Origin of the sequence: Sulfitobacter sp. R18_1, from assembly GCF_017743915.1 — a bacterium.
Lineage (GTDB): Bacteria > Pseudomonadota > Alphaproteobacteria > Rhodobacterales > Rhodobacteraceae > Sulfitobacter > Sulfitobacter faviae.
In genome coordinates, this window is sequence record NZ_JAGHRG010000009.1 from 112,195 (window position 1) to 153,313 (window position 41,119).

The 41,119-nt window shown below is 64.2% G+C and carries 38 protein-coding genes, 1 tRNA gene and 1 riboswitch (1 of these 40 cut by a window edge); of the genes, 17 read left to right on the forward strand and 22 right to left on the reverse strand.

Going from position 1 to position 41,119, the window contains the following annotated elements:
- Both J7392_RS17385 and J7392_RS17390 read right to left on the reverse strand, forming a co-directional pair.
- Positions 1–660 carry the 5' portion of a D-alanyl-D-alanine carboxypeptidase family protein gene (locus tag J7392_RS17385; RefSeq protein WP_209218681.1) on the reverse strand. Its footprint begins 531 nt before the window's first position, so only the first 660 of its 1,191 coding nucleotides appear in the window; it begins with the start codon at positions 658–660; its stop codon lies off the left edge, out of view.
- Positions 661–682: 22 nt separating this feature from the next.
- A complete protein-coding gene (locus J7392_RS17390; RefSeq protein ID WP_209218682.1) occupies positions 683–1,576 on the reverse strand; it encodes an SPOR domain-containing protein in 894 nt (297 codons plus the stop codon).
- A gap of 247 nt (positions 1,577–1,823) precedes the next feature.
- On the opposite strand from J7392_RS17390, the gene J7392_RS17395 reads away from it, so the two are divergent.
- Positions 1,824–1,913: transfer RNA gene (locus tag J7392_RS17395), tRNA-Ser, on the forward strand.
- A 425-nt stretch (positions 1,914–2,338) separates the two neighbouring features.
- On the opposite strand, the gene J7392_RS17400 is transcribed toward J7392_RS17395, so the two are convergent.
- From J7392_RS17400 to hemN, 4 genes are all read right to left on the reverse strand, one after another.
- On the reverse strand, positions 2,339–4,123 hold the full coding sequence (locus tag J7392_RS17400; RefSeq protein ID WP_209218683.1) for a TRAP transporter fused permease subunit: 1,785 nt from the start codon (positions 4,121–4,123) through the stop codon (positions 2,339–2,341).
- 61 nt (positions 4,124–4,184) lie between these two features.
- Complete coding sequence (locus tag J7392_RS17405; protein WP_209218684.1) at positions 4,185–5,138, reverse strand: TAXI family TRAP transporter solute-binding subunit; 954 nt, start codon at positions 5,136–5,138, stop codon at positions 4,185–4,187.
- A gap of 355 nt (positions 5,139–5,493) precedes the next feature.
- Entirely contained in the window at positions 5,494–5,838 is a 345-nt protein-coding gene (locus J7392_RS17410) for a DUF3140 domain-containing protein (protein ID WP_209218685.1), read from the reverse strand.
- 159 nt (positions 5,839–5,997) lie between these two features.
- A complete protein-coding gene (hemN, locus tag J7392_RS17415) occupies positions 5,998–7,353 on the reverse strand; it encodes an oxygen-independent coproporphyrinogen III oxidase (RefSeq protein WP_209218686.1) in 1,356 nt (451 codons plus the stop codon).
- A 451-nt stretch (positions 7,354–7,804) separates the two neighbouring features.
- Here hemN and J7392_RS17420 point away from each other — a divergent pair, with 451 nt between their 5' ends.
- A complete protein-coding gene (locus J7392_RS17420) occupies positions 7,805–8,152 on the forward strand; it encodes a GNAT family N-acetyltransferase (protein WP_209218687.1) in 348 nt (115 codons plus the stop codon).
- A gap of 258 nt (positions 8,153–8,410) precedes the next feature.
- Here the strand turns inward: J7392_RS17420 and J7392_RS17425 are convergent, their stop codons facing one another.
- From J7392_RS17425 to J7392_RS17485, 13 genes are all read right to left on the reverse strand, one after another.
- Positions 8,411–9,157: an ABC transporter permease gene (locus J7392_RS17425; RefSeq protein ID WP_209218688.1), complete on the reverse strand. Its 747-nt coding sequence runs from the start codon at positions 9,155–9,157 to the stop codon at positions 8,411–8,413.
- On the reverse strand, positions 9,157–9,924 hold the full coding sequence (locus tag J7392_RS17430) for an ATP-binding cassette domain-containing protein (RefSeq protein ID WP_348540709.1): 768 nt from the start codon (positions 9,922–9,924) through the stop codon (positions 9,157–9,159). The genes J7392_RS17425 and J7392_RS17430 overlap by 1 nt, the downstream gene beginning before the upstream one ends.
- The gene (locus J7392_RS17435) at positions 9,891–10,574 is read right to left on the reverse strand and encodes a TenA family protein (RefSeq protein WP_209218689.1); all 684 of its coding nucleotides are present in this window, start codon (positions 10,572–10,574) and stop codon (positions 9,891–9,893) included. The genes J7392_RS17430 and J7392_RS17435 overlap by 34 nt, the downstream gene beginning before the upstream one ends.
- Positions 10,571–11,518, reverse strand: coding sequence for an ABC transporter substrate-binding protein (locus tag J7392_RS17440; protein WP_209218690.1), 948 nt, complete (start codon positions 11,516–11,518; stop codon positions 10,571–10,573). Before J7392_RS17440 ends, J7392_RS17435 begins: the two co-directional genes overlap by 4 nt.
- Before the next feature lie 38 nt (positions 11,519–11,556).
- The gene (locus J7392_RS17445) at positions 11,557–12,519 is read right to left on the reverse strand and encodes a HesA/MoeB/ThiF family protein (protein ID WP_209218691.1); all 963 of its coding nucleotides are present in this window, start codon (positions 12,517–12,519) and stop codon (positions 11,557–11,559) included.
- Entirely contained in the window at positions 12,516–13,112 is a 597-nt protein-coding gene (locus tag J7392_RS17450) for a thiamine phosphate synthase (RefSeq protein ID WP_209218692.1), read from the reverse strand. Before J7392_RS17450 ends, J7392_RS17445 begins: the two co-directional genes overlap by 4 nt.
- Positions 13,109–13,870: a thiazole synthase gene (locus J7392_RS17455; protein WP_067260906.1), complete on the reverse strand. Its 762-nt coding sequence runs from the start codon at positions 13,868–13,870 to the stop codon at positions 13,109–13,111. Before J7392_RS17455 ends, J7392_RS17450 begins: the two co-directional genes overlap by 4 nt.
- A gap of 3 nt (positions 13,871–13,873) precedes the next feature.
- Complete coding sequence (thiS, locus tag J7392_RS17460; RefSeq protein WP_209218693.1) at positions 13,874–14,071, reverse strand: sulfur carrier protein ThiS; 198 nt, start codon at positions 14,069–14,071, stop codon at positions 13,874–13,876.
- Complete coding sequence (locus J7392_RS17465) at positions 14,061–15,041, reverse strand: FAD-dependent oxidoreductase (protein WP_209218694.1); 981 nt, start codon at positions 15,039–15,041, stop codon at positions 14,061–14,063. Before J7392_RS17465 ends, thiS begins: the two co-directional genes overlap by 11 nt.
- A complete protein-coding gene (thiD, locus tag J7392_RS17470) occupies positions 15,034–15,837 on the reverse strand; it encodes a bifunctional hydroxymethylpyrimidine kinase/phosphomethylpyrimidine kinase (protein WP_209218695.1) in 804 nt (267 codons plus the stop codon). The genes J7392_RS17465 and thiD overlap by 8 nt, the downstream gene beginning before the upstream one ends.
- Before the next feature lie 67 nt (positions 15,838–15,904).
- A riboswitch (TPP riboswitch) is annotated at positions 15,905–16,001 on the reverse strand.
- A gap of 111 nt (positions 16,002–16,112) precedes the next feature.
- A complete protein-coding gene (locus J7392_RS17475) occupies positions 16,113–19,442 on the reverse strand; it encodes an error-prone DNA polymerase (RefSeq protein WP_209218696.1) in 3,330 nt (1,109 codons plus the stop codon).
- On the reverse strand, positions 19,442–20,929 hold the full coding sequence (locus tag J7392_RS17480; RefSeq protein WP_209218782.1) for a DNA polymerase Y family protein: 1,488 nt from the start codon (positions 20,927–20,929) through the stop codon (positions 19,442–19,444). Before J7392_RS17480 ends, J7392_RS17475 begins: the two co-directional genes overlap by 1 nt.
- Entirely contained in the window at positions 20,877–21,611 is a 735-nt protein-coding gene (locus tag J7392_RS17485; protein ID WP_247744630.1) for a hypothetical protein, read from the reverse strand. The genes J7392_RS17480 and J7392_RS17485 overlap by 53 nt, the downstream gene beginning before the upstream one ends.
- A 145-nt stretch (positions 21,612–21,756) precedes the next feature.
- Here J7392_RS17485 and J7392_RS17490 point away from each other — a divergent pair, with 145 nt between their 5' ends.
- The gene (locus J7392_RS17490) at positions 21,757–22,395 is read left to right on the forward strand and encodes an SOS response-associated peptidase family protein (RefSeq protein ID WP_209218698.1); all 639 of its coding nucleotides are present in this window, start codon (positions 21,757–21,759) and stop codon (positions 22,393–22,395) included.
- Here J7392_RS17490 and J7392_RS17495 read toward each other — a convergent pair.
- On the reverse strand, positions 22,392–23,822 hold the full coding sequence (locus J7392_RS17495; protein ID WP_209218699.1) for a UdgX family uracil-DNA binding protein: 1,431 nt from the start codon (positions 23,820–23,822) through the stop codon (positions 22,392–22,394). The two genes, J7392_RS17490 and J7392_RS17495, sit on opposite strands and share 4 nt — an antisense overlap.
- Positions 23,822–25,057, reverse strand: a complete 1,236-nt coding sequence (locus J7392_RS17500) for a putative DNA modification/repair radical SAM protein (protein WP_209218700.1) — start codon at positions 25,055–25,057, stop codon at positions 23,822–23,824. Before J7392_RS17500 ends, J7392_RS17495 begins: the two co-directional genes overlap by 1 nt.
- A 227-nt stretch (positions 25,058–25,284) precedes the next feature.
- On the opposite strand from J7392_RS17500, the gene dctP reads away from it, so the two are divergent.
- From dctP to choV, 14 genes are all read left to right on the forward strand, one after another.
- Positions 25,285–26,250: a TRAP transporter substrate-binding protein DctP gene (gene dctP, locus J7392_RS17505; RefSeq protein ID WP_247744631.1), complete on the forward strand. Its 966-nt coding sequence runs from the start codon at positions 25,285–25,287 to the stop codon at positions 26,248–26,250.
- Positions 26,251–26,277: 27 nt separating this feature from the next.
- Entirely contained in the window at positions 26,278–26,760 is a 483-nt protein-coding gene (locus J7392_RS17510; protein WP_247744632.1) for a TRAP transporter small permease, read from the forward strand.
- Between the two features lies 1 nt (position 26,761).
- A complete protein-coding gene (locus J7392_RS17515; RefSeq protein ID WP_209218702.1) occupies positions 26,762–28,078 on the forward strand; it encodes a TRAP transporter large permease in 1,317 nt (438 codons plus the stop codon).
- A 175-nt stretch (positions 28,079–28,253) separates the two neighbouring features.
- Positions 28,254–29,771, forward strand: coding sequence for a malonyl-CoA synthase (locus J7392_RS17520; protein WP_209218703.1), 1,518 nt, complete (start codon positions 28,254–28,256; stop codon positions 29,769–29,771).
- Between the two features lie 174 nt (positions 29,772–29,945).
- A complete protein-coding gene (locus J7392_RS17525) occupies positions 29,946–32,804 on the forward strand; it encodes a monovalent cation/H+ antiporter subunit A (protein WP_209218704.1) in 2,859 nt (952 codons plus the stop codon).
- A gap of 1 nt (position 32,805) precedes the next feature.
- The gene (locus tag J7392_RS17530; RefSeq protein WP_209218705.1) at positions 32,806–33,153 is read left to right on the forward strand and encodes a Na+/H+ antiporter subunit C; all 348 of its coding nucleotides are present in this window, start codon (positions 32,806–32,808) and stop codon (positions 33,151–33,153) included.
- Positions 33,150–34,694 carry a monovalent cation/H+ antiporter subunit D gene (locus tag J7392_RS17535; RefSeq protein ID WP_209218706.1) on the forward strand — a complete coding sequence of 515 codons (1,545 nt, stop codon included), beginning with the start codon at positions 33,150–33,152 and terminating at the stop codon, positions 34,692–34,694. The genes J7392_RS17530 and J7392_RS17535 overlap by 4 nt, the downstream gene beginning before the upstream one ends.
- Before the next feature lies 1 nt (position 34,695).
- Positions 34,696–35,196 (forward strand): Na+/H+ antiporter subunit E, encoded by a 501-nt coding sequence (locus tag J7392_RS17540; protein ID WP_067260934.1) that lies wholly within the window; start codon positions 34,696–34,698, stop codon positions 35,194–35,196.
- Positions 35,193–35,480 carry a K+/H+ antiporter subunit F gene (locus J7392_RS17545; RefSeq protein WP_067260936.1) on the forward strand — a complete coding sequence of 96 codons (288 nt, stop codon included), beginning with the start codon at positions 35,193–35,195 and terminating at the stop codon, positions 35,478–35,480. Before J7392_RS17540 ends, J7392_RS17545 begins: the two co-directional genes overlap by 4 nt.
- Positions 35,477–35,872, forward strand: coding sequence for a monovalent cation/H(+) antiporter subunit G (gene mnhG, locus J7392_RS17550; RefSeq protein WP_067260938.1), 396 nt, complete (start codon positions 35,477–35,479; stop codon positions 35,870–35,872). Before J7392_RS17545 ends, mnhG begins: the two co-directional genes overlap by 4 nt.
- A gap of 118 nt (positions 35,873–35,990) precedes the next feature.
- Positions 35,991–37,607, forward strand: coding sequence for a caspase family protein (locus J7392_RS17555; protein WP_209218707.1), 1,617 nt, complete (start codon positions 35,991–35,993; stop codon positions 37,605–37,607).
- A gap of 128 nt (positions 37,608–37,735) precedes the next feature.
- Entirely contained in the window at positions 37,736–38,656 is a 921-nt protein-coding gene (gene choX / locus J7392_RS17560; protein WP_209218708.1) for a choline ABC transporter substrate-binding protein, read from the forward strand.
- A gap of 86 nt (positions 38,657–38,742) precedes the next feature.
- Positions 38,743–39,576 (forward strand): choline ABC transporter permease subunit, encoded by an 834-nt coding sequence (choW, locus tag J7392_RS17565; protein WP_209218709.1) that lies wholly within the window; start codon positions 38,743–38,745, stop codon positions 39,574–39,576.
- Positions 39,573–40,589 carry a choline ABC transporter ATP-binding protein gene (choV, locus tag J7392_RS17570; protein ID WP_067260946.1) on the forward strand — a complete coding sequence of 339 codons (1,017 nt, stop codon included), beginning with the start codon at positions 39,573–39,575 and terminating at the stop codon, positions 40,587–40,589. Before choW ends, choV begins: the two co-directional genes overlap by 4 nt.
- Positions 40,590–40,658: 69 nt before the next feature.
- On the opposite strand, the gene cueR is transcribed toward choV, so the two are convergent.
- Complete coding sequence (cueR, locus tag J7392_RS17575) at positions 40,659–41,051, reverse strand: Cu(I)-responsive transcriptional regulator (RefSeq protein ID WP_067260948.1); 393 nt, start codon at positions 41,049–41,051, stop codon at positions 40,659–40,661.
- Between the last annotated feature and the right edge of the window lie 68 nt (positions 41,052–41,119).

Below are 41,119 nucleotides of genomic sequence, written 5' to 3' on the forward strand. Positions count from 1 at the left end.
ATCCGCGCCGATGCCCAGACCCAAAAGCGGGTTGCGGTTGGTCTTGTTCTGCGGCGCGCGGCCATCAAAGGCGAACTCACGTTCGGCGAAAAGCGGGTAGAACTGCGGGAAATCGGTGATGATCCGGTTGGCCAGCAGCCCCAGATCGCGGACCGACATCAGATGCCCCGCCTGCGGCCAGCCGTTGGAATTGGCAAAGGTGGAATTGGTCATCCCCATCTGCTGCGCGCGCTGTGTCATCAGCCGGGCAAAGCCGTATTCGGTACCATCGGGGCTCAGCGCTTCGGCAATCACGGCGCTGGCGTCATTGCCCGACAGCACGATGATCCCGCGGATCAGGTCCTCGACCGAGACACGGTCGGTGGTGTCGAGGAACATGGTCGAGCCGCCATAGGACATGGCGTGCTCTGAGACGGGCAGTTTCTCGACCAAATCGAGCCCGCCGTTCTGCTTGCCACGCTCCACGGCCTCGAAGGCCATGTAAAGTGTCATCAGCTTGGACATGGAGGCGGGCGGCAGCGGCTCATCCGCGTTCTTGGCCAGCAGCACGGTGCCGGTGGTCTGGTCCAACACATAGGCGGCGGTGGCGCGGGTATCGAAAGCGGCGGCGGGCTGGAGCGTCAGCACCAGCGCCACGGCGGCGGCAAAAAGGCGGATCATAGGAAGCATTTCCTCCGGTTTGTCAGTTCGACACGGCGTAGGCGTCGGTAAAGCCCTCGGCCTTGACCTTCTTGAGAAGGGTATCGAGTTCGGATTTGCTGGTGGCGGGGCCGATCACCACGCGCCAGAAGGGTTTGTTGTTGATCGCGCTTTGCTTGACGGTGGGCACCATGCCGGCGCCGCGCATCTGTTTGGCGGTGCGGGTGGCATTGGCCTCCACGCTGAAGATGCCCAGTTGCACGTAGGGTTTGGACAGTTTCGCACCAGCCGCCGTGCGCGCCGGTTTCGGGGCCGCAGGGGCGGGCGGTTTGGCCGCCGGTTTGGCGGTGGCAGGGGCAGCGGTGCTGGCCGTCGGCGCAGGGGCCAGCGCCGTGGCGGTGACAGGGGCAGGGCTGGCGAGAGTGGCTGCAGCGTCACCGCTATTCTCGGCCTCAAAGCTCTCTTCCGGGGCGGCGCTTTCTTCGCGGCGCAAAGCGGTCACGTTCAGCGGCGCCGGAGCGCCGGCCAGAATGCCAAGCGCGGCGGCGGCATCCGAAGAAATTTGCAGTTTGGGTCCGGGCAATTCGCGCTCACGCCGGAACAGGGCACCGATGACGAATTTGCCGTTCGCCTCATTGCGCACGATCACGCGTTCAGGTTCGGTGACGTCCGGATGCGCCACCCAGACCCCGCCGAGCGAGGGGCGCCCGTCCCAAAGACCCTCATCCGTGGCTGAGAAAACCTCAGGTGCTTCGACATCACGTTCCACGAGTTTGGTCGAGGTGCTGCGCGGCGCGCTGGCACCTTCGTTTGCACCGAAGGGAAGTTTGAAATCACCGCCCTCGCAACCGGCCAGCAAACCAACTGCCAGAATGCCCACGCCCAAGCCCGCCGCGCGGCTTTTCTTGATGCGCAACGGTTGATTATCCCTGCTCATGCCTTTGATGTCCTTGCCTGCTGTCGTCGCGCGCCGCGACCCATGTCCCGCGAGAATGTCGCGCCGTTGGATCGGCACGCCCTGCGCCCCTCTAAAAGGGGCTTTGGCGCAGAGTAACCCGACCGGGCAGCGCTTGAAAAGACCGCGCAGGGCAGATCGGCGAATTTCCCCAAAGGGGCGCGGGGGGCTGGCCGCGAAAATGTGCGTTTGCCGAATCAATCCCGGCGCTCTAGGAGGAGCGTGCTGCGGAGGAGTGGCAGAGTGGTCGAATGCACCGGTCTTGAAAACCGGCGTGCGTGAGAGCGTACCGTGGGTTCGAATCCCACCTCCTCCGCCAGCTGTTCAGCTGAATATATGTGGCTTTGAAAACCTTTCTCGTCTGGCTGGGCGTCCAGCCTTTAATCCACCCCACAAAAGCTGCCCTAAAATGTGATCCTAAGTGGGCCAAATTAATAACGTTTGTTGTAGAAGACGGTTTTTATTATCAAAATTTCACCTGCATTTAGGGAGGGACCATACACGTCCGTATTTTATGTGAACTGCGTGACGCCTTGTTTGAATTTTGCCGAACAAAGCTGTCTTCGATCAAATGCCCACGGAGTATCGAGTTCCGCAAGGCATCTATTGTAAAGACTAATCGGGCTCCGGGCGCGGCTGGATGAAAATTCAGTGACAGGTCACGCCTCCAATAGAGCGCGAATTGGTTCGCGCGTTTGCTTCGAACCATCAACATGACCAATCGCCTGCTCTAACGCCGCGCGCTCAAATCCACAGGCCAGAAAACACAACAGCCAGCCCACCTGTGCAAAGCGCGAGCGTCGGCACGGGCCGTCGCGCGCCGATCAACCCGTATGAAAGCAGGGTCAGCCCCAATGCGACACGACCAGCCGCCAAGAGAGCTGCCAATGGGGCGTCCGAAAGGGTCAGCATATCCGGGTTCGCGACCATACCGAGCGGGATAATGTAGAGCCCAATGCCAAGCGCCATCGCTGTCAGAGCGACCTTCAACCAATTCTCGCCAATCATTCCCGCGGCGATAAAAACAGCGCCGCAGACCGGGGGCGTGATTGTCGAGAGAAGCGCGAACCAAAAGACAAAGAGATGCGCTTGAAGCGGCGAAAGTCCCAGTTCAATGAGCGCAGGCCCGGCGACGGAGACGCAGATCACATAGGCCGCCGTGGTGGGCACCTCCATGCCCAGGATGAGGCAGGCAAGCGCCGTCAGCAGCAGGGACGGCCAAAGAAGCCCCCCAGACCCCGCCAGAATGAGAGAAGTGATTTTCACGCCAAGCCCGGTGATCGACAGCACACCGATGATGATTGAGGCGCAAAGGATGATGGAGGCGATCAGGGCAACCTGCCGCGCGGCATTGAGAACTGCACTTGCCATTCGCGTGGCGATCTGGCGCGGCTCGAAAGTGAGCTGCGCATTGAAGAACAAGAGCAGCGCCGCTGCGAGGATCGCGATAGCCGCCGCATATTCCGGCGTGAACTGCGCGACGAACATCCCCCATAGCAGGACCGAGAAGGGGACGAGAAAGAAGAGCGATGTGACAACCACGTCGCGCAATGCGGGGCGATCCGCTTCTGCGATCCCTTTGAGGGCGAAGCGCTGCGCGTAGGCGTTGATGCCAACCCAGACCGCCACAAAGTAAAGCACCGCCGGAAGCGCGGCGGCAGCCATGATGCCGGTGTAGGGCACGCCGGTCAGCTCGACCATAACGAAAGCGCCTGCGCCCATCAGGGGCGGCATGATTTGCCCGCCTGAGGAGGCCACGGCCTCGACCGCGGCGGCGAGGCGTTTGGGATAGCCAAGCTTGGTCATCGCGGGCAGGGTGATCGCGCCGGTGGAAGCGACATTTGCGGAGGCCGAGCCGGAGATCGACCCAAAGAGCGCCGACGACAAAACAGACACCTTCGCCGCGCCGCCTTTCAGCCGCCCCGCCGCGGCGGCGGCGACATTCATGAAACCTTGCCCCGCTTCGCCAGCGTTCAGAACTGCGCCGAAGATGACAAAGATCGCCACGACAGAGACCGAGACACCGGTGAGCGTTCCCCAGATGCCGCCCTCGGCGATGGTCAGTGTTCCGAAATAGCTTTCGATCGGCGTGCCGGAATGGCCGAACTCGCCGGGAATATGCTGCCCAAACAGGCCATAGAGCAGGGCCAGTGCGGCGACCAGTGGCAAGGGCCAACCGATCACGCGCCGCGCCGTTTCCAGCACCACCAAGAGCAGGGTCACCGCCACGGCAAGCTGGAAGTTGCTTTCGATGAACCCGTATTGATCGCCAAGCGCATCGCTGTTGAATGCCACCCAAAGCGCTGCGGCGATGCCCAATGCGGCCAAGATGCTGCCAGTGATCCGCCGCAGCGGCGTCTGCGCGTCAAAGACCAAAGCGAAGGGCAGGATGAAGGCCATATGCAGCGGCCTGCTGATCAGGTTCGGCACCAGACCCGAAAACACCAAAGCCAAGTGATAGCTGACCAGCGCGATGGCCAGCGCGATCCAGAAACTCGCCGCCAATCGGCTTTCGGGGAGATTTGTCATCTATGGGGGTCCGGCTTTGGCTGGGCAAGCGCGGCGCGGAAAACCCGCGCCGCGCAACCTGTTATTGCGAGGTCTCTGTCGCGATCCCGGCTTCTTCGTAATAGCGCAGCGCGCCGGGGTGCAGTTCAGTGGTGATATTGGCCATCAACTCAGGCGTGACATTGCCCCACCAAGGCGAAGTATCGGCCATCTTGGCCTTGTTTTCCCAATAGGTCTTGGTCAGTTGATAAGCCGTTTCATCGTCCATCTTGGTTGTCGTGAAGGCGGCGACGGGCAGGGACGTTGTGGTCACATCCTGCTCTTGGCCCGCATAGGTGCCCGCCGGAATGACAATGCGGGTCCGTTTGGATTGGGTGATCTGCTCGTCCGACAACGGGACCACGGTCACGGGGGTGGAAGCGGCGGCTTCGACGACATTTGGCGCCGGGAATGAACCCGCAGTGACAAAGCCGTCAATCTGCCCGTTTTTCAAAGCGGCCACGGCGTTGCTCAATTCCGCATCCGCGATCTCCACACTGTTTGCCAGCCCGAACATATCCAGATACTTCGCGCCTTCGGTCGCGCCGAAAGACCCTTTGCCCAGGAGGATGCTCTTGCCTTCCAGATCCGCAAGCGCGGTGGCGCCGCTGTCCTGAGACATCACGAAATGCATGGTCAGCGATGGGATCGGGAAAAGCGCGCGAATCTCATCGAAAGCCGGTGCGGTCTTGCCTTCGAACATGGCCTTGCCGTTTTGGGCCAGACCAACGAGGGAGGGCGGGGTGGTAAAGACATAATCGGCCCCGCGCGCGCGGACTTCCATGACGTTTTGAACCGATCCTTGGCTCTCTTCCACGGTAACCGAGATGTCTCCGCCGCTGCCCGCTTTCATGGCTTCGGCAAGCTCTACGCCCATTTGATAGTAGGACGAGCCCGATTTGGCCGACTTATAGGTCACACGGGTCTCGGCGCTTGCGGCGCCCCCCACAAGCCCTAGGGCCAATGCCGCGCAAATAGTTTGTCTCAACGCATTCATGGTTTTTTCTCCTCCAAGCGCAAGGCGAACGTTCTCCCGGCGAAACATGCGCGGGACTGCCTTTAGGTGACTTTGTGGCAGCACACTACGGCATTGTCGAGAATGGGGTTCGCTGTTGGGTGGCTCTTGCAGAGCAATACGGTGGGCCGTTTCGGCCTCGCGGGGGCGAAGATGGCAGAGGCGGCAGGTTCGCTGCGCCCCGCAACCAGTTCTGCGATGCGCGGATCGCAGGCCATAGAGGGCGAAAGATATCGACGCTTGAGATGCGAAGAAGCGCAACTGTCTGCGCGCCTCCGCCAAGGTCGAAGCCCGATCAAAGGTCCATACCCTTATCAATCGGGCAAGGCGCAGTTCGTCAGCTATCGCCCTTTAGAGGATCATGGCCCCAATTCATCAGCGAATAGCGCCATTTCGAGTCTTCAACACCATCTTTCGGCCCGCCTTGGGAGAGATGCCGTTTGATATAGCCAACGACGGTTGCCATGTGATCCCACTGATCGTCGGTCAGGTCGTCCTTGTTGGTGCGTTTGATCTTGACGATCCGGCGGCCGGACTTGTGCCCGGTGCTTTCACCGCTTCCGCTGTCGCCCACGGACTTGGACTCCTCGGTCTCCAGCCAGTCCTCAAGCTCCGCCGGTGCCATGTTGACCAGATCGCGCCACTCGTCCCAGATTTCGTCCTTCGATTTCGATGAAGACATTTTCTTTCCCAATCCATTACTGGGAAGAAACCGGCCCGCGCGCGCTTTGTTCCCAAGGGTCACAGCGGTCCGCCACGGTCGGCGAGGCGCGCGCCGATCGGTCTGCCATTAGCTTGTCAGTGTCCGAACGGCCCGCGCCTCGGGCGGGCCGGATAAAGCTCAGGAAGCTTGCGAATAGCGCATGCCCTCCGGCACCTCCTGGTCGAGCAGTGATGCGATCATGCGGGTCAGGGCGCGACCTTTGGGCAGGATGCCGAGGCGCGTTCCGGACAAGCGCACGAATGGCGTGTAGCGGGTTGCCATGGCCTTTAACTCGGGCGCGAGATCGAAGGCCCGCGCGCCGAAGGTTTCTGCCAAGGCGTTCAGGTCAAGGGTAAAGTCGCACATCAGACATTCGATCGCCCGCGCGGTCATGCGGTCCGTATCGTCCAAGGCGTAGCCGCGCGTACCGGGCAAGTCGCCATCGGCGATGCGCGCGGTGTAGGCCGCCGTCGCGGGGGCGTTCTGTATGTAGCCCCCCGGAAAACGCGAGATTGACGAGGCGCCGAGGCCGATCAGGGTTTGGCAATTGTCATCGGTGTAGCCTTGGAAATTCCGGCGCAGACGGCGGTTGTTCTTTGCTTGGGTCAGCCCATCCTGCGGCGTGGCGAAATGATCAATGCCGATTGCCTCCATGCCCGAAGCGGCGAAGCGTGCCGCGGCCCTCTCAGCGAAGTGATAGCGTGCGACCGCGTCGGGCAGTGTCGCCTCGCGGATGAGTTTTTGCCGTTTCGCGACCCATGGCACATGCGCATATCCGAAAAGCGCCACGCGATCCGGGGCAAGGGACAGGGTCTTGTCGATCGTATCCTCCAGCCGGGCCATGGTCTGATGAGGCAGGCCGTAAACCAAGTCAGTATTGAGCGAGGTGACCCCCTCGGCGCGCAACTGATCGACACAGCGGCGCGTGACCTCGAAGGACTGAAGGCGCCCGATGGCCTGCTGCACCTCAGGGTCGAAATCCTGAATGCCGATAGAGGCCCGTGTGAGGCCCGCCGCGCGCAGGGCGGCGATTTTGGTGGGGTCGATCTGGGTGGGGTCGATCTCGACGGAGAACTCGAAATCCTCGGTCGGCGTGAAGAGCTGATGAAGGGCGCGGTTCAGGCGGTCGATGAGGGCGGGCGGTAGGATGGTCGGTGTCCCGCCACCCCAATGCATCCGCCCCATCCGCATGCCCGCAGGCATCGCGGCGCGCAGAAGCTCAAGCTCGGCCTCAAGAGCCTCGATATAGCGCTCGACAGGGCTGAGCGTCTTGGTGCCCTGCGTGTGGCAGGCGCAGAAATAGCACAGCCGCTCGCAAAAGGGGATGTGGACATAGACCGAGACCGGCGCGCCGGGGTCCAACGCGCCAAGCGCTGAGCGCTGAAACGCGGCGCCCACCGCGGAGGTGAAGGCCGCCGCGGTGGGATAGGAGGTGTAGCGCGGCACGCGCGCGTCGAAGAGGCCGAGAGCCTCGAGCATCTGTATCTGTTCCATGGCACCGGTTTAGGGGGCCGCCGTTCTGCGGTCTTTGCGCTGGATCAATTCGGACGCAAAAATTGCGCAGCGCATTGGCTGAGAGCAGACGTGGAGGGGGCGGTGGACGTTTAGGGACGTAGGCCGTCGCGGGATTGATGCACGCCGCGCCTGCGGTTTGCCGGAACTGCACGAAAGACGACAGGATGGCGAGGGCAGCAGCGCGCTATTCTCGCGGCGCGCGCCACAGGCTGGATTAGCAAACGTGCCGGCTACCTATGCAAGCAGCGCATTTCTCCTGCCCTGTTCGATCTCTACTCCGGGCGGGTCGGCTTCCCATCTTGGACTTGAGATTGGAGACATCATGCACACCGCCGTTCCAGAACTTCTTTCCGTTCCCCTCCCGCTTCTAAAGCAGACCCTATGCGAACATTACCAAAGACTTAGCCCCGCCTCGCGGGAGCTCAGGTTCATGGGCCAGCTTAACGATGATGCCTTGCTGCGCGTGGTTCGGGGCTCCAACCCCGACCTGACGCTCGGCGTCGAATGCGATGATGCTTTGCGTGCGATACTGGAGCTTCATTGCATTGACAGCACCCATGCGGAGATCGGGCTTTCGGTTGAGGACGCTTATCAAGGGCGCGGCTATGGCCGGAGGCTCTTCCATCGCGGTCTGGCCGAAGCGCGCGCGCGAAATATTGAGACGGTGGATGTGAACTTCTTACGCAGCAATATCGCGATCAAAAAGCTCTGCATCGAAGAAGGGGGAGAGATACGTTGCCGCGGGGCCGAATGTGTCGCGCAGCTGTCGTTGAACTGACCGGAATATTCGAAAGGGGCATGTGTATTTGCCTCTGGCTATCAGGTGAATGGCCGCCACTTAGGTTGCGGCGGCCAATTATCACGTCTTAGCTTTTAGGTGATGGTGAACCCGCGCCCGACGGGGTCGGTTTCATCGATTAACCATTTCACATAGCCGATAACTTTGGCTGTGACCGGATATCCGCGGACGCTGGGGCGCGGATCACCATGCCGTGCCGCATACGAGCATCACGCTATCCATGGGGTTCCAAGGCACCTAAAACCGCCGTGCCGTCCAGCGGGCGAGCGCTTCGACCGCGGACCAGAGCAGCAGCGACAGCGCCGCGAGCACGATCAGGGCCGCGAACATGAGCGCGGTTTGGCCGCGGCCATTGGCCATCAGCATCAGATGCCCCAGCCCGCGGGAGGAGCCGACCCATTCGCCAATCAGCACCGCGAGAGGGCCATAGACCACCGCCAGACGCAGGCCCGAGATTAGGCCCGGCACGGCGTGGGGCAGGCGCAGCAGCAGTGTTTCGCGCCAGCGGTTGGCGCCCGAGAGATGCGCCAGATCGCGCAGGCCCGGGGGCAGCGCCATCAGCCGGTCGAAGAGGGCCGAGGCGATGGGAAAATAGGTGACCAGCGCGATGGTCACGATCTTGGAGGGCATCCCGTAGCCGAGCCAAAGGGTGATGACCGGGGCGAGGGCGAAGACCGGCACGGCCTGAGCCACCACCAGCATCGGGCGCAGCAGCCAGCGCGCGCGGCGCGAGAGGGTCAGCAACAGCGCCGTCTCGATGCCGAGGAAAATGCCTAAGCTTAGGCCCAGCGCAAGATTGCCCGCCGACCACAGCGCATTCTGCCAGAGCAGCGCGGCATTCCCGCCCAGCGCTTGCAAGACAAGCCAAGGCCCCGGCAGGATGAAACGCGGCACGCCGCTGAGGGTAACAACAAGCTGCCAAATCGCGACGGCGAGTGCGAAGCAGACCATGCCGCGCCATAATTTATGCAGCGTAGATACCATCAGGCGACCTGCGCGGGTGAGGCCAGCCCCATGCGGCGCAGCAGATCGGCTTGGGCGGCGAGGGTCTCGGGGGCGTCGATCCGGCGCGGTGGCGGCGTTTTGGGCAAGGGGCAGGGGGCGGCCCCATGGCGGCTCACGATCCAAGCGTGATTGGCGAGCCTTAGGGCCTCCGCCGGGTCATGGGTGATCAGCACGACGGTTCGCCCGCAAAGCAGCCGCGCCGCTAGATCCTGCATTTTAAGGCGGGTCACCACATCAAGGGCCGAGAACGGTTCGTCCAGCAGGACCACGGGGCGGTCTTCGTACAGCGTGCGGGCGAGGGTGACGCGCTGGCGCTGACCGGCGGAAAGCTGGGCAGGTTTCCGGCGCAGCTCCGCGCGAAGCCCGACCTCGGCCAAAAGTGCTGCGGCGCGGTCAGGGTCCGCCCGTTCTCCGCGCAGCCGGGCGGGGATGGTGACATTCTCAACCGCATTCGCCCAAGGCAGCAGTTGATCGTCCTGCGCCATCATTGCGACACGGGGGGCGAGGGGACGGTCGTCATCGGCAGCAATACGGCCCTCCAGCCGGGCCACAGTGGGCAGACCCGCAAGCAGACGCAGCAGCGAGGTTTTCCCCACACCCGAGGGGCCGAGCAAGACGTTCCATTGCCCGGCCTTGAGGGTAAGATCAAAATGGTCGATCAAGAGGCCCGCAGCGCCGTGAAGCGCGCCCGATAGATGCACCACAGGGGCGGTCATGCTGCCGCGGGCGACAGCGCCATGTCCCAAAAGCCAACCTCAAGCGCCGTGGCCGTGTTGAAACGCTTTTGCAAGGTCTTGGCTCGGGGCAGGGTTTGCCAATCCGCACCCAGACGCCGCGCTAGCGCGCCATCGATCAGCGCTCCGACATCGCGGCACAGTGCTTGATACTCCTCGCCGCCATAGACCGCGCACCAATCGGCATAGGGGCCGTCATTGCCCCGCAGGGCCAACCCAATCTCACCATAGCCCAGAACGCAGGGGGCGAGGGCGGCCATCAGGTCAAGGAAATCCCCGGAATAGCCCGCCTCCAAAACATAGCGCGTATAGGCGAGGTTGCCGGGGGCCTCTGCCGTGGCCTCAAGCGTGGCGCGGTCGATGCCATGGCCTGCGCAGGTTTCCACGTGGAGGGGCATCTCCACATGCACGAGCGCATGGACCGTGGCACTCGCGGCGGCCATTTCATCCAGCGTTTCCGCCTTGGCCGCGGCAAGGGCCCACGCGCGGGCGAAGTGGATGAGGAAAACATAGTCCTGCCGCAGGTAATGCAGATAACTGGCCTGCGACAGACTGCCGTTGCCCAGCTGTTCGACAAAGTCATGGCGGGTATAGGCCCGCCATGTCTCTCCGGCACCATCGCGCCAAGCGGCGAAGGCATTGCCGTAATCGGGCGCCATCATGGTTTCGCCTGCGCTGTGACGTCGACCACCAGATCGGCGGCGGGGATCACGGTTTCCACCACGCCGCTTGCCTGCATGAAGGTCTCGAACCGGTCATAGCGCCCGTGGTCCACCGCGGCGGGGCGGGTGGCGAAACGGGGCCATGTGTCTTCCCACGCGCGGGTGTTCAACTCGTTGCGCAGCTCGGCGTCGGAGGCAAAGAAGACCTCTCCGCTGGCGGCCGGGTCGTTTACGATATCGGCGGCGGCCCGTTCGGTGGCACGCAGGAAGCGGGCGATCATCTCGCGGTCCATCTCTTCGGCATGGGCGACATAGATCAACTCGTCATAAGCGGGCACGCCCTCGGCTTCGGGGTAAAAGCAACGGCCCTCATGGCCTTCGATTTGCATCTGGTTCAGCTCGAAATTGCGGAACGCGCCGATCACCCCGTCGACTTGGCCCGACATTAGCGCGGGGGAGATCGACCAGCCGATGTTGATTTGCTCGACCTCGGCAGGCGCCACGCCGTTGTGGCTCAGCATCGCATCCAGCAGCATCTCTTGCACGCCCGCCACGGCGAAACCTACCTTTCGGCCCTTGAGGTCCGCCATCTCCTGCACTGGCCCATCGGCGCGGACGACGAGGCAGGTGAGCGGGGTTTCGACCAGCGTGCCCACGCGGCGCAGGTCCAACCCCTCGCGCTGGGCGAGATGCAGTTCCGGCTGGTAAGAGACCGCAAGATCGACCCGGCCCGCCGCCACCATGCGCGGCGGCTCATTCGGGTCGGCGGGGGAGACGAGTTCGACCTCCAGCCCCGCATCGGTGAAATAGCCCTTTTCCTGCGCCAGAATGATCGGCCCGTGATCGGGGTTCACGAACCAGTCGAGCATGACGGTCATCTTGTCTTGGGCCAAGGCGGGGGCTGCGATCAGCGTCAGGGCAAGGGGGGCGAGGATGTTTTTCACGAAGGGTCTCCAGTATATCGTTTATGCGGGAAAAAAGGTCAGGCGCCCGGGAGGGCGAGCAGGGCGATCTCGCCCGGCCAGCGGGGGCGGAGGGTGTTGGCCGCGTGATGCGCGCGCAGGCCGGTGCGGCAGGCGAGCACGATGCGGGGTGCATCGGCTGGCAACGGCAGGTCCGGCAGCGCCTCGGGCGGGACATGGCGCGCTTGGGCTGAGAAAGGCGCGGGCGCCTCGGCGCGCAGGTCGATGACCATATCGCGCGGGGTGATCTGGCTTTCGGCGATGAAACCCGCGGCGCGCGCAGGTTCGGGCGCGCTGTCGAAACGAAAGCCCGACATGCGCCATTGCGCGGAGTCCCAGATCATGAGTTGCCCCAGCGGGGAGGGCGTGAGACCCAGCAGGACCGAAAGCGCCATCTGCGCCTGTGCCGCGCCGATCATCCCGACCACCGGCCCCAAGACGCCCGCCGTGTCACATGTCGCTGCCGTCTGCGGCAGGTCAGGGAAGAGGGCGCGGAGCGAGGGGGCGCCCCCGCAGAAACCACCGACATAGCCCGACAGCCCAAGGGCCGAGGCTGAAATCAGCGGTTTGCCCTGCGCGCGGGCTTCGTCCGACAGGGTCAGGCTGGCGGCGAAAGTATCGGCGCAGTCGAGGGCGATATCGCAGTCCGCCAGCAGGGCGGGCGCATTGGCGGGGGTGAGCCATTCGGCACGCGGGACAAGCGTCACCTCGGGGTTCAGCGCCGCCATCGCCTCGGTGGCGGCACGGACCTTGGGCCTGCCGATATCGTCCATCCGGTAGAGCGGTTGGCGGTGCAGATTGCTCAAGGCCACCTGATCGCCGTCGACCAATGTGATCCGCCCGACACCGGCCCCGACGAGATATTGCAGCACAGGCACCGCCAGCGCTCCGGCCCCGACGACCAGCACATGCGCCGCCGTGAGACGCGCTTGCCCCTCGGCGCCGACTTGCGGCAGAACCGTCTGGCGGGCGTAGCGGCTCATGCCGTCACCTCAAGCCATTCGCGCATCCGCGCTTCGGGGTCTGCGTTCAGCGTGATATCCGTGACCGCCGCCACCGTATCGGCCCCGGCGGCAAAGGCCCCCGGCGCACGGGCGACAGACATGCCGCCGATGGCGCAAAGCGGGATATCCCCGATCCGCGCCTTCCATTCCGTCAGCCGGTCGAGGCCCTGTTCGGTCCATTTCATCTTTTTCAGAATGGTCGGATAGACGGGGCCGAGGGCGATGTAATCGGGGGCGAGAGCCAACGCGCGGTCAAGCTCGGCATGGTCATGGGTCGACAGGCCCAGCTTCAGCCCGGCGGCGCGGATCGCGGGGATGTCGGCACTGTCCAAATCCTCTTGCCCCAGATGCAGCCAATCGGCCCCCAGTTCAATCGCCAGTTGCCAGTGGTCATTCACCACCAGCAGTGCGCCGTGCTGGCGACAGAGGTCGAGCGCGGTTGTGATCTCGGCCCGCAGCCGGTCTTCCGGCGCGTCCTTGATGCGCAGTTGCACCAGCTTCACGCCCAAGGGCACGGCCCGCGCGACCCATGCGGCACTATCGAAGACGGGGTAGAAACGCGGCAAGCTCATAGCCAAGCCTTTCCGATCACGGGGGTGGAGGGCACGGCCATGTCACGCTGGCCCATGGGGCCGGAAGCGGCTGCAAGCGCGCCCGCGCGGCAGGCCAGCGCAAAGGCTTCGGCCATGGCGGCGGGGTCGCGGGCCTCAGCCACGGCGGTGTTCAAAAGCACTGCGTCGAACCCCATCTCCAACGCCTGTGCCGCATGGCTGGGCAGGCCGAGGCCCGCGTCGATCACCATGGCCACATCGGGAAATGCCGCCCGCAGGCTGCGCAGCCCGTGCAGGTTGTTCAGCCCCAGCCCAGAGCCGATGGGCGCACCCCAAGGCATCAGCACCCGGCAGCCTGCATCGACCAGCCGCGCGGCCAGCACCTGATCCTCGGTGGTATAGGGGAAAACCTCGAAGCCATCGGCGCAGAGCGCCTCGGCAGCCTCGACCAGCCCGAAGGGGTCAGGTTGCAAGGTGTCGGCATGGCCGATAACCTCCAGCTTGATCCAATTGGTGCCAAAATACTCCCGCGCCATCTGCGCCGTGGTGATCGCCTCGCGCGCCGAATGGCAGCCGGCGGTGTTGGGCAGCAGATGCACGCCCAAGCCGCGCACCATGTCCCAAAACGCCTGTCCCGCGCCTTGTTCGCGGCGCAGCGAAACCGTGGCGACCGGCGCGGCGCTTTGGCGAAAGGCGGCCTCCATCACTGCGGGCGAGGGGTAGCGCGCGGTGCCCAGCATCAGCGGCAGGGGCAGGGCGGTGCCGTAGAAATCGCGCATCGCTCAGCCCCCCTGCATGGCGCTGAGCACTTCGAGCCGGTCGCCGTCGCTTAGCATGGTCTCGCCCCGCGCGCCTGCGGGAACGAAGCTGCCGTTGAGGGCGGTGGCGACTTTTGCCTCGCCCCAGCCCAGCTCTGCCAATGCTGCGTCAAGCTGCGCGGCGGTGACCTCACGCGGCTCGCCGTTCACTTCAATCTTCACGGAATAAATCCCCCGTTGTCGCTGTTGCCAGAAAGCCCGCAGCCTGTTCGGCCAAGGCGGGCGCCATGAGAAAGCCGTGCCGGAACAGCCCGTTCAGATGCAGCACCGCCCCGCGCTGCACGATGCCGGGCAGGTTGTCGGCGAAAGCCGGGCGCAGGTCGGCGCCCATCTCGATGATCTCGCCCTCGGCAAAGCGCGGGTCGAGCGCATAGGCGGCTGAGAGCAGTTCCAGCGCCGAGCGGGCGGTCATGCCGCTGCGGCTGGCGCTTTCGATCTGGGTCGCGCCCAGCATGTAGATGCCTTGCCCGCGCGGCACGACGTAGAGCGGGTGGCGCGGGTGCAGCAGGCGGATCGGGCGGGTGAGGGCGATCTCAGGCGCGCGCAGCAGGATCATCTCCCCGCGCACGGCACGCAAACCGGGCAGAGCGTCGCGGGCCACCATGCCACGGCAGTCGATCACCGGGCCTGTGACCTCCGAAGGGGTGAGGGCCGTGGTCTCAACCGTCACGCCCTCGGCGGCCAGCGCATGGGTCAGGTCTTGCAGCGCTTGGCGCGGGTTCAGATGCGCTTCCTCGGCAAAGAACAACCCGCGGCGATGGCGCCCGGCGAGGTCCGGCTCACAGGCCGCGATGGCTTCGGCGTCGCAGTCGCTGTGGCCTTCGGTGCGGGCGGCGAAACGCTGCAATTCCGCGCGGTCCCGCTCGGGGGCGAGGACCAGCGTGCCCCGATGGGTGACTTCCGTGATCTCCCCCCATAGCGCCGCAGCACGCCGCCCATGGGTTACCACCGCAGGCTCGCTCAGCGCGCCTTCGCAAAAGGGGGCGAGCATGCCGCCCGCCCACCACGAACAGCCGTGCGGGCCGGGCGGGCCTTTGCGGTCAACGAGCCGGGGCCGCAGCCCCTGCGCCAGACAGGCCCGCGCGGCCCAGAGCCCTGCCACGCCCGCGCCGATGATGGTGACATCACTCATGAGGCCAAACGCCGTGGAAATGATGCACCGGCCCGTGGCCATGGCCGATGTTGAGGGCGTCCGCCGCGGCAATGGCGCGTTGCAGATAGCTATGGGCGGCCTCCACCGCCTGCGGCAGAGGCTGGCCCCGCGCCAGACCGGCGGCAATGGCGGCAGAGAGCGTGCAGCCGGTGCCATGGGTGTTCGCCGTCTGCTGGCGGGGCGCGGAAAGGCGCAGGGTGTCGGCCTCGGAAATCAGCAGATCGACGCAGGTCTCGCCCTTGCCATGGCCGCCCTTCATCAGCACCGCGCGGGGACCGAGCGACAGCAGCGCGCGCCCCTGCGCCAGCATCATGGCCTCGTCGGTGGCTTCTTCTGTGTCCAGCAGCCGTGCGGCCTCGGGCAGGTTCGGCGTCAGCACATGGGCGCGGGGCAGCATCCGGTCGCGCAGGGTTTCCACCGCTTCGGCAGAGAGCAGCGCATCGCCGGATTTCGCCACCATCACCGGGTCGAGCGCAACGGGCGCGGGGCAGTGGGCCAGCCCCTCGGCCACGGCAGAGATCGTGGCCGGGTCGCCCAACATGCCAATCTTGACCGCGCCGATGGCCAGATCGTCAAAGACCGCCGCCATCTGCGCGCGGATCATCGCAGGCGCGATCATGGCGACCGCGGTGACGGCGCGGGTGTTCTGCGCGGTGACCGCGGTGAGCACGCTGGCCCCATAGACGCCAAGCGCGCTGAAGGTCTTGAGATCGGCCTGAATCCCCGCCCCGCCGCCGCTGTCGGACCCCGCAATCGTCAGTGCTTGAAACGCCATTCGGCCCCCCATTCGTTAGATGGGCCAAGGGCATGGAGATACGGGGTAAACGACCGCCCGGATGGGGCTGATGCTTGCTTCCGTTCCCTACGCCGGTACGACCCGGATCAGGTTCGATGGGTCGGTTTTCACCTCTCAGCCCTGCGGCACCCCAACGGATTTCCGGCAGGCTAGCGAGGGGCGTTCAGAGGGTCAACAGGGGATCGGTCATTTATTTCGTTTCGTTTTATATCAGTTAGTTGCGGCGCGTACCTCATGCATTGCATGAGGATTCGTTAATGAAAATCCCGCGATCTGGGGATCACCTTGGCGTCGCGCGGATGGCTATGCATCGCCACCTGACCGGGCAGCGGATGGGTCGGGTGATCGCCCCGCGTGGTGATGCCGGGCATCGGTGCGTCCGACAGCGCCGCCAGCCGGTCGGAGCGGTTCTCGAGCCGCTCGGCCACCACGTGGATCACCCGCCCGTCGGTCTGCACGCGCCCCTCCACGACCAGAAGCCGCGACGACATGATCGTGGGGCGGTAGAGCTTGAACATATTGGGCCAGATCACGAGGTTGGCGACGCCAAACTCATCCTCCAGCGTGATGAAACAGACCCCCTTGGCGCTGCCGGGTTTCTGGCGCACCAGCACCAACCCCGCCAGCTTTACCCGCCGCCCGTGGCCCATGCGCGAAAGGTCCCGGGCCGAGGAGAACCCCTGCGCGGCGAGGCTGGAGCGGTAGAAGGACATCGGATGCGCCTTCAGCGACAGGCGCAGCGTCTGGTAGTCGGCCACGACCTGTTCGGCTTTTGGCATCACCGGCAGATGCACCTCCGGCTCCGGACCGCGGGCCGAAGCCTCGACATGGTCGAAGATCGGCAGGGCGGGCGCGTCGCGCAGCCCTTGGGCCTGCCAGAGCGCTTGGCGCCGGTCGATCCCCATACTGCGCATCGTGTCGGCGGCGGCGAGTTGGCGGATCGCTTTGGCGTCGAGGCCTGCGCGGGTCTTGAGGTCTTCGACATCGGCGTAAGGCGTCTCGCGCCGGTCCATGATCCGCGCACCGGCCTTTTCCTGCAGCCCGTCCACCATGCGCAGCCCTAGCCGCAGGGCGAAACCGTCCCCACAAGGCTCCAGCGTGCAGTTCCAGTCCGAGAGGTTCACGTCGACATCGCGCACCTCGACCTGATGTTCGCGGGCGTCGCGCACGATCTGCGCCGGGGCGTAAAACCCCATCGGCTGGGAGTTCAAGAGCGCGCAGGCAAAGGCCGCCGGGTAGTGGCATTTCATCCATGACGAGACATAGACCAGCTTGGCGAAACTCGCGGCATGGCTTTCGGGAAAACCGTATTCGCCGAAGCCCTTGATCTGGTCGAAACAGCGCTGCGCGAAGATGGGATCGTAGCCGCGTTTGGTCATCCGGCCCACCATCTTGTCCTGTAGCTTTTCGATCGTCCCGCGCGAGCGGAAGGTGGCCATGGCCTTGCGCAGCTCGTTCGCCTCGGACGGGGAAAACTGTGCCGCGTCGATGGAAATCTTCATCGCCTGTTCTTGAAAGATCGGCACGCCCAAGGTTCGGCTGAGGATACTGAACAATTCGTCCTGCGGATAGGCCGGGCCGGGGGCGGGGTAGACGACGCTCTCCATCCCCTGACGGCGGCGCAGGTAGGGGTGCACCATATCGCCTTGGATCGGGCCGGGGCGGACGATGGCGACTTCGATCACCAGATCATAGAAGACGCGGGGGCGCAGCTTCGGCAGCATCGCCATCTGCGCGCGGCTTTCCACCTGAAACACACCCAGACTGTCGCCGCGGCAGAGCATGTCGTAGGTGGGTCGCCCTGTGGCGTCGTCCTCGTGATCCTCCACAGGCACCGTGGCCAGTTCCAGCGGGCGGTCGTAATGCGCCTCGATCAGGTCGAAACATTTGGCGATACAGGTGAGCATGCCGAGGGCGAGGATATCGACCTTGAAGATTTGCAACGCGTCGATGTCGTCCTTGTCCCATTCGATGAAACTGCGCTCGGGCATGGCGCCGTTGCCGATGGGCACGATCTCGGTCAGCGGGCGTTCGGTCAGGATGAAACCGCCGACGTGCTGGCTCAGATGCCGCGGCATGCCGATCATCTGGGAGGCCAGTTTCAGCACCATGCGCAGGTAGGGGTCCGACAGGTCCAGCCCCGCCTCGCGGGCGCGGGCGTCGTCCATCTCGCCCTCGAAACTGCCCCAGACGGTGCCGGCGAGCTTCGAGGTCACGTCTTCCGAAAGCCCCATCGCCTTGCCAACTTCGCGAATGGCCGAGCGCGGGCGGTAGTGGATCACCGTGGCGCAGAGCCCGGCGCGGTGGCGGCCATATTTGCCGTACATGTACTGGATCACTTCCTCGCGCCGCTCATGTTCGAAATCGACGTCGATGTCGGGCGGCTCGTCGCGTTCCTCGCTGAGGAACCGCTCGAACAGCAGGTCATGCACCGCCGGGTCGACCGAGGTGATGCCGAGACAGAAGCAGACCGCGGAATTGGCCGCCGAGCCGCGCCCTTGGCAGAGGATCGGCGGCTGCGCCTCCTCGCGGGCGAAGCGGACGATGTCGTAGATGGTCAGGAAATAGCGCGCGATCTTCTTGGTCTCGATCAGGGCGAATTCCTTCTCGATGGTCTTTTTTACTGCTTCGGGCGCGCCTTCGGGGTAGCGCCGGGCGGCGCCTTCCCATGTCAGGCGGGCGAGTTCCTCCATCGGGCTGCTCCCCTCGGGGACGATCTCATGCGGGTATTCGTAGGCCAGATCGGTGAGGCGAAAGGTGATCCGGTCGGCAAGGCGGCGGGTCTCGGCAATGGCATGGGGCCAGTCGGCGAAGAGGCGGATCATCGCCTCGGGGGATTTCAGGTGTCGCTCGGCATTGGCGGCCAGCAGGTAGCCCGCCTTGGGCACGATCACGCCCTCGCGGATCGCCACCATCACGTCTTGCAGGGGGCGGCGGTGGCGGGCGTGGTAGAGCACGTCGTTGGTGGCAAGCAGCCTCAGCCCATGGGCGCGGGCCAGCGCATCCAGCCGGTTGATTCGCGCCCGGTCGTCGCCCCGGTAGAGGAAACTCGCCCCGATATGGCGCATCCCGGGCAGCGCTTTCAGCAGCCGCGGCAGGCCGGCGGCGAAGAGATCGAGGTTCTCGGGCGGCATGACGATAAGGTGCAGCCCTTCGGCATGGCCCTCCAGCATTTCCAGCGTCAGATGGGTCTCGCCCTTTTGCTGCCATTCGCCGTCCACTGATTGCATCTTGCCCGCCGAGAGCAGCGTCGAGAGCCGCGCATAAGCGGCGCGGTCCTGCGGGTAGGCGAGGATCTCGGTCCCGCAGAGCAGCACCAGACGCGCGCCGATCAGGGGGCGGATATGGGCCTTTTCCGCCTCTACATGCAGGCGCACCACGCCCGCCAGCGTGTTGTGATCCGCGATGCCGAGGCTGTCGTAGCCGTGGTGATGCGCCGTTTCGACCAGATCGACGGTGTCCGAGGCGGCGCGCAGGAAGGAGAAGCAACTCGCCAGCCCGAACTCGACATATCCCGCCCGGGGCGGCGCGCTGAACCCGTCTTCGCCCAGCGTGCGGCGCTTATGTCCCTCCTGCTCGGGCATCAGGCGAAGAGCCCGTGCAGGAACCAGCGCGGCTCGGCCCCGCGGCCGTCGTGGATCACGCCCTCGCGGTAGAGCCAGAAGCGCTGGCCGCCCGCGACCTCGACTTTATAGTAATCGCGCAGCCGGGTGCCGGGACGGTCGCGCCACCATTCGGGGGCGATCCGCTCAGGCCCCGCGTGGCGGGTGGTCTTGTAGGTGACGCGGCGCCAGTTGAACTGCGAGGGCGGGCCTTCGGGCACGGCGTAGATCACGCGCACCTCCTCGGGCGGGGTCAGCAGGCGCAGCGGGCGCTCGCGCAGCAGCGCGGGGGCGGCTGTGGGGCTGGCCTGCAACGCCGGGGCGCGTTCTTCGACTGCTTCGGGCTTGTGGGTCTCGCGCCACTGCGGCCAGCTCACCTTTTCCGAGCCGAGCTTGGCCACCAGACGGTCCAAGAGCCCGGCCACGTCGGCCGAGGGGTCGCGCTTGCCGTCGAGGTGGTCTTGGATCAGCGGCAGCGGCTCGCTCGCGAGCGCCTCCAGCGTCAGCAGGTCAAAGCCAAAGCCGCTGTCGATGTTTTCCAGCTTGCCATCGAAAAGCCTGCGCAGGTGCGCGGGGTCACGGCTGGCCCGCGCCGTGGCGACCCCAAGCGCGCGCCAATCGCCGTCGATGCGGTAGATGGTCAGGCGCAACCGCCGCGCGCCAAGCTCGGCGCGGGCCAGAAGAGTGCAGAGGTCATCGACCAGCGCGGGCAGATGCGGGGCGGGGTCGAGCACCGGTTCGGGCAGGCGACTGCGGGCCATGAAATGGCGATGGTCGGGCGGGGCGTTGAGCGGATCGGCGGCCTTGCCGAGCGCTTTGTCGAGCAGGATCAGCGGGTTGCGCTCGGGCTTCAGGCTGGCAAAGCGGCGCATCAGTGCGGCGCGGGGCAGATCGCTCAGCGCGCCCATGGTCTTGAGGCCAAGCCGGTCCAAGAGCCGCGTGGTCTGGGCATCGAGCCGCAGGGCAGCGACGGGCAGGGGGGCGAGGGCGGCGCCCACGTCCTCGGCGGTGCAGATCTGCGCGCCGGAGCCGAAACGCGCCAGCGCCTGCGCGGCCCCGGGGGTGGGGGCCATGGCGCAGCGCGCGGTCAGCCCCTGCAGGGCAAAACGGCTGCGGATGTCGCGCAGCATCGCCGCCTCGCCGCCAAACAGATGCGTGCAGCCGGTCACGTCGAGCAGCAGGCCGTGATCCTGATCCTGCGCCGTCCAGGGGCACCAGCGCCGCGCCCAATGCACCAGCCGCTTGATCAGGGTGATATCGCCTTCCAGATCGGCGGGCTCGACATGCAGATCGGGGTGGATCGCCTGCACGTCGACCACCCGCGCGCCCGTCTCGATGCCCCGGGCGCGGGCGGCGGCGCTCAGCCCATGGACCACCGGCCCATGCGTCCCGTCGCGTGACAGGACGACGGGGACCTCATCGCTCGGAACGCTGCGGTATTGGCCGATCACCCGGCGCCAGCGCTCCATCGTCAGATCGGGGAACCAGACGGAGACGATCCGCGGCGCGGGGGCTGTGGCGTTTGTCGGGCTCATGGTCGGCCACCCAACGGCCCGGCGCATGGCCGCGCGCGCGAAACAGCTCCAGATCCCAGCGGGCCGCGCCCGGGGCCTGCGGATCGTCGGGATGCGCCTGCGCGGGCAGGGCGGCGATACGCCAGCGCATCCGCGCCGCGCTCAGGCCCCCGGGGTCGCCGCTGCGGATGAGGTAGAGCGGCACGCCCGAGGCCTCGGCTCGAAGCGACAGCCGCTTGGTGGCGGTGAAATCCAGCACCTCCGGCCCGCCATGCACCTCGCCCACCACGGCGGAAAGACCCGCGCAGGCCGCGCCTTCCTCCATCGTCCAAAGCACGTCGCGCGGATGGCTGGCACTGACCAGAAGCACCGGCTGCTCCAGCCCGAAGGCCGCGAGGCTCGGGGTATAGGGCGCGCCGTTCTCGCGCCGCGACAGGAAGTCCTGCACCCAAAGCACCGGCCCCTTGCCGCGTGGCAGCAGCGACAGGACGAAGCCACTGGCCGAAGCACTGGCGAAGGCCTGCGGAAAGACATCCGTCAGCGGCGCATGCGTGTCCAGAACCCCCGGTTCGGGCGGTGTCGACGGCCGTCGCCGCGGCAGGGTAAGGACCTGCCCATATGTAGAATCGGTTGTCATGCACGACTCCATATGTTCACATTTTGTTCTATTCATAAACGATGAACTGCGGCCCTGTCAAAATTTTGAACCGCCCCCGCGAAGCCCTTGCCGGGGCGTGGAAAAACCGCATCTACTGGGCTCAGGGCAGCGACAGGAGGCGAAAATGTGCAATCTTTATTCCCTCACCAAGGGGCAGGACGCGATCCGCGGCTGGTTCGACGGGATCGAGGACAATGCAGGTAACCTGCCGCCCATGCCCGGCATCTACCCCGATTATCCCGCCCCGGTGGTGCGCCACGGCGACATCGGCCCGGTGCTGCAGATGATGCGGTGGGGCATGCCGTCCCCGGCCTTTGCGCTTAAGGGCAAGAAGACCGACCGCGGCGTCACCAACATCCGCAACATCGCCTCACCGCATTGGCGGCGCTGGCTGGTGCCGGAGCACCGCTGCGTTGTGCCCTTCACCGCCTTTTCCGAGCCGCTGAACCGCCCCGGGGAGCGTTCGCGCCCGGTCTGGTTCGCGCTTGGCGAGGACCGCCCGCTGGCCTTCTTCGCCGGGGTCTGGACGCAGTGGACCTCCGTGCGCAAGCTGAAGGACGGGGAGACCACCGACAACCTCTATGGCTTCCTGACGACCGAGCCCAATGCCGAGGTCGCGGCCGTGCACCCCAAGGCGATGCCGGTGATCCTGACCACGCCCGATGAGGTGCAGACGTGGCTCAGCGCCGAGACCGCCGACCTTGCGGCGTTGCAACGCCCGCTGCCGGATGGTGCCTTGCAGGTCATCGACCCCGAGGACTAGGCCGCCTCGGCCATCATCCGCGCGGCCATCGCGAGGTCCGAGCGGAACTGCGCCTGCGCCTCCTCGCGCACCCGGGGATCGGGCACGCGCAAGAGGTAGGAGGGGTGCAGGGTGATCAGCACCGGAATGCCCTCCGGCCCCGCTTCGATCGTGCCGCGGCGTTTCAGGATGCCCGTGCCCTTGCCGGTCAGGCTCTGCGCCGCCGTCGCGCCCATGGCGAGGATGAGCTTGGGCTGCACCTGCGCCACCTCGGCATTCATCCACCAGCGGCACTGGTCGATCTCCGGCGTCTCGGGGCGCTGGTGAATGCGGCGCTTGCCGCGGGCGGTGAACTTGAAGTGTTTGACCGCATTGGTGACGAAGGCGGCGTCTCGGTCCAGCCCCGCTTCCCCGGCAATGCGGTCGAACATCTGCCCCGCCGGCCCGACGAAGGGGCGACCCGCGAGGTCTTCCTGATCGCCGGGTTGTTCGCCCACGACCATCAGATCGGCATGCGTCGACCCTTCGCCCGGCACGGCCTGCGTGGCGTGGCAATGAAGCGGGCAGCGGGTGCAGGCGCGGATCGCGGACGGAAGCTCTTCGGCCGGGCCGTCCCAAGCGGACTCAAAAGCCGAAAGCTGCGCCTGCACCCGGTCCATGCGCGCGGGCGGCAGGGTCGGGGCGGCCTCGGCCATGGCACGGGCGCGGGCCGGGGCCTCGGCGATCATCTGGGGAATGAAGGCGGCCTCGGGCATGTTCTTCCAGTATTTCTTGGGCATCTCCGACTGCATCGCCTTCACCATCAGGCGGGCGGGGTTGAAGATGTTCTGGAAGTAGGTGATCCACAACTGCTCGCCCGCGTCCTCGGGCAGGTCAGGCTTGGCGTGGCCCTCTTGAAAGCTGAGCTTGCCGCCCTCGAAGATGGCCGAGACATCGGGCGTCAGGATGCGCCAGTCCATGTCGGAAAACCGCCGCGCGAAGAAATCCGCCGTCGGCTCCACCGTGTGATGCGTGGGCTCGAACCATGCCGCAAAACTGCGGCGTGGGGCGTTTGGATCACCGATCTCGCGGAAGCGGACGAAGGCCTTCATCTTGTGCTGGCAGCGGCGGACGTTCTTCTCCATCCCGCGCAGCACGGCGAGGTCGGCATCGCCGCGGTCCGACATCAGGTGCGGCGCGTCCTTCACGCGCCACAGAAAAGCATAGAGCCGCGCGAAACGTTCCGGGTCACTGTGCCAGACCGCCGTCTCGGCCATCGACACGAAGCTGCGCGGCACCGCGACGCGGCCCTTGGCCGTCGGCGCGGCCTCCTCGCCAAACAGGTCGGGCGCGGCGGCATGAACGCCCCAGAGGATTTGCTCGGGCGGCACGCCCGCGGCCAGAAAGCCACGCGCCGCCTCTCGCCATGCCTTGGCGGTGCCGATCGGGGGCAGGGAGACGCGGTGCATCAGAACAGGGTCAATTGCTCGGGCGGCGGCGCGAAACGCGCGCGCAGGTCGGCGCTGTCGGTAAGGCCGCCGGGCGTCCAGCCCCCCGCGGTGACGAAGGCGCGGGCCTTTTTCATCGAGGCGCCCATGCGGGTGAGGTCTTCGTAGCGCAGGGCGCGATGGCGGCGCGCGGCAAGGATGCGGTTGACGGTCTTGACCCCGAAGCCGGGCACCCGCAGCAGCATCTCGCGGCTGGCGCGGTTGACGTCGAGCGGGAAATGCTCGCGGTGCACCAGCGCCCAGGCGAGCTTGGGGTCGACCTCTAGATCGAGATTGCCGTCGCGGGTGACCGAGGTGATCTCGTCGAGTTGGAAGTCGTAGAACCGCAGCAACCAGTCGGCCTGATAAAGCCGGTGCTCGCGTTGCAGGGGCGGGCGGATCAGCGGCAGTTTCGACGAACTGTCGGGAATGGGCGAGAAGGCGGAATAATAGACCCGCTTCAGCTTGTAGCTGGAATAGAGCCGCGTCGATTGCCCCAGCACGGTGGCGTCGTTCGACCCATCCGCACCGATGATCATCTGCGTCGACTGGCCCGCGGGCGCGAAGCGCGGCGGGCGCTTGCCGGAGAAGGACTTCTCCTTGCTCGCCTCCTTGGTCATCCGCACGTTGGCCATGGCGCGGCGGATCTGCTCGGGCTTTTTCTCGGGCGCATATTGCTGCACCGCCGTGTCGGTGGGCAGTTCCACGTTGATCGACAAACGGTCCGCCAGTCGGCCCGCTTCCTCGATCAACTCGGGCGAGGCGTCGGGGATCGTCTTGAGGTGGATATAGCCGCGAAAATTTTCCTCGTGGCGCAGCTTGCGGGCGATCTGCACCATGTCGGACATCGTGGCATCGGGTGAGCGGATCACGCCCGAGGAGAGGAACAGCCCTTCGATATAGTTGCGGCGGTAGAACTCGATGGTGAGCTTGACCACCTCGTCCACGCTGAAGCGCGCGCGTTCCACGTTCGAGGAAACGCGGTTGATGCAATAGCTGCAATCGTAGATGCAGAAATTCGTCATCAGGATTTTAAGCAGGCTGATGCACCGCCCGTCCGGGGCATAGGCGTGGCAGATGCCGCTGCCTTCGTTGGAGCCCAGCCCCTTGCCATCGCGCGAGTCGCGCTTGGTGGAGCCCGAGGAGGCGCAGGAGGCGTCGTATTTCGCCGCGTCGCTGAGAATCGCCAGTTTCTGATCGAGGGTCTGTTTGGTCATGCGTTCTGTATATGTTCTCAAGGGGGCGGCGTCATTAATCTATCTTAATGCCGCGACAATTTGCGCGGGGGGCTGCTGAGGGGGCGGGGTGGCCCCGTGGCGCCGAGATTAAATTGACGTAGGGAAATCTAGTCGCTACCAATTACATGCAGATACATATTATGCATTTGCATGCGAGGGCACCGAGGCAAAGATCGCGGGCTTTTGATCACAACTGGGAGACGACCATGAAAACAACAACCACGCTTAGCGCGGCGGTCTTTGCCGTCAGCACATTTGCCACTGGCAGCATCGCTCAGGCCGAAGAAGTGACCCTGCGCGCCGTTTCGGCCTTTACCCTTGGCACCGCCTTTAGCCGCGAGTTCGAGTCCTTTGTCGAGTGGATCAACGAGAACGGCAAAGGGGTCGTGCAGATCAATCTGGTCGGCGGTCCTGAGGCCGTGCCGCCTTTTGAACTGGGCAATGCGGTGCAGTCCGGCGTCGTCGACATCGCCAACAACACCACGGCCTATTACCCCAACCTGCTGCCCACCGGCGACGCACTGCATCTGGCCGAGAACACCATTCAGGACCAGCGCGCCAATGGCTGCTATGAACTGGTCGACCGTATCCATCAAGAGCAGATGAATGTGAAATACCTCGCCCATGCGGGCGACGGGATCGGCTATCACCTTTATCTCACCAAACCGGTCGAGGGGCCGGATCTGAGCGGTCTGACCATCCGCACCACGCCGGTTTACCAAGCGATGTTTACGCAGCTTGGTGCCAACCTCGTGCGGACCGCGCCGGGCGAGGTCTACAGCGCGTTAGAGCGTGGGGCGATTGACGGCTACGGCTGGCCCTCGCAGGGGGTGCTGGACCTTGGTTGGGACGAGCAGACGAAGTACCGTGTCGACCCGAGCTTTTACAACGTCGATGTTAACGTTCTGGTGAACCTTGATACTTGGAACGGGCTGACGGAGGCGCAGCGCGCCAAGCTGGCCGAAGGTGCCGCTTGGATGGAAGAGTTGAACAACGACAACGCGCGGATCGGAACGCCTCGGAATATGCGGCGCAGGCTGAGGCGGGTATCGAGACGATCACCTTTGGCGAGGCCGATGCCGAGACTTGGATCGCCGCCGCCCGCGATGCCGGTTGGGCCGCGGTGGAAGAGGTCGATGCCGATCTTGCGCAGCAGATGCGCGCCTGCATGACCAAGTGATCCTCCAATGATCTCTCGAATGTTTGACCGGATACTCCGGGGGCTGGCCGTCTTTTCGGCTGGTATCCTCGGGGTGATCGCGGTGTTCATCGCTCTCAATGTTGTGCTGCGCAATCTTGGCCTGCCGGTGGTCTATGGCGCGCTGGATGCGATCCAATACGCGCTGATGATCGCCACCTTCCTTGGCGCGCCTTGGGTGCTGTCGATCGGTGGCCATGTGAAGGTCGATCTGATCACCAGCAATCTTGCGCCACGCACGGCCCATGTGCTCACCCGTCTTACCAGCGCCATTGGCGCTGTCACGGCGGGGGTGTTGGGGTGGTACGGATTGCAAGCGGTGCTGGCGTCGGCCGCACGCGGGTCGATGATCCGCACATCATTCGTCATCCCGGAATGGTGGATGCTGGCCTTTGTGCCGCTGTCATTGGCGCTTTGCACGATTATCTTTATCCGCCGCCTTTTCTATCCGGAAACGGCCGAGCGTAGTCTGAGTGGTCTTTGAGATGGATTGGGCTTTGATCCTGACGCTCATGCTGGGCAGCCTCGCCGTGCTTTTGCTGATCGGCTTGCCGGTCGCTTTTGCCTTTATCGCCGTGACCACCGTGGGCGCATACTTCGTGCTGGGTGGCGAACGTGGCATTCTGCAATTGGCGCGCAACTCGGCGCAGTCGGTGGCGAATTTCCAGCTTGCCCCGATACCCCTGTTCATCCTGATGGGGGAGATCCTCTTTCAGACCGGGGTGGCGCACCGCGCCATCGACGCCATCGAGCGGGTGGTGACGCGCATCCCGGGCCGCATGTCAGTGGTGACGATCTTTGGCGGCACGATCTTTGCGGCACTCTCAGGCTCGACCATCGCCAATACCGCGATGCTGGGCGGCACGCTGCTGCCGGGGATGCTGAAACGCGGCTACCACCCGTCGATGGCCATGGGGCCGATCATGGCTTCGGGGGCGATTGCGATGCTGATCCCACCGTCGGCGTTGGCGGTTCTGGTGGGCTCGCTCGCTGGTATTTCCATCGCGGGGCTGCTGATCGCGGGGGTGCTTCCGGCCTTGCTCCTGGCGGTGCTTTTCGTGGCCTATGTGGTGGGGCGCAGTGTATTGGACCCAAAGGTCGCGCCGCCCGATGTTTATGAAGATATGTCGCTGCGCGAACGGTGGACGCCTTTTGCGATCTATGTCTTGCCGCTGACGGTACTTTTCGCGGTGGTGATCGGCTCTTTGCTGGCAGGGATCGCCACACCCACGGAGAGCGCTGCGCTGGGCAGTATCACGGCGGTGATCATCGGGGCAGCCTATCGGGCCTTGAGTTGGGAGAAGATGGGCCGAGCTCTGATGGAGACGTTGAAACTGTCGGTGATGATCCTGTTCATCATTGCGGCCAGCCAGACCTTTGCGCAGGTGCTGAGCTTTTCGGGCGCGACCAACGGGCTGATCAATGCAATCAACGCGGTCGATCCGACGCCGCTGATGGTGCTCTTGGGGATGATCGCGATCCTGCTGTTTCTGGGGTGTTTCATCGATCAAGTGTCGATGTTGATGGTGACGGTCCCGGTTTTCGTGCCTTTGGCGGGCGCGATGGAGATCAACGAGCTGACCCTCGGCGTGGTTTACCTGCTGACCATGGAGATCGGTCTGCTGACACCGCCCTTCGGGCTGCTTCTCTTCGTCATGCGGGGCGTGGCACCCGAGGAGATCCGGATGCCGCAAATCTATGCCTCGGTGATGCCCTTTTTGTTAATCAAGCTCTTCGTGCTGGCGCTGGTCGTCTGGCTGCCGGGCATCGGTACTTGGTTGCCGGGCTTGATGGGCCGCTAATCCGCAGGGCGACGCATTCGAGCATCGCCCTACAAGCTATTGCCTCGGTTCAACATTTCCCCTCACCGCAGCCATACGCAGCCCTCCGCCTGCTTGCATTACCCTGCGTAATACGGTTGTAATTCCGCGAGGAGGCAATCGGCTTTCCCAAGAACAACACGTGAGGAGCACCGTGATGGCAAACCCCCTTTATGACACTCTGTTTGGCCGTCACGCTGGCAAGACGACCGCCTTTTTGCACCTTGAGGGCGGGGTGACGCTGACCCATGCGGGCTTTCTGAGCCGGGCGGGCCGCTTTGCCAATGTGCTGAGCGGGCTGGGGGTGAAGCCGGGCGACCGGCTGGCGGTGCAGATCGACAAATCCGCGGATGCTCTGGCGCTCTATGCCGCATGCGTGCAGGCGGGGGTGATCTTTCTGCCGCTGAACCCGGCCTATACGGCGGATGAGGTGCGCTATTTCGTGACCGACAGCGGGGCGGCGGCGTTTGTCTGCCAGCCTGCGCGGCGCAATGAGATGGCGCCGCTAGCCAAGGACACGGGCTGCCAGCTTGAGACGCTGGGCACCGAAAACGATGGCAGTTTTGCGGACCGCGCAGCCTCGGCCCCCGATCAGTTCGAGACCGCCCCGCGTGGGGGCGATGATCTGGCCGCCTTCCTCTATACCTCCGGCACGACGGGGCGCTCAAAGGGGGCGATGCTGACGCAGGCGAACCTTTTGTCCAACGCGCAGACGCTGGCCGATCTGTGGCGCTTCACCAATGCAGACGTGCTGCTCCATGCGCTGCCGATCTTCCATACCCACGGGCTGTTCGTGGCGACGAATGTGACGCTGGTGGCGGGGGGCGCGATGATCTTTATGCCCAAGCTCGACATCGACCGATTGATCGACCGGATGCCCCATGCCACCGCGATGATGGGGGTGCCCACCTTCTACACCCGGCTGTTGGACGACGCGCGATTTACCAGCGAGACGGCGGCGAATATGCGGCTGTTCATCTCGGGCTCCGCCCCGCTGCTGGCGGAAACCCATGTGGATTTCGAGACCCGGACCGGCCACCGTATCCTTGAGCGTTACGGCATGACCGAGACCAATATGAACACCAGTAACCCCTATGAGGGCGAGCGCCGCGCGGGCACCGTGGGCCTGCCGCTGCCGGATGTGGAGTTGAAAATCACCGACCCTAAGACCGGCGCGACCCTGCCGGACGGAGAGATTGGCAGCATCGAAGTACGTGGCCCGAATGTCTTTAAGGGCTATTGGCAGATGCCCGAGAAAACCGCCGCCGAACTGCGCGAAGATGGCTTTTTCATCACCGGCGATCTGGGGCGGCGCGATGCGGATGGCTATGTGACTATTGTGGGCCGCGACAAGGATCTGATCATTTCAGGCGGCTATAACATCTACCCCAAGGAGGTCGAACTGCTGTTCGACGACCAACCGGGCGTGTTGGAAAGCGCGGTGATCGGCGTGCCGCACCCCGATTTTGGCGAAAGCGTGGTGGCGGTGTTGGTGGCGCGCCGGGGGGTGGAGCTGGACGTGGAGCAAATCGCCGCGGGCGCGGCCGGATCGTTGGCCAAGTTCAAACAGCCCCAGAAGTTGATCGTGCTGCCGGAACTGCCGCGCAACACGATGGGTAAGGTGCAAAAGAACGTGCTGCGCGAAAACTACCGGGACCTCTTCCAGCCGGGGTGACGCGGCCCGAGGGGGACTGTCGGACGGGCACAGGCACGGGCATCCCCCTCCCACGGGGCAGGGCGGGGGCGTAACCTGCGACAATCTGGCGTTTAATGCCCGGTTTCGCTTGAGGTGCCGGGAAAATTTCTACAGAACGTGGTGACCTTTCAGTCCGCTAGATCAGGAGTTCGCGTGTCCCTCTTCCTTATCGTTGCCTTGCCTTTCCTTGGTGCTTTGCTACCCGGACTGATGAATTCCGCAGGGCGCCAAGCCTGCGCCGGGGTCACCTTCATGGTTACCCTCGTGGCCTTTGTCGGCCTGCTCACCCATTTGCCCGCCGTGCTAGCCGGAGAGGTGCTGACCGCGCGGGTTGACTGGATTCCGCAGCTTGGTCTGAACCTGACCTTGATGCTCGACAGTCTTGGCTTTTTCTTTGCCTGTCTGATCCTTGGCATCGGTCTGCTCATCATCGCCTATGCGCGTTCTTATCTGTCGCGCGACGATCATATGGGTGAGTTTTTCACCTATCTCTTGCTCTTCCAGGGCGCGATGGTCGGCATCGTTCTAAGCGATAACGTGTTGATCCTGCTTATCTTCTGGGAACTGACCTCGCTCTCGTCTTTCCTGCTGATCGGCTATTGGAAGCACCTGCCCGAAGGCCGCCAAGGCGCGCGGATGGCGCTGACCGTGACCGGCATGGGCGGGCTTGCGATGATCGGTGGCATGTTGCTGTTGGGGCAGATCGTCGGCAGCTATGACCTCAGCGTGATCTTGGAAAACCGCGAGGCGATCCAAGCCTCGCCGCTCTATCTGCCTGCGCTGATCCTGATCCTGCTGGGCTGTTTCACCAAATCGGCGCAGTTTCCCTTCCACTTCTGGCTGCCCCACGCCATGGCCGCGCCCACGCCGGTCTCGGCCTATCTGCACTCCGCCACGATGGTGAAGGCGGGGATCTTCCTGATGGCGCGGATGTGGCCGGTGCTTTCGGGCACGCCGGAGTGGTTCGTCATCGTCACCACGGCGGGGCTGATCACCATGGTGCTGGGTGCGGTGATCGCGCTGTTCAAACATGACCTGAAGGCGCTTTTGGCCTTCTCGACCGTCAGCCACCTTGGTCTGATCACCATGCTTCTGGGCACTGGCACGGCCTTTGGCGCGCTGGCGGCGGTGTTTCATATCCTGAACCACGCGACCTTCAAGGCCGCGCTCTTCATGTCGGCGGGGATCGTGGATCACGCGGTGCATACGCGCGACATCTGCCGTTTGGGCGGGCTGCGGCATCTGATGCCGGTGACCTTCGTGATCGCCACGCTGGCGTCGCTTTCGATGGCGGGGATCCCGCTCTTCAATGGCTTCCTGTCGAAAGAGATGATGCTGGAAGAGACGCTGCACACCACGCTTTTTGATTTGCCATGGCTGGTGCCCGCGCTGGCGACCTTCGGCGCGCTCTTCTCCGCGGCCTATAGCTTCCGGCTGATCGGCCACACCTTCCTAGGCAAGGAGCGCGACGACTATCCCGACCATCCGCATGACCCCAAGCCCGGCCTGTGGTTGCCGCCAGCGCTCTTGATCATCCCCGTGGTGGTGATCGGCCTCGCGCCGTTTCTGGCCGAGCCTTTCGTCAAGCTGGTGACCGCCTCTGTCCTTGGCGATGCAGCCGAGATGTCTTCTGCGCATTTCAAAATCTGGCACGGGCTGGGTCCGGCGCTTTATATGTCGATCATCGCGGTCGTGGGCGGGCTGATCCTGCTGGCGCTCTTCACCCCCTTGCTGCGCATCTGGGATGCCGCACCCCGGCCCGAGGCCAAGCGCATCTTTGACCGGATCATCGCGGCCTCTGTCGGCCTGTCGCAGGCGGTATCACTGCGGCTGCACAATGGCGCCTTCTCGCGCTATGCCGCCGTGATGGCGGTGACCGTGGTGGGCGTGGGCTATTACGCTTGGGCCACTGGCACCGTGGGGGCGGCGACCCGCGCACTGCAACCGACGAATGCCGTGCAGATCGCGGGCTGGCTGATGCTGGTCGCGGCGGCCTGCGGCCTTGTCTTCCTGCACCGCAACCGCCTGTTGTCGCTGATCCTGATCGGCATCGTCGGGCTGATCGTCTCGGCCGGTTTCGTCTTCTTCAGCGCGCCTGACTTGGCGATGACCCAGCTGACGGTCGAGGTGGTGACGATCATCCTGCTGCTCTTGGCGCTGAACTTCCTGCCCAACCGCACACCAATCGAAAGCAGCGTGCTGCGCCGGACGCGGGACGTTGTCGTCTCCCTCGCGGCGGGGGCGGCGACCATGGCGCTGTCCTATCACTACCTGCTGCGCGACACCGTGGCGCCGAGCATTTCCGAATTCCACCTTGCCAACTCCTACAAGGGCGGCGGCGGCACCAATGTGGTGAACGTGATCCTCGTCGATTTCCGGGGCTTCGACACCTATGGTGAGATCATCGTGCTGGGCATCGCCGCCCTGCTGATCTACGCGCTGACCGAGACGCTGCTCTCGGGCCCGGTGCGGGCGCGTTTGCTGAACCGCAAGCCTGACCAGCCGCGCGCGGGCGACCGGCATCCGATGATGATGGTGGTGATGACCCGCGTGATCATGCCGTTGGTGCTGATGGTGGGGTTCTACATCTTCCTACGTGGTCATAACGAGCCGGGCGGCGGTTTCATCGCCGGTTTGATCGTCTCCATCGCCGTGGTGATGCAATATATGGCCAGTGGCTTTGCCTGGGCCTCGGCGCGGCTGCGCTATCCTTATCATGGGATCATCGGCACCGGCGTCTTGATCGCGGGGCTGACGGGGATCGGATCGTGGCTCTTTGCCAAACCCTTCCTCACGTCGGATTTCACCTATGTGCGCATCCCGCCCTTCGACAAGTTCGAACTGGCGACGGCGGCGCTTTTCGATCTGGGCGTGTTCCTTGCCGTGGTGGGGGCGGTGATGCTGTCACTTGAAAGCTTCTCGCGGCTGGCGCGCCGGGCGCATGTGCCCGAGGCCGCTCACCCGATGGACATCGACCCATCGCGCGAAGACAACACCAAGGCGGAGGCATAACATGGAACTTCTCGTCGCATCCGCCATCGGCATCCTGACGGCCTCTGGCCTCTATCTTGTGCTGCGCTTGCGGAGCTTTCCCGTCATCATGGGCACATCGCTGCTGACCTATGCGGTGAACGTGTTTCTCTTTGCCTCGGGCCGTTTGACCGTGGGCGCGCCGCCGATCCTCACGGATGCCGCGCGCTATACCGATCCGCTGCCCCAAGCGCTGGTGCTGACCGCCATCGTGATTTCATTCGGCATGACCGCCGTGGTGGTGATGATCGCCCTCGGAGCCTATCTGGGCAACAAGGATGACCATGTGGACGACCCGCTGACCGATACCAAGGCGGAGGACCGCACATGACCCATTGGCTGATCCTGCCCATCGTGCTGCCCGCGTTTATCGCGCCTTTCATCATTCTGGCCGCACGCTATCACATCACCATCCAGCGGGTGCTGTCGCTGTTTGGCGCGTTTGCGCTGGTCGTCGTGGGGCTGGGCCTCTCGGTCGAGGCGGCGAGCGGCAATGTCATGCTCTACCGTCTCAGCGATTGGGCCGCGCCCTTTGGCATCGTGCTGGTCGGCGACCGCCTGTCGACGCTGATGGTCACGCTGACGGCGGTGCTGGCGCTGTTTGTGCTGCTCTATGTCATCGGCTCCAAATGGGACGAACGCGGGCGGCATTTTCATGCGCTGTTCCAGTTCCAGCTGATGGGGATCATGGGCGCCTTCCTGACGGGCGACCTTTTCAACCTCTTCGTCTTTTTCGAAGTGCTGCTGATCGCCTCCTACGGGTTGATGATCCACGCCGGTGGCACGCCGCGTCTGCGGGCAGGGGTGCAATATGTGCTCTATAACCTGCTGGGCTCGACGCTGTTTCTCTTTGCGCTCGGCGCGATCTATGCTGAGACGGGGACGCTCAACATGGCCGATCTGGCGCAGCGCGTTGCCCTGATCGACGCAGGCGCGACCGTGGGCATCCGCATTGCGGCGGTGCTGCTCTTGATGGTCTTCGCCGTCAAAGCCGCTGTGGTGCCGCTGCACTTCTGGCTCCCGTCGAGCTATGCCGAAGCGCCCGGCCCGGTGGCGGCGCTTTTCGCCATCATGACCAAGGTCGGCGCCTATGCGATCATCCGCGTCTATACGCTGATCTTCCCGCCCGAACTGGCCGTAACGGCGGATCTGCACACCACATGGCTGTTGCCTGCCGCACTGCTGTCGCTGGCGCTTGGCATGATCGGCGTGCTGGCGGCCAAGCAGTTGGACCGTATGGTGGCCTTTTCCGTCATCGGCTCCATGGGCATGGTGATGATCTCGATCGCGCTGTTCACGCCCGAGGGGATTGCCGCGGCGCTTTATTATATCGTGCATTCGACACTGGCCGCGGGCGCACTTTTCCTGATCGCCGATCTGGCGCGGGCCGGGCGCGACAACCTTGATCTGACGGCGCAGCCGCAGGTGGCGGGGGCCAAGCTGACCTCGGCCCTGTTCTTTGTTGCCGCCATCGCCATGGTCGGCGTGCCGCCGCTCTCGGGCTTTCTGGGCAAGCTGCTGATCATGGATGCCGCCGCCGCCAGCGATGCTTGGGTCTGGATCTGGGCCGTGATCTTGGGCGCGAGCCTTTTGAGCCTCGTGGGCTTTGGCCGCGCGGGCAGCGTGGTCTTCTGGAAGGCGCGCAGCGTCACGCCGGAGGAGGGGGCGACCCCCGCTGAGCGCCCCTCGGCGCTGAGCTATGTGGCGGTGGGCGGGCTCTTGGCCCTGCTGGTGGCACATACGCTGCTGGCCGGACCGGCCACCCAATATGCCACCGCGATTTCAAAGCAATTGTTCGGGCCAGAACGTTACCTGACCACCGTGTTGGAGACCCCCGGCAAACTGTCGGACGGCAAAGAGGAGGCCCATTGACATGATGCGACCGATCCGTTGGCTTTTGCCGCACCCGTTTCTGACCCTGCTGCTGACCGCGGTGTGGATCCTGCTGCAAAACAAGTTCAGCGCAGGCATGTTGGTCTTTGGCCTGATCCTTGGCGTTGTGATCCCGATCTTGACCGCGCGTTGGTGGACCGACCGCGCGCAGGGCATCCGCCCGCTGCGGACGTTGGCCTATGTGCTCTTGGTGATTTGGGATATCGTCATTGCCAATATTCAGGTGGCTTGGATCATCCTGACCAAATCCAACGCCAGCATGTCGCCCGCTTGGGTTGTCGTGCCGTTGGACCTGAAAGAACCCGAGGCGATCACGATCCTGATGGGCACCATCACACTGACCCCCGGCACCGTCTCGGCGGACCTGTCGGACAACGGGCGCTACCTTTTGGTACACGCACTGGACGCGAGCGACCCCGACGCCGTGCGTGATGAGATCAAAGACCGCTACGAACGCCGCTTGAAGGAGATTTTCGTATGACCCAAGCGACCGACCTTTTGACGCTGGCGCTTTATGGGGCGCTGACCCTCGTCGCCATCGCGCAGTTCATGGCAATGATCCGTCTGTGGATCGGCCCCGGCACCGGGGACCGTATTCTGGCGCTGGACACGATGTTCATCAACGCCATCGGCATCATCGTGCTTCTGGGCGTCTTGCAGGGCACGCAAATCTACTTTGAGGCCGCGCTGATCATCGCCATGCTCGGTTTCGTTTCGACCGTGGCCTATGCCCGTTTCGTCCTGCGCGGAGATATCATCGAATGAGCCCTGAGATCATCGCCACTTACTTCGTTATCGCGCTGCTGGTGATCGGCAGTTTCTTCGTGCTGGTTGCCGGGATTGGCTTGCTCAAGCTGAACGACCCGATGACGCGTCTGCACGCGCCGACCAAGGCCGCGACGCTGGGGATCGGGGCCTATTTGCTGGCGGCCATGGTGAACTCTTTCCTTTCGGGCACGGGGTCGCTGCATGAGCTGCTGATCATGGCATTCATCTTTGTCACCGCGCCGGTGTCGGCCAATTTCATGGCCAAGGCGAATATCCACCGCCGCGATTGCCTGCCGCATCCGCCCGAACTGCCGGATGGCGATACTTGGGCCACGTTGAACGTGCCGGAAGAAGACCGCGAGATCGAAGAGACTTCGCCCAACGCCTGAGGGGCGGGGCCGAGGTCGGATTCATTTCAAACTGTTACGATGGTGGAAACCTTTTCCTGCCAGCATAGGTTAATGGGCGGCGCTGCCCAACCGAAGCTGACCGAAAGGATCCTGCCATATGCGTCTGACCGCGCTTCTGCTAATGTTGTGCCTGCCCTTCGCCGCGGCGGCGCAAGACCGTGTGGCGATGGTCATCGGCATCTCCGCCTATGAGGATGCCGCCGCGCTTGACGGTCCGCGCGCGGATGCGGCGCTGCTGACCGAGGCGCTGGAGGGGCAGGGCTTCGACGTCACCATGCTGATCGACGCTGAGAGCGCGGCATTCAAACAAGCGCTTTCCGACTTTGCCTTTCAGGCCGAAACGGCGGATATCGCCCTGATTTACTATGCGGGCCGCCGCGTCGCCTCCGGTGGGCAGAGCTATCTGATCCCGGTCGACGCGCCCTTGGCCCCGGCCTCTACGCTGCGGCGCGAGGGGGTGGCCCTGCCTGCGCTCCTGCGTGCGGCGGGCAAGGCCCGGCAGATACGGCTTGTTCTGCTCGACAACTGCCACGCCGCCCCGCAGCAAGCCACCGCGCCCCTGCCACCGCCTGAGCCACGCCTTGGCACCTTGGTCGTGACTTCTGGCGAGGTGGGCGCTTGTGATGAGGGTGGTGAAAACGCGGGTCTCTTCGCCGAAACGCTGGCCGAGGTGGTGGCCGAGCCAGAGGTCGAGGTCGGGGCCATGCTTGACGATTTCCGCGCGGCTCTGCGCAGCCGCAGCGGTGGCACGCTGTCTGCGCGGCGCTTTGGGCGGTTGAACCCCATGCCATTCTTCCTCGGCGGCGGTGACGGGGAAGCGGCCCCGCGTAGCTGGGCCGATTTGAACGATACGCAGGGCCAGCGTTTGGCCGAATTGGCGGGGCAGGGCGATACCCGCTCGCAACTGGGCCTCGCCGCCCTGCAAAGCGATCCCGACGATCCCCGCTATGATCCGCAGAATGCGGCGGCGCAGCTTATGCGCGCGATTGAGACCGGCTCAGCCGAGGCGCGCTATCAACTGGCCCAGCTTTACGAAGAGGGCCGAGGGGTAGAGCAAGACGAGGCCCGCGCGATGCAGCTTTATCGCGACGCTGCCGAGCGGGGCCATGCCGGGGCGTTGAACGATCTGGGCTTCATCCATTTGCAGGGCGAATTGGGGCAGAAGGCCGACCCCGAACTGGCGCTCGATTATTTCCGCCGTGCAGCCGACAGGCGACACCCTGCTGCAATGTTCAACTTTGCCGCGATGATCGACGATGACAAAGTGCCGGGGCGCGGGGCTGCGGATGCCGCGCTCTACCTCTATCGCGCGCTGCGGGCGGGGGATGGCACCTTGCTGGGGCTGATGCAGGAAGAGCCGCGTTTGTTCGACAGCGACACCCGCAAAGCGCTGCAACGCAAGCTGTCGGATTTCGGGTTTTATGACGGTGCGATTGACGGGCTTTATGGCGATGGCACCCAAGCCGCGATCCGCGCGGCATTTGGGATAGAGGCTGGCGCGATTCCGGGCGAAGCCACTGAAACGACTGAGGAAACGGCGGAGGCCGAGACGTCGGAAACGTCTCCGATCGCATCCGAGACGCCGCAGGAGGAGCCTGACCAAGAGCCGAAAACCCAAGCCGAAGACACCCCCGAAATCGACGCCCAGCCAGAGCCCGGCGCGGATGAAAATGTCACCCCGGTTCTACGCCCCAAACAGGCCGCGCGGGAGTGAGTTTTGAAACAAGTAGTATTGCATTTTGCCCTCCAGTAAGTTGGCAAAATTAATCCGGTTGCAATATCGCGGCCGATGGCTTTTGATTGGCGCATCAGTCAATAAAAACTTCTCTGGGGAGAACACCAATGAAAAAACTGCTTATGACATCCGCTTTGGCGACGGTTGCCGCGACCTCGCTGGCCGCTGCCGAGTGTAGCGAAGTCACCTTCTCTGACGTCGGCTGGACCGACATCACCGCCACCACCGCCGCCGCCTCTGTCGTGCTCGACGCGCTCGGCTATGACACCGAGACCAAGATCCTCGCCGTGCCGGTGACCTATACCTCCATGGCCTCCGGCGACATCGACGTGTTCTTGGGCAACTGGATGCCGACGATGGAAGGCGACATCGCGAAATACCGCGAAGAGGGCAGCGTCGACACCGTGCGCGCGAACCTTGAAGGCGCGAAATACACGCTGGCCGTGAACAAGGCCGCCGCCGATATGGGCATCAAGACCTTCGCCGACATCGCCGCTAACGCCGATGCGCTGGAAGGCAAGATCTACGGCATTGAGCCGGGCAATGACGGCAACCGCCTGATCCAGTCGATGATCGACGAGAATGCCTTTGAACTGAGCGATTTCGAGGTCGTCGAATCCTCTGAACAGGGGATGCTCGCTCAGGTGCAGCGCGCCAGCCGCAAGGAAGAGCCTGTTGTCTTCCTTGGTTGGGAGCCGCACCCGATGAACGCCAACTTCGACCTGACCTATCTCGAAGGTGGTGACGATTACTTTGGCCCCGATCTGGGCGGTGCGACGGTTTACACCAACACCCGCGCCGGTTTCGTCGAAGAATGCCCGAACCTTGGCAAATTCCTCCAAAACCTCGAATTCAGCCTTGAGATGGAGAACGAGATCATGGGCGCGATCCTTGATGACGGCGAAAAGCCGGAAGAGGCCGCCGCAGCTTGGATCAAGGCCAACGCCGACGTGCTCGACACATGGCTGGACGGTGTGACCACCGTCGACGGCGGTGATGCGATGGAAGCTGTCGCTTCGCTGAAGTGATCCTCACGCTATGATGGACAAGACCCGCTCCAGATCGATGGGGCGGGTCATTCTCATGCGCAATTCTCCAATCCTGAAGGACTGACATGGACTGGCTGACAGAAAACAAGATCCCCGTGGCCGATGTGGCCGAAGACGCGCTGGATTGGTTGCAAACGAACGGGGCGTGGTTCTTTGACGGGCTGTCGGACCTGATGGAACGGCTGATCGAAGCGATCCTCTGGGTGCTGCAAACCCCGCATCCGCTGATCCTGATCGCCGTCTTCGCCGCGATCACTTGGGCCATTCAGCGCAATTGGAAAACCGTGGCCTTTGTGGTGCTCGGCTTTCTGTTCATCCTGAACCAAGACTACTGGGAAGAGACGATGGAGAGCCTGACGCTCGTGCTCTCGGCCTGTGTGGTCTGCATGGGCGTCGGCGTGCCGATTGGCATCGCCGTGGCGCATCGGCCCCGGCTTTACGCATGGGTGGCCCCGGTCTTGGACCTGATGCAGACACTGCCGACCTTCGTCTATCTGATTCCCGCGATTGTCTTTTTCGGCATCGGCATGGTGCCCGGGTTGATCGCCACGGTGATCTTCGTGCTGCCTGCGCCGATCCGGCTGACGCAGCTTGGCATCTCCTCGACCCCCAAGGCGCTTCTCGAGGCCGCGCAGGCTTTCGGCGCCAAGCCGCGCCAGACGCTGTGGAAGATTGAGCTGCCCTATGCGCTGCCGCAGATCATGACGGGTCTGAACCAGACCATCATGCTGTCGCTCTCGATGGTGGTGATCGCAGCATTGGTGGGCGCAGACGGTTTGGGCGTGCCGGTGGTGCGTGCCCTGAACCAAGTCAACACAGGCTTGGGATTTGAATCCGGGTTGGTGATCGTTGTCGTGGCGATCATGCTCGACCGTATCCTGCGGGTGGCACGGAAATGACGAAAGCAGTAGAATTCGATAACGTATCCATCGTTTTTGGCGACAAGCCGGAGAAGGCGCTGCCGCTGATGGACGAAGGCCAAAGCCGCGCCGAGATCGAAGCGGCGACAGGGCAGGTGCTGGGCGTGCATGATTGCTCGCTCACCGTTGAGAATGGCGAGATCCTTGTGCTGATGGGCCTGTCGGGCTCGGGCAAATCAACGCTGTTGCGGGCGGTGAACGGGCTCAACCCAATGGTGCGCGGCACCGTGCGGGTCCATGCCGAGGGCTGGTCCTGCGATGTGCATGAGAGCAATGCGGCAGAGCTGCGCCGGGTGCGCCGTGAAGGGGTGTCGATGGTGTTCCAACAGTTCGGCCTGCTGCCATGGCGCACGGTGCGCGACAATGTGGCGCTTGGGCTGGAGCTGTCGAATGTGCCTAAGGGCGAGCGATTGGAGCGGGCCGAGCGGCAGTTGAAGCTGGTGGGGCTCAGCGATTGGGCCGACCGTAAGGTGGGGGAGCTTTCGGGCGGGATGCAGCAGCGTGTGGGCCTTGCTCGCGCCTTTGCCACCGAAGCGCCGATCCTGCTGATGGATGAGCCTTTTTCGGCCCTCGATCCGCTGATCCGCACGCGGTTGCAGGATGAGTTGTTGGACCTGCAACGCGATCTTAACCGCACGATCATTTTCGTCAGCCATGACCTTGATGAGGCGTTCAAACTGGGCGGGCGTATTGCCATCATGGAAGGCGGGCGCATCGTGCAGATCGGCACCCCGCGCGAGATTTTCTCGAACCCCGCTTCGGATTATGTGGCGGAATTCGTGGCCAATATGAACCCGCTTGAGGTGTTGACCGCCCGTGATGTGATGGGGCCAGCCGATGGGGCCGCCCATCCCGAGACCAGCGCCGAGACGCCGGTGCGGGATCTGATGGACGGTCTGCGCGGCCCGGAGGCGGGTTTCGCGGTGATGGAAGAGGGCAGGCAGATCGGCACGGTGACGGCGCATAGCATCGTGGAACGGCTGAAACGCTAGGGCGGGGGCCACCCGCCCCGGCAGCGCTGTCTCACCGAGGGCAGCGCTGCCCTCCGTGGTCGATAGGGATCAGTTCGCCGCTGTCCCGAGGGTCTTCAAAATCGGACAATCCGGCCGGTCATCGCCCGCACAATCGCGGACCAGCGTGCTGAGCGTGTCGCGCATCTCTTGCAGGCCGCTGATCTTGGCCTCGATCTGGGCCAGATGGTCCTTGGCGATGGCGCGCACATCGGCGCTGGCGCGGTTTTTGTCCTCCCATAGCGCCAGCAGGTTGCGGCAATCTTCGATGCTGAACCCCAGCGTGCGGGCGCGGCCCAGAAAGGCGAGCTTATGCATCTCGCTTTCGCGGAAGGCACGGTAGCCATTGGCGTCGCGCAGGGGTTTGACCAGCCCGATATCCTCGTAATAGCGGATGGTTTTGGGCGGCAGCCCGGTGCGTTGTGAGACTTCTCCGATGTTCATGGGACGATCCTATTCCTGTCTCTTATACACATCTCCGAGCCCACGAGACTAGGCATGATCTCGTATGC

Bases quoted from the DNA above. Each gene is read 5' to 3' on its own strand.
- J7392_RS17535 (WP_209218706.1), top strand. From the start codon at position 33,150: ATGACCCATTGGCTGATCCTGCCCATCGTGCTGCCCGCGTTTATCGCG.
- J7392_RS17520 (WP_209218703.1), top strand. From the start codon at position 28,254: ATGGCAAACCCCCTTTATGACACTCTGTTTGGCCGTCACGCTGGCAAG.
- J7392_RS17540 (WP_067260934.1), top strand. From the start codon at position 34,696: ATGATGCGACCGATCCGTTGGCTTTTGCCGCACCCGTTTCTGACCCTG.
- J7392_RS17530 (WP_209218705.1), top strand. From the start codon at position 32,806: ATGGAACTTCTCGTCGCATCCGCCATCGGCATCCTGACGGCCTCTGGC.
- dctP (WP_247744631.1), top strand. From the start codon at position 25,285: ATGAAAACAACAACCACGCTTAGCGCGGCGGTCTTTGCCGTCAGCACA.
- J7392_RS17480 (WP_209218782.1), bottom strand. From the start codon at position 20,929: ATGGAGCGCTGGCGCCGGGTGATCGGCCAATACCGCAGCGTTCCGAGC.
- J7392_RS17455 (WP_067260906.1), bottom strand. From the start codon at position 13,870: ATGCGCGATTTCTACGGCACCGCCCTGCCCCTGCCGCTGATGCTGGGC.
- J7392_RS17545 (WP_067260936.1), top strand. From the start codon at position 35,193: ATGACCCAAGCGACCGACCTTTTGACGCTGGCGCTTTATGGGGCGCTG.
- J7392_RS17465 (WP_209218694.1), bottom strand. From the start codon at position 15,041: ATGAGTGATGTCACCATCATCGGCGCGGGCGTGGCAGGGCTCTGGGCC.
- J7392_RS17435 (WP_209218689.1), bottom strand. From the start codon at position 10,574: ATGATGGCGCCCGATTACGGCAATGCCTTCGCCGCTTGGCGCGATGGT.
- mnhG (WP_067260938.1), top strand. From the start codon at position 35,477: ATGAGCCCTGAGATCATCGCCACTTACTTCGTTATCGCGCTGCTGGTG.
- J7392_RS17390 (WP_209218682.1), bottom strand. From the start codon at position 1,576: ATGAGCAGGGATAATCAACCGTTGCGCATCAAGAAAAGCCGCGCGGCG.
- choX (WP_209218708.1), top strand. From the start codon at position 37,736: ATGAAAAAACTGCTTATGACATCCGCTTTGGCGACGGTTGCCGCGACC.
- J7392_RS17425 (WP_209218688.1), bottom strand. From the start codon at position 9,157: ATGGTATCTACGCTGCATAAATTATGGCGCGGCATGGTCTGCTTCGCA.
- cueR (WP_067260948.1), bottom strand. From the start codon at position 41,051: ATGAACATCGGAGAAGTCTCACAACGCACCGGGCTGCCGCCCAAAACC.
- J7392_RS17420 (WP_209218687.1), top strand. From the start codon at position 7,805: ATGGGCCAGCTTAACGATGATGCCTTGCTGCGCGTGGTTCGGGGCTCC.
- J7392_RS17485 (WP_247744630.1), bottom strand. From the start codon at position 21,611: ATGACAACCGATTCTACATATGGGCAGGTCCTTACCCTGCCGCGGCGA.
- J7392_RS17490 (WP_209218698.1), top strand. From the start codon at position 21,757: ATGTGCAATCTTTATTCCCTCACCAAGGGGCAGGACGCGATCCGCGGC.
- J7392_RS17515 (WP_209218702.1), top strand. From the start codon at position 26,762: ATGGATTGGGCTTTGATCCTGACGCTCATGCTGGGCAGCCTCGCCGTG.
- J7392_RS17555 (WP_209218707.1), top strand. From the start codon at position 35,991: ATGCGTCTGACCGCGCTTCTGCTAATGTTGTGCCTGCCCTTCGCCGCG.
- choV (WP_067260946.1), top strand. From the start codon at position 39,573: ATGACGAAAGCAGTAGAATTCGATAACGTATCCATCGTTTTTGGCGAC.
- J7392_RS17500 (WP_209218700.1), bottom strand. From the start codon at position 25,057: ATGACCAAACAGACCCTCGATCAGAAACTGGCGATTCTCAGCGACGCG.
- choW (WP_209218709.1), top strand. From the start codon at position 38,743: ATGGACTGGCTGACAGAAAACAAGATCCCCGTGGCCGATGTGGCCGAA.
- J7392_RS17410 (WP_209218685.1), bottom strand. From the start codon at position 5,838: ATGTCTTCATCGAAATCGAAGGACGAAATCTGGGACGAGTGGCGCGAT.
- thiD (WP_209218695.1), bottom strand. From the start codon at position 15,837: ATGGCGTTTCAAGCACTGACGATTGCGGGGTCCGACAGCGGCGGCGGG.
- J7392_RS17405 (WP_209218684.1), bottom strand. From the start codon at position 5,138: ATGAATGCGTTGAGACAAACTATTTGCGCGGCATTGGCCCTAGGGCTT.
- J7392_RS17450 (WP_209218692.1), bottom strand. From the start codon at position 13,112: ATGAGCTTGCCGCGTTTCTACCCCGTCTTCGATAGTGCCGCATGGGTC.
- J7392_RS17475 (WP_209218696.1), bottom strand. From the start codon at position 19,442: ATGCCCGAGCAGGAGGGACATAAGCGCCGCACGCTGGGCGAAGACGGG.
- J7392_RS17400 (WP_209218683.1), bottom strand. From the start codon at position 4,123: ATGACAAATCTCCCCGAAAGCCGATTGGCGGCGAGTTTCTGGATCGCG.
- hemN (WP_209218686.1), bottom strand. From the start codon at position 7,353: ATGGAACAGATACAGATGCTCGAGGCTCTCGGCCTCTTCGACGCGCGC.
- J7392_RS17445 (WP_209218691.1), bottom strand. From the start codon at position 12,519: ATGAGCCGCTACGCCCGCCAGACGGTTCTGCCGCAAGTCGGCGCCGAG.
- J7392_RS17510 (WP_247744632.1), top strand. From the start codon at position 26,278: ATGTTTGACCGGATACTCCGGGGGCTGGCCGTCTTTTCGGCTGGTATC.
- J7392_RS17495 (WP_209218699.1), bottom strand. From the start codon at position 23,822: ATGCACCGCGTCTCCCTGCCCCCGATCGGCACCGCCAAGGCATGGCGA.